Here is a 49685-nt window from a genome sequence, read left to right on the forward strand (position 1 = left end):
CCCCAACCCCTCCCCTCAAGGGGGAGGGGGACGCATTGTGCCTGTGGTACCTTCCTGCCAACCCCACCGCCTGTCATCCCGGCGCAGGCCGGGACCCAGCCCTGACCGCCTCAACGAGCACGGGAAGAGCGGCTGCATTCCTGCCCCAATTCACACATCTTGCGGCTGGTGCAGTATCTCAGGATGGGTCCCGGCTTTCGCCGGGATGACAGCCGGTGGGGGCGGGATGGTGCCAACCCCACGGTTGTCGTTCCTCCCGGCGAGCGTCGGACACTGGCTTGCACCGGTCAAGCGGATCGAGGCCAGATTGGCGGCCGCTTCGGATTGGGCTAGCGTGCCGGCAGGAGGGAGCATGCTCGAGTTGGGGTTCGAGGCCGAGGTGATCTACTGGCGCGGTCCCGCGCCGTTCTTCTATGCGCCGGTTCCAGCCGAACATGCCGGAGACATCAGGCGGGTCTCGAAACTCGTGAGCTATGGTTGGGGCATGATCCCCGTCACCGCGACGATCGGCGGGGTCGCGTTCTATACCGCGCTCTTTCCCAAGGACGACACGTATCTCCTGCCGCTGAAGGCGGATGTGCGCAGGAAGAGCAATGTCACGGTCGGCGACGTGATTTCCATCGAGATGAAGATCCAGTCCGCGCGGGCATAGCCCGTTATCCCGTCGGCAGGACGGAAAAGCCGACGGGGGAATCGCCGGGCCAGGCCTGGTTGGTGACGCCGGCGACGCGGGCGGAGGGCGGACCTTCGTGGCAGGCGTCGATCATTGCCTCGACTGTCTGACGGTCTCCATGGAAGACCGCTTCGACGCGGCCGTCACGAAGGTTGCCCAGCCCTCGAGCCCAAGGGCGCGTGCTTGCCGCTCGACCCAGAGGCGGTAGCCGACGCCCTGGACGCGCCCGGAGATGAAGACGTGGACGGTGAGCATTCGCGCCTCCCGTTCTGGCGCCAATAGTGGCGCGAGAACGGATGGCTGTCGATCACATCGTGGCGCCGACTTGCCAGGGGACGAACTCGTTGTCGCCGTAGCCCAGTTCCTCGGACTTGGTGCGTTCGCCCGAGGCGGTGCGCAGCAGCAGGTCGAAGATCTCCTGGCCCTTGGCCTCGATCGAGACGCCCTCGACGATGTCGCCGCAGTTGATGTCCATGTCGCCTTCCATGCGCGCGTACATGTCCGAGTTGGTGGCGAGCTTGATGGAGGGCACGGGCTTGCAGCCATAGGCCGAGCCGCGGCCGGTGGTGAAGGCGAGGATGTTGGCGCCGCCCGCCACCTGGCCGGTGGCCGAGACCGGATCGAAGCCGGGCGTGTCCATGAAGACGAAGCCCTTTTCGGTCACCGGCTCGGCATATTCATAGACGGCGGTCAGCGGCGTGGTGCCGCCCTTGGCGGCGGCGCCCAGGGATTTCTCGAGGATGGTGGTCAACCCGCCGAGCTTGTTGCCGGGGGAGGGATTGTTGTTCATCTCGCCCTTGTTGCGGCGGGTGTAGTCTTCCCACCAGTGGATGCGATCGATGAGTTTCTCGCCGACCTCGCGCGTCACCGCGCGGCGGGTCAGCAGATGCTCGGCGCCGTAGATCTCCGGGGTTTCCGAGAGGATGGCGGTGCCGCCATTGCGCACCAGGATATCGGCGGCGTAGCCGAGCGCCGGATTTGCGGTGATGCCGGAATAGCCGTCCGATCCGCCGCACTGCAGGGCGAGGGTGAGGTGCGAGGCATCGACCGTCTCGCGCCGGGCCGCGGCGGCGATGGGCAGCATTTCCTTGACCCGCTCGACGCCCCACTCGATCATCTTGCGGGTGCCGCCCTGCTCCTGGATGGTCATCGTCTGGAAGGTTTCCCCTTCCTCGATGCCGTACATCTCCTTCATGCGGCCGATCTGGAACACCTCGCATCCGAGCCCGACGAGGAGCGCTGCGCCGAGATTTGGATTGGAGGTGTATCCCCACTGGGTGCGCTTCAGGATATCGAAGCCTTCGCCGCGGCTTTCCATGCCGCAGCCCGTGCCGTGGACGAAGGGTACCACGCCATCGACCTCCGGATAGTCGGCGAGGATCCCCGAGCGGTTGATGGCGTCGGCGACGAATTTTGCCACCGTCGCCGAGCAGTTCACCGAGGTCAGGATGCCGATATAGTTGCGGGTGCCGACCTTGCCGTTGGCGCGCCGGTACCCCTCGAAGGTCGCGCGCTCGGCGACGGGCACCATCTGCGGCGGAACGGCGCCTTGCGCAAAGGCGTAGTCGTGCTTCAAGGTGCCGTCGGCGCCGCCCATGCCGCAATTGTGCTCGTGCACCCAGTCGCCGGCGGGAATGGCGTCCTTGGCGAAGCCGATGACCTGGCCGAACTTGACGATGGCCTCGCCGGCGCGGATGGGGCGAAGCGCGAACTTGTGCCCCTTGGGCACCCGGCGCTGGATGGAAACGCCCTCGCGGGTCTTACTCCCCACCTCGAGGTTGGAGAGGGCAACGGCGATGTTGTCGGCCGAATTGAGCACCAGGGTGCGTCCTTCGGGGCGGGTCATGGTCTGCGTCATCAGGTGGCTTTCAGTTCCTATTGGTCGCGCTTTCGAGCCGGAAAAGTGCGGTGGCCACTTTTCCTGAAAGCGCTCCGGGGGACGGGTCTCAACTGCGCTTTACCAAGCCGGGATTTGCCGCCAGATTGCCACTCCCAATGCTGGGCGGCGGCTTCGGCATCCTCGGCGTTGTCAAGCACCACGGCTCTAACTAACATGTTAGCATGAGATCGCAGCCAAGTCCCTATGATTTTCTCGAGCGTTCAGTCGCGCCCGCGCGCGGCAGCGTCACCCAGGAGGTGACGGCGGCGCTGCGCCACGCGATCGTGACGCTGGCGCTACCGCCCGGCGCGACCCTCGACAAGGGGGCGATCTGCGAGCGGCTCTCGGTCTCGCGCTTTCCGGTTTCCGAGGCCCTGGCGCGGCTTTCGGCCGAGGGGCTGGTCGACATCGCCCCGCAGCGCGGCTCGACGGTGTCGCTGGTGCGGATCGCCGACGTCAAGGAATACATGCTGATCCGCAAGGCCCTGGAGAGCGAGGCGCTGCGGGTGCTGATCGGCACGCACAGGCCCGAGCTCATCGATGCGCTGCACGAGAACATGGCGCGCCAGCGCGAGGTCGCGGGCAGGGACGACGCCGACACCTTCCACCAGATCGACGTCGATTTCCACGACATCATCTTCCGCTCGATGAAGTTCACCAAGATCAAGGGCATCATCGATTCGGCGCGAGCCAATCTCGACCGGGCGCGCCGGCTGATCATCACGCCGCGGCGCCTGGCGCTGACCATCGCCGAGCACCAGGCGATCCTCGACGGGATCCTCGCGGCGGACGCGGGGCAGGCGACCAAGGCCATCCGCGCCCATATCGATGCGGTGATGGTCGAGCTCTTCGCTTTCGCCAAGCAGCATCCCGAGCTCTTTGCCGACGGCGAGAGCATCGAGACCGACAATTTCCCCTTCGGATAGGACCAATCATGCTCAAAGGTATTCCGCCGATCCTCGGCCCGGACCTCCTGTCGATCCTCAGAGCCATGGGCCATGGCGACGAGATCGCCATCGTCGATGCCAACTATCCGGCCGAGAGTGCCGGCCCCGAGATCGTGCGGCTCGACGGGCTCTCGGCGACGGATGTGCTCGACGCGATCCTGACGTTGATGCCGCTCGACAGCTTCGTCGACGTCGCCGCCTTCGGCATGCAGGTCGTGGGCGAGCCCGACAGGCGCGAGCCGATCATGACGGCGTTCGGGGAGATCATCGAGCGGCACGAGCCGGGGTTCGCCTTCGATACGATCGAGCGCTTCGCCTTCTACGAGCGGGTGAAATCGGCCTATGCGATCGTGCAGACCGGTGAGCGGCGGCTTTACGGGAATATTCTTTTGAAGAAGGGCATCGTGCGGCCGCAGTGACGTGTGCATCACTGGATGTTATCCCGGCGGAAGCCGGGACCCAGTAAATGCTGGCCAGGCGGCTCTTGCACAATGCCCTCACGCTCTCCGGGTCATTCCCGCGAAAGCGGGAACCTCTGTTCTCTCCCGCCGGCAACAAACGGAGGTCCCCGCTTTCGCGGGGATGACCCGGTGGGAGGGAGAGATAGTGGAAGGGCCTGGCGACCAGTGTGTACTGGTTCCCGGCTTTTGCCGGGATGACCGTCGGCGATTGGGTGGAACTGACGCACAAACCGCTTTCGCCGAACGAATTCAGGCAAAAGCGGCTCGACACCCCGGTGGGGCGCCGGTAAGAAACTCACTAACATGTTAGAACTCAACGGCTGCAAGAGGAGAGACCACCGATGAAACTGCTGCGCGTGGGCGCCAAGGGCGCCGAAAAGCCCGCGATCCTCGACGCCGAGGGCGTCGCCCGCGATCTTTCCGGCGTGGTCACCGACATCGGGGGCGAGACGCTGACCCCCGAAGGGCTGGCGCGCATCCGGGCGGTCGATATCGGGGTGCTGCCCAAGCTCGACGGCAATCAGCGGATCGGACCGTGCGTGGCCAATGTCGGCAAGTTCATCTGCGTCGGTCTCAACTATGCCGACCACGCCGCCGAGACCGGTGCGGCGATCCCGAGCGAGCCCATCCTCTTCATGAAGGCGACGAGCGCCATCATCGGGCCGAACGACGACGTCGTCATCCCCAAGAACTCGATCAAGCCGGACTGGGAGGTCGAGCTCGGCGTCGTCATCGGTAGGCAAGCGCGCTATGTCGAGGAGAAGGACGCGCTGGAGCACGTCGCGGGCTACTGCGTCGTCAACGACCTTTCCGAGCGGCACTTCCAGACCGAGCGCGGCGGGCAATGGGTCAAGGGCAAGTCGGCCGACACCTTCGGGCCGATCGGGCCGTGGCTGGTGACGCGCGACGAGGTCGCCGATCCGCAGAATCTCGGCATGTGGCTCGAAGTGGACGGGCATCGCTACCAGGACGGCTCGACCAGGACCATGATCTTCGGGGTGGCGCACCTCGTCTCCTACATCAGCCATTTCATGAGCTTGCAGCCGGGCGACATCATCACCACCGGCACCCCGCCGGGCGTCGGCATGGGCATCAAGCCGGAGCCGGTGTGGCTGAAGGCCGGCAACGTGATGCGGCTCGGCGTCGAGGGACTGGGCGAACAGCGGCAGAATGTGAAGGCCTGGCAGGGGTAGAGCCCGCAGTTCTGGCGTCCAGCTGCGGCTATCGCGGAACCGCTCACCCCTAACCCTCGCCCCAGAGGGGCGGAGGGGATGGCTTCGTGCTCGTATGAAATAGTGCCACGACCGCGGAAGTTCACCTCGCCCCTCCGGGGAGAGGTCGGCGCGAAGCGCCGGGTGAGGGGTTGCCAGGGTGCCACGCCCTCGTGGTTCGAGGCCGCTTCGCGGCACCTCACCATGAGGGCTGCTGAAGGGCTCGTCCGCCTAAACGTAATCCCACCAGTCGCGGCCGGGGGTCTCTTTTTCGACGAGGCCGAGGTCGCGACGCAGGGCGTCTGCGGGCTCGCGCGAGCCGAGGAACAGGCGGCCTATTGCATCAAAGATTCTCATGATGTGAATCCGCAGCGATTGCATGATGGTCATGATCGCGCTTAGCTTGCGCGATGTGAAACGAAGCCTTGCCACGTCATGCATGAGAGGAATTCATGATTCTCGCCTCGACCGCGCTGCCCTCGCTGCAGGGGCTGCGCGCGTTCCTCGCCGTCGCCGAAGCCGGCAGCTTCACCAGGGCGGCGGCGGCGCTGGGGCTGACGCAGACGGCGGTCAGCCACCAGATCGCGCAGCTCGAAGAATGGCTCGGCGGGCAACTGTTTGCCCGGGACAAGCGGGCGGTGAGCCTGACGGCCCTCGGGCAGTCGCTGCTGCCGCAGGTCGAGGAGAGCCTCGAGGCGCTCGCACGCACGCTCGCGGCGGCGCGGCAGGGCGGTGGCCCCAAGCGGCGGCTGATGCTCTCGACGACCCCCGAATTCGGCACCCAATGGCTGGCGCCGCGCCTCGAAGGTTTTTTATCGGCGAACCCCGGAATCAGCGTCAGCGTGACGCTGGAATACCGGCGGGCCGATCTCCTCGCCGGCGAGGCCGACATCGCCATCTGGCTCGGCAGCGGCGGAACCGGGCTCGAGGCGCAGCGGCTGATGCTCGAGGAGGAGTTCGCGGTTTCCTCGCCGGAATTGCAGAAGCGGCTGCCGAACAGGAAGGCGCTGCTCGCCGCCCCCTTGCTCCATTATGAGGGCGAGCGGCACACGGTGCTCGACTGGCGGCGCTGGCACAGCCAGCTCTTCGGCACCGAGGAGGGAAGCATCGGCGAGGAAATGTCGCGGCAGGTCGATTTCGACGCGGGCCCTGTCTACCCGACCTTTGCCGACATGCTCGAGGCGTGCCGTCACGGCGAGGGCTTCGCGCTGGTGCGCTCCTCGCTCGTTGCCGACGACCTCAAGGCCGGGCGGTTGGTGCGGTGCTTCGTCGAGGTGCTGCCGTCCGACCTGCATTATCACCTGGTGACCGCGCCGCAGCGGCGGCCGAGGCCGGAAATCACGGCGTTCCGGCAGTGGATCTTTGCGCAGGTGGGGGAGTAGGCAGCGCGCAGAGGCCGCCATGTTAGCCGTTGTCCCCCGGCCCCGGATCAAGTTCGGGGTAAACTGCAGCCGGGATCCAGTACACGGCGTAGGCGCGGTCTTGCTCTGCGTTAACCGCCTTTATCCGGGTCATCCCCGCGAAAGCGGGGACCTCTGTTACACGTCATCAGAGAAAAACGGAGGTTCCCGCTTTCGCGGGAATGACCCTGTGGGTGGGAGAGCCTGGTATTCCAGCCACATGCCCAGGTTTACTGGGCCCCGGCTTTCGCCGGGGTGACATCGGAGGAGGTGGAGATGTCCGTGTCCGGCTAAGGCCTCCGCGCCACCATATCGATCTCGACCAGCGCGCCCACGGCGAGGCCGGTGACGCCGATCGTGGTGCGGCCGGGCAGCTTGCCGGGCTCGAAATAGGCCTTGTAGATCTCGTTCATTGCCGCGTAGTCACGCTCGAAATGCGTGAGATAGATGCGCACGAACGTCACGTTCTCGAGGGTGAGGCCGATGCCGGCGAGGACGAGCTTCAAATTCTCCATCACCCGGCGCGTCTGCGCCTCGATGCCGTCGGGGAGCGGCGCATCGGGCGCCTCCGGATCGGTCGGCATCTGGCCCGTCACGAACACCCAGCCATCCGCCTCGACCGCGTGGGAGAACGGAGCGACCGGGCGCGGGCCGGTGGCGATCATGTGGTGGATGGGCAGGGACATGTGAACTCCTCGGGCGCTTGCCAATGATTGCAGGCGGCACGATATAGGAGGACCCCACACCAGCCCAAGGCCTCAAATCCATGAGCGAATTTCCCGTCACGGTCGAACGAGACGACGGCCAGGACCGCGGCCGCTATTCGGCGCGGCTCGCCCCCGGATACGAGGCCGAGATGACCTACAGGTGGGTGGCGCCCAAAATCATGTCGATCGATCACACGGGCGTTCCGCCGCAGTTCGAGGGGCGCGGCATCGCACTGCAACTGGTGAAGGCCGCGATCGCCGACGCGCGCGAAGAAGGGTTCACCATCATCCCGCGCTGCCCCTATGTCGAGGTGCAGTTCCGTCGACATCCGGACTGGGCGGACCTGCGGGCGGGGTGAGCGGCCAGCTCAGGCGCCTGCCATCGATCGCAGGTCGTCGATGAGATCGCTCGGCGACTCAGGCGTGGGGATGACACCGATGTGTCGGAGCCACCACCACATGGTCATCCGGTGCAGCAGCGTATAGTACTGGAGCGCCTCCTGCGGGGCCGGGTGATCGATCGGCCCGTATCCTTCGAGGATCAGGGCAGGACTATCGGGCGCTTCGTGCCTCGAACAGAACAGGCACTTGGCCAGATCGAACACCGGGTCGGCGGCGCGGGCGTTGCCGAAATCGATGAGGCCGCTGAGCGTCAGGCTCCCGTCCGGCGTTCTCGCGGCCAACACGTTGCCGGGCTGCAGATCATCGTGGGCGAAGACCGGGCCGGTGCTGTGCGGGACGATGTCATCGAACCGCTCCTCGACGATCCGGCGCAGGCGGCTTGCGAGCACAGGCTCTCCACCCTGGCGGGGGAACCTCTCGAAGATATCCTCGATGAGACTGCGCACGAACTCGGTGTTGGTTGCGACCGGCGCGATGATGCCATCGGCATTCATGTGGCCGTATGCGGGCATCGCGACCGTATGCAGCTTGCGCTGCAGCACGCCCATCTGGCGGTAGACGTTGGAGATCCCCGGATGGTCCTTCAGCGTCCTGACGGCGGCGCCGGGCAGGTAGTTGGTGATCGCGAACCGGAACGGCAGGCGCGTCCTGGTTTCGTCGACCAGGAGATAGCGCGTGACCGGAATATCGAGGTCACGCAGCAGCCCGGCCGCAAACGCTTCCTTGGCGGGCGTTCCCGGCACGCCGTCTCTGTGTGTCTTCAACGTCACCTGCCGGCCGTCGACAAGATCGAGGCGATAGACGGGCGAGCTGCCACCGGACATTTCCTCGGCGCGAACAAGCGCCGACAGGCCCAATTCCTCAAGGACGGGCTGCAGTCGGTCGAACTCGGCCAGGATGCTCATGCGGGTGCCGTTCAATACCCCCAGCGCAGGTTCTGGCCCTTTTCGCTGAGGAGGCCGTCGAGGTCGTCCCAGCTGACCGTCGCCGTAGGAGCGCCGTAGGCGTAGGCGGAGACCTCGTAGGGCTGGAACTGGAGGCCGAGGCCGTAGTCGCGGAAGATCCAGCGGTTGGGATCGGCAACGACCGCGCGCACGTCGTCCTCGAAGCTCTCGAAGAGGGCGTCGCCGTGCTCGGCCTTCAAAGCGGCGATGGCGAGGTCGCCGAGCTGTTGCTGCCAGTTCTCGCCGGCAAAGAGGTCGGCCGCCTCCATCTCGCGCTCGTCCTCGACGAGATAGTGCACGTGGGAGATGCCGTAGTTGCCGTGAGCGGCGCCGTGCCCGTACCAGAAGTCGTTGAGGGTAACGGTGATGCGGGCGGGCAGGACGTCTTCGAGGGTGACGTTGAGGTCCGTGTCGCTCGATGCGTTGGAGCTCTCGCCGTCGCCGCCGTCGCCCCGCAGGCCGGCCATCAGCGCGTTGAAGCTGCGCGCCATCGAGGTGTCGGCGTCGATCTGCGGATAGGCGAAGGCGTGGGAGGCGACATGCCAGGCCGATGAAATGTCGTAGTCGGGATCGATCTCGCCGGAATTGCCGGTGACGAGATAGAAGCGGTGCCCGCCGAGCATGCGCGACCCTTCGAGGGTCTTGATCCGGTCGTTGAACTCGGAGAGGAGGCACTGGCCGCGCCCCTCGATGGTCTCGTCATCCGAATTGTCGATGCAGGCATAGCGGGCGAAATCGAGCCAGGCGCGCTGGCCCTCACGCATCCTGACGACCGCGTCCTTGCTGAGCCCACCGATGGCGGTGGCCCAGGCGGTCGCCAGCACTTCGTCGGCCGCCGAGAGATCGGGATAGCCGCAGATGGCCTTCTCGACGTCGGTGGCGGCTTTCGAACAGTCGAAACTGGCGGCGGACGCGCCGAACGAGACGACGACGGCGCCAAGAAAAGCGACGATTGCCAGACAGATACGCATGGCCATGCCCTCCGTTTCTTCGAAACGTTCATTAGCACGGCCATGCGACAGGCGGAATGCGGCTGGCGTCGGCTGAGGCAGAATGCCTGCTCCCTTCCCCCTTGAGGGGGAGGGAGGGCCGTCGTTTCCGCTGACCTGGAGCGCTCTACTCCGTCAGCTGCGTGCGGAGCTCGCCTTTTCCTCTTCGCCCTCGACGGCCTCCGCTTCGGTCAGGTTCGGCTCGTTGCGCGTCTTCCACAGGGAGTAGAGCACGCCGCCGGCGAGGATCGAGATGGTCACGACCAGCGAGAGCAGGGTGTCGATGTGGATGTGCAGCGGCACGAGGAAGATCTTGATGCCGATGAGCACCAGGATGATCGCCAGGGAGACCTGCAGGTAACGGAAGCGGTTCATCGCCGCCGCCAGCGCGAAGTAGAGGGCGCGCAGGCCGAGGATGGCGAAGATGTTGGAGGTATAGACGATGAAGGTGTCCTGCGTGACGGCGAAGACGGCCGGCACCGAGTCGACGGCGAAGATCAGGTCGACGATCTCCACCATGATCAGGGCCACGGCCAGCGGGGTCAGCCAGGTGACGATCTTGCCGGTCTTGGGGTCGGGCTCCTTGACCATGAAGCTGCGGCCCCGCAGCGTATTGGTGATGCGGAAGCGCTTGCGCAGGAATTTCAGGATCCTGTTGTTGTCCATATCCGGCTCATCGTCCTGATGGCTGAACATGCGGATGCCGGTGAACACCAGGAAAGCGCCGAAGAGGAACAGGATCCAGTTGAAATTGTTGACGAGGGCCGCGCCGACGCCGATCAGGATGGCGCGGAACAGGATCACGCCCAGGATGCCCCAGAACAGCACGCGGTGCTGATAGAGGCGGGGAATGCCCAGGAAACCGAAGATCGTGGCGATGACGAACATGTTGTCCATCGCCAGTGACTGCTCGATCAGATAGCCGGTGTAGAACTCCAGGCCCGCCTGCGCGCCGCGCTGGAACCACACCCAGGCGCCGAAGGCCAGGGCGATACAGACATACATGCCGTAGAGCAGCAGGCTCTCCTTGGCCTCGATCTCGTGCTCATCGCGATGGAGGATGCCGAGGTCGAAAACAAGCAGACCGATGACGAGCGCGATGAACGCGACCCAGAAATAGATGGGAGTACCAAGGAAATCGCCCGTGAGGGCGGCAAGCAGGGTTTCCATAGCCGGACCTTCTCCATGTGCAAGTGGAGCGGCTCCGACATCACGGGGCGAACTAGATCACCACCGCCAGAGGGGCCCGGCGCCGCTCCCGCGATATAAACGCGGCAGCAAAGGTTTCAAGGGGGTAGCTCGAAAATTTCTCGGAGCCTTCAGTCCGGCAGCCGGTAGACGAGGCGGCACCCGGCGGTGTCGAAATTGGCGACGCCGTCGGGCGCCACGCGCGCGCCGCCGGTGACGCGAACGGGCGTCGCGGCCTCGGCGAGGGCGAGGAGCGCATCGTGGCCGGCCTGGCTGCCGATCTCCATGTCGAAGACGACGACGTGGGGAGCGGTTGCGCCCGCATCGACGGCGAGGCCCATGTGCTCGGGATTCTCACCGGCCCAGACGAGCGGGCCGCTCGCCTCGAGGGGTTCGGCGGAAGCGGGCGCGCCGGTTTCGGGCTCCGGACCGAGCACGGCCGCGAGCTCGGGGACGCCATCCATCGCCGCGCCCTCGGCGGCGTTGGCCCCGGGCTGCAGGGGATCGAGGCTGGCGATGCGCTGGCGCAAGGCCGCTTCGGTGCAGACGGCGTCGTCGGCGCAGCTTGCCTCGACCTCGGCGCGCCAGGCGGCGATGTCGGCTGCAAAGCACTGCCGGGCGCCCTCGTCGAGACTGGCGGAGACGCCCTGCTCGTAGAGGAAGAGGGTTTCCTCCAGCCAGTACCAGAGCTCGTGGCAGGCGATGTCGTCCTCGCCGCAATGCTCGTATTGGGCGCTCGCCGGTGTGGCGAGGGCGCAAGCCAGCATCAGGCCGATCACGAATGCACGCATTGCCGAGCCCTCCATCCCTGCCGGGATCATGGCGCGGTCGGCCACTGCGATCAACTAGGCTGTGGCGACGCGGTAGGGCGCGAGGAACTCCTCTGCTTTCAGCAGTTCCTCCTGGCGCAGTTCATGGCCGCCTTCGTGCCAGAAGAGATCGACCGCGGCGCCCTCGCGGGCGAAGTAGTCGGAAAGGTTCTGCGTTGCGGACGCCGGGGCGATGGGGTCGCGCCGGCCGGCGGTGATGAGGACGCGGGTGCCGGCAAGCTCCGGGCGGGCCGGCGGCGAGAAGGGGATCAGTGGGTGCATCAGCACGGCCGCCGAAAAGAGCCCCGGCGTCTCGAAGAGCACGGAGGCAAGAATGTTGGCGCCGTTGGAATAGCCGAGGCCGATGACGGCGGAGGGCTCAACGCGCTCGCGCCAATCGCGCACGAACGCGGTCATGCTGGCGGTGCGCTGCGCCAGATCCTCCATGTCGTAGACGCCTTCGCCGGTGCGGCGGAAGTAGCGCAGCGCCCCGCCCTCGGAGACGTCGCCACGCGGGGCGACGACATGGGCGCCGGGCAGGAGCTGGTGGGCGAGATCGAAGAACTGGTTTTCGTTGCCGCCGGTGCCGTGGAAGACGAAGAAGAGGGGCGCGCGCGGATCGGCGCCCTTGCCCTCGCGGAAGATGTAGTCGGTCATCGTCAATCCTTCCTTCTCTCCGCGTCATCGCCAAGGCCCCCTCACCCGCCGCTGCGCGGCGTCCTCTCCCCCCAGGGAGAGGTGAAAGGGCATCGTACCCGCCACCGCGGCACCTCTCCCTTTGGGGGAGGGGTCGGCCCGAAAGGCCGGGTGAGGGGGCCTTTCACGCCCGCAGCGGTGATCCTTGCTAGACCGGTCTCAATGTCATTGCGGTATTATTTCGATTGCGCGCGCTCGCAGGCAATAACTGAAACCGTCACGCACCGTTGCCGATTGTGGAACGATCAGGGTCGCTGCACGCCGGTCGTCGCAACGAACACCGAATAGACCGCTTGGGTCGAGGTGAAGAACAGCCGGTTGCGCTTCTCGCCGCCGAAGGTGAGGTTGGAAACCGCCTGCGGGGCGCGGATGCGCCCGAGGAGGGCGCCGGAGAGATCGTAGCATTCGATCGAGGGACCGGCGCTGGTCCAGACATTGCCGTGGATGTCGAGGCGCAGACCGTCGGGCCCGCCGGCGCCGGTGCGCACGAACTCGCGACCGTTGGCGAGGCGGTCACCAACCACGTCGAAGCGGCGGATGACCGTCGGCCAGTCCGGATCGTGGCTGCGGCCGCTGTCGGCGACGTAGAGAATCGACTCGTCAGGCGAGAAGGCGAGGCCGTTGGGTTTCTTCAGTTCGTCGGTGACGATGGCGAGCGACCCGTCGGCGGGATCGAAGCGGAAGACGTAGCAGGCGGGAAGCTCCGGATCGGCCTTGTAGCCCTCATAGTCCGACATGATGCCGTAGGTCGGGTCGGTGAACCAGATGGTGCCGTCCGACTTGACGACGAGGTCGTTGGGCGAGTTGAGGCGCTTGCCCTCGTAATGGGAAACGAGGGTGGTGATGGTGCCGTCGGGCTCGGTTCGCAGAATCGCACGGGCGCCGTGCGAGCAGGAGACGAGCCGGCCTTCGCGGTCGCGGGTGTTGCCGTTGATGTAGTTGGAGGGCGTTCGGAAGACCGAGACGCCGAGGTCCGGCACCCAGCGCAGGAGCCGGTTGTTGGGAATGTCCGACCAGACGAGATAGCCGCCGTCGGCGAACCAGACCGGTCCCTCGCTCCAGCGGCACTTGTCAAAGATCAATTCGATGTCGGCGATGGGGACGGTGAGATCATAGAACTTCTTGTCTATGTATTCGTACGCGTCGCCGACGATCGCCATGCTATTCCTCCCGATTGCGCGGGGAGATTGCAGGCAAGCGCGCGGCAAGGCAAGGCGCATTGACGACTAACATGTTAGTTAGTACAGCAATGCGATCGATCACGGGGCAAGCGTATGGCCGATCTTTCCAAAGTCCTCACCATTGCCGAGATGATGGCGCTGGCCAGGCAAAGGGTGCCCAAGCAATTCTTCGACTATGCCGATTCCGGGGCGTGGACCGAGAGCACCTACCGTGCCAACCAGGACGACTTCGCCAAGATCACGCTCAACCAACGCGTCGCGGTCAACATGGAGGGCCGCTCGCTCAAGACCTCGATGATCGGCCAGGAGGTCGCCATGCCCGTCGCGTTGGCGCCGACCGGGCTCACCGGCATGCAGCATCCGGACGGGGAGATCAAGGCGGCGCGGGCGGCGGAGGTGTTCGGCGTGCCGTTCACGCTCTCGACCATGTCGATCTGCTCGATCGAGGACGTGGCCGAGAACACGACCAAGCCCTTCTGGTTCCAGCTCTACGTGATGCGCGACCGCAAGTTCATCGAGCGGCTGATCGACCGGGCCAAGGCTGCAAAGTGCTCGGCGCTGGTTCTCACCATGGACCTGCAGATCCTCGGTCAGCGGCACAAGGACCTGCGCAACGGCATGTCGGCGCCGCCCAAGTTCACGCCGAAATTCGTCTTCGAAATGGCGCGCAAGCCCGGCTGGGCCCTCGGCATGCTCGGCACGCAGCGGCGCACCTTCCGCAACATCGTCGGGCATGTCGAGAACGCCGGGGACCTTTCCAAGCTCTCGGTGTGGACCAACAGCCAGTTCGACCCGTCGCTCAGCTGGAAGGACCTCTCCTGGGTCAAGGACCGGTTCGGCGGACCGGTGATCGTCAAGGGCGTGCTCGACGCCGGGGACGCGCGCCAGGCGGTGGCGCATGGGGCCGATGCCGTCATCGTCTCCAACCATGGCGGTCGCCAGCTCGACGGCGCGCCCTCGACCATCCGGGTGCTGCCCGAGATCGTCGATGCGGTGGGCAAGACGGCCGAGGTCTATATCGACGGCGGCATCCGCTCGGGCCAGGACGTGGTCAAGGCACTGGCGATGGGCGCCAAATCGACCTTCATCGGCCGGGCGTTCCTGTGGGGGCTGGGCGCCGGCGGAGAGGCAGGGGTCAAGCGGGTCCTGGACATCCTGGCGCGCGAGCTCGACATCACCATGGCGCTCTGCGGCGAGCGGGATATCCGCAACATCGGGCCGCACAACATCTATTCCAACGACATTCCGCCCAGGAACCGGGTGGGCGGGAACCACTGAGGGCAATCATACCCTCTCTGCTGGGAAGGCCCCCTCACCCGGCGCTACGCGCCGACCTCTCCCCCAAGGGAGAGGTGAAAGGAGGCATCGTCTCTGGGAGCCCGCCCACCTCTCCCTTCGGGGGAGAGGTCGACGGCAAAGCCGTCGGGTGAGGGGGCCTGTTCTAACCGTTTTCGAGGTAATCGCCGGCAATACCCGCGCCGATTCCGCCTCCGCCCGTCAGCTGCCGGTAGACCGCCTGCGAGACCGCCTTCATGCGCTCGCCGGGCAGGGTGCCCACCACCGTGCAGGTGATCGCTTCATTCGCCCAATAGAACGCGGCGGCGCCGTCGCGGCTGGTGAACTCGTAAGCAGGCTTGCGGTCGGGCAGGGCGGCGGTGATGTAGACGGTGACGCGCTCGCCGGCGGCATCCTCGTACATCAGCTGGGCGGCGCGTCCGCCGGCCTGCGGCTCGCCGGGCAGGAGCCGGCCGCCCTTGAGTGCAAAACCTTCGGGCGAGAGGTCCGGCGCGCCGATTGGCGTTTCGAGGCGGTTGGAAAGCCAGGTGACGAGATGTTCCTCTTCGTCGGAGGCGACCTCGACGGCATGGCGGTTCTCGGCGGAAAAGACCCGGTGGGCGTTGACGGCGCTGGCGATGAGCATCTCGCTGGCCGCAGGCGCGCGCTCGAAGAGCGGTCGGGCGAGCCAGCCGGCGCCGAGTCCCAGGCCGAGGAGGACGACAGCCGCCGCGGCGAGCCGCCAGCGGCCGCGGTTACGCATCTTCAGCTCGGCGGCGAGGCGCGCCGGCTTTAAACGCAACGGCACCGGCTCGGCGGCGGCGGGCGAAAAGAGGGTGCGGATGGCATCGTCCTGCCGGCGCCAGAGGGCGACCTCGGCGGCGGCCTCGGGATTGGCGGCAAGATAAGCCTCGACCGTCTCGGCCTCGGCCGCGCTCAACTGGCCGTCGGCGTAGGCCAGCAGCGTTTCGCGGGAAATGGGGCCGACGGTCGTCATTTGACGGTCCTCAAATACGGTTCGCCCGAGGTGCCGCCGATAATGCGCAGCGCCGCGCGGGCGCGCGACAGGCGCGACATCAGCGTCCCCTGCGGAATGCCGAGGATGCCGGCCGCCTCGGCGTAGCTGACGCCCTCGAGGACGACCAGCAGCAGCGCCTCCTTCTGGTCCGGAGGCAGTGCCTCGATGGCGCGGGCGATCTCGGCCAGGGCCATGTGGCCGGGCTGGGCGGCGGGCGTCATCGGCTCGGACGGCATGTCCTCGATGGCAACGGTCTCGCCGCGCCGGCGGCTGGCGCGCAGGCCGTTGCGGTAAAGGTTCAGGAGAATGGTGAAGAGCCAGGCGCGGACCGGTCCTTGCGGCCGGAACAGCCCGCGCCGGGCCAGGGCTCGCTCCAGGCAATCCTGCACGAGATCGTCGGCGACGTCGGCATTGCGCGTCAGCGCGCGGGCGTAGCGCCGCAGCGCCGGCACGCAAGCCTCGATCTCGGCGATGAGGTCACCCAAGGCGGGCCCCTTTGTTGCCGGCCTACCCGGCCCTATTCGACTGCAAGATGCCAGACGCCGCCGACGCCGTCACCGGTGACGTCGCCGGGATTGACGTCGTCCTTCCACAGATAGAGCGGCATGCCCTTATAGGCCCACATCTTGGTGCCGTCGGTACGGTCGACGAGGGTGAACTCGCCCTCGGGGGTCGCCGAGGCATCGGCGATCAGCGGCGGCCAGTTGATGGCGCACTGATCATAGCAGTTGGTCACGCCGGGCTCGTCATTGTCGAAGATGTAGAGCGTCATGTCGTTGGCGTCGGTCAGCACCATCTTGCCGCCGATGTCGGTGGACTTGACGGCTCCGCCCAGATATTCGGCGGCCATGGCGGGCACGGCCATGAGCGCGAGCACGGCGGCGCCGGCGAGAAGCTTGGACAGCATTTTGCGGTAAACTCCCTCGGATTGGCGACCGGATGAGCCCGGCCGCATAAGTGTCAACACCGGGGGAGGGGAGTTATTCCGTGCCCGGCCGATTTTTTCTCGGAGCTCACATTCTGAGCTATGCTTAGCGCAAAGGAGGGACGGGATGGGCGCAACACACGACGACCGGCAGATACTCATCGAAACGGCGATCGCGGCGCCGGTCGAAACGGTGTGGCGAGCGCTGCGTGAGCGCGAGCAGTTGCGCAACTGGTTCGGCTGGGACGCCGAGACGCTCGCCGACGAGATCGACTTCATCTTCTTTGAGCATGCGCAGGCGGACGAGGCCGCTCATCTCCTGCAGTTCGGCGAATGGGAGGGCGTTTCCGACGCGATCGCGCTTTCCGACGATGGCGCGGAGACGACGGTCATCGTCGCACGGCGTGGGCCGGACGTCGATTGGTCCGGCGCTTACCAGGACGTGCCGGAAGGCTGGGTGACTTTCATCCAGCAGTTGCGCCTGCTGCTCGACCGGCATCCGGGGGCCGAGCGGCGCACGCTCTACCTGTCGGGTGCGGCAAAAGCCGGGGGCGCGCAGCCGCGCGAGGCGCTCGGTCTCGTTCAACTCGCGGCCAAGCCCGACGGAGCGGAATATTCCATTGGCCTGCCGACCGGCGAGACGATCTCGGGGCTGGTCTGGCACAGGACGCATTTCCAGCTCGGCCTCAACGTCACCGAATGGGGCGACGGGCTGCTGGTGGTCAGCGACATGGGCGTTGCCGATACGCGCCCGAACGGGGGCGGCTCGGCGCTGCTGACGACGTTCGGGCTCGACGATGCGGCGTTCGACGAACTTGCGGCGCGCTGGCGCGCCTGGTGGGATACCAACTACACGCCCTTCGGCTGATTGATGCACGCCGGGCAGGGTTCCGTACGGTCGCTCGCCTCGCCTGGTGACAAAGCCGACAGACATGCTATGTGCGGGGCCGTCCGATACAGGGAGGGCGTCAATGTTCGTCGTCGGCGGGGAAAGCCTTATCGATCTCGTCAGCGAGCCGCGCGGAGCGGACGGGACCATCCGCATGCGCGCACACCAGGGCGGCTCGCCCTACAACTGCGCGATCGCCCTTTCCAAGCTCGGCAACTCGACCGGTTTTCTCTGCCCCATCTCGCGCGACGGGTTCGGCGGGTACCTGCTGGAGCCGCTGGCGGCGGCGGGGGTGAAGCCGCTGCTGCCGGAGCGGGTCATAGAACCGACGACGCTTGCCGTCGTCACCCTCGATGCGGCGGGCAAAGCGCAATACGAGTTCTACCGCGGCGCCGAGCGGGCGCTGACGGCCGAGAAGGGGATCGCAGCAGTGCCGGGCGATATCGAGGTGCTGCAGTTCGGCGGGTTCGGGCCGATCGAGCCGACGGACGCGGCCGTATGGCTGGAGGTGGTGAAGGCAGCCGCCGGGCGCGGCGCGACCATCTCCATCGACCCGAATGTGCGCCCCTCGCTCATCAACGATCCGGACGGCTACCGCGCGCAGCTCTCGCGCTTCCTCGACCTTGCCCATATCGTCAAGGTTTCCGAGGAGGACCTCGCCTGGCTCGACCCGCGCACCAGCATCGAGGACCAGGCCGCGCAACTCCTCGACCGGGCCAATTGCGAACTCGTCGTCGTGACGCTCGGCGAAAACGGCTCGCGCGCCTTCACGCGCTCGGGCCTCGCCGAGGCCAGCATCTACAGCCCGCCGGTCTTCGGCGACACGGTGGGAGCCGGGGACAGCCTGATGGCGGGGATTTTGACCTACCTTGCCGACCACAAGGTGCTGGCGCCGGGCAGGATCGAGCGGCTGGACGACGTATCGCTCGCCGGCATGCTGGGGTTCGGTGCGGTGGTCGCCGGTCTCAACTGCGCCCACAAGGGATGCGTGCCGCCGACGCGGGCGGAGGTCGACGCCGTGCTGGCGGAGCTCGTGGGGTAGGCTGCGTCAGTCGGAGAGCATCTCGGGGGTAATGTCGCGCGCGGCGTGAAGGATACGAAGGACATCCACCACATTGTCCTGATACCTGTAGAAAACCAAATAGTGTTCGACCGGGAAGTATCGGACTTCGGGACCGAGTTCCGGTCGCGCTCTTCCTGCGTCCGGGTATTCCGAAAGCATCGTCACGGCTTCATCGAGCCGCTCGAGGATGGCATCGGCAGCCGTAACGTTGCGCTCGGCGATATACCACCAGATGTCACTCTGATCGCGCTTGGTAGCGGCGCTGCGCCGTACCCTACGCCGCATTGTTCTTCGACTCGGCCAATCGACGACGTCCTTCCCGCTTGATGTCCTCTGTATCCCAAGGCTCAAACGGCCCCTCCAACCCCTCCTGGATCGCCTCCTTCAGCGCCTTCAGCTTGATTTCGCGCAACTGCTCGCGCTCCTCCATCAGGCGCAGGCCGTCGCGCAGGACTTCGCTGACGCTGGCGTAGCGGCCGGAGTCGACGAGTTTGCGCGCGAAAGCTTCGTAGTGCTCGCCGATGGTGTAGCTCGAGGGCATGGTGGCCTCCTTCAGTAATATCGTTTTATGATAGTATCGAAGGGCTATGCCATCAAGCCTCGGCGCGTATGGCGTGGGCTTCGGCGAGCGTCATCGTGGTGTGGTGCTCCCAGGTCTCGCTCGTCTCGGGATAATCGGTGCGGAAGTGCCCGCCGCGGCTTTCGGTGCGTTTCAGGGCCGCCGCGGCGACGAGGGTCGCCGAGGTGGTCATGTTGAGGTAGGCGCGGGTGACCTGCTGGGCGTTGGCCTCGAGGTCGGCGATATCGCGCAGGGCCTGGCGCAGGCCCTCGGCGTCGCGTTCGACGCCGACGAGGTCGGTCATCACCCGCCGGAGGTCCTTGACGGCTTTCAAGTTGCGCAGCACCTGCTCGGCTTCTTCGCCCTTGGCCTCGTTCCACTCGATGCCGTCGAACGGGGCAAGGGTACGCACGGGCTCCAGCCCGCCGATGTCCTCGGCGATGCGGGCGCCGTAGACAGTGGCTTCGAGCAGCGAGTTGGAGGCGAGGCGGTTGGCGCCATGCAGGCCCGTGCAGCTCGCTTCCCCGCAGACCCACAGGCCCGGAAGCGACGAGCGGCCGGTGCCGTCGACCTGGACGCCGCCCATGTGGAAATGAGCGGCCGGAGTGACGGGGATCGGATCGGTGACCGGATCGATGCCGGCCTCGCGGCAATAGCGGGTGACGGTCGGGAAGGCGGTGACGATGCGCTCGCCCAGCACCCGGCGCGTGTCGAGGAACACTTTGCGGCCGGCCTGGATCTGCCGGAAATTGGCGCGGGCGACGACGTCGCGCGGGGCGAGCTCGGCATCCGGATGGATCGAAGGCATGAAGCGCTCGCCGAGGTCGTTGACGAGAATGGCGCCCTCGCCGCGCAACGCTTCGGTGGCAAGGGGCGCCGGATCGGCGCCGGTCAGGATCGCGGTCGGGTGGAACTGAACGAATTCCGGGTCGCCGATCAGCGCGCCGGCGCGGGCGGCCATGCCCATGGCGTGGCCGCGCACGCCCGGCGGGTTGGTGGTGACGGCATAGAGGCCGCCGAGGCCGCCGGCGGCCAGCACCGTGGCGCGGGCGCGGATGAAGACGGGCTCGACATAGCGGTCGCCGAGCTTGCGGCAGAAGACGCCGACGACGCGCCCGTCGGCGCGGGCAAGGTCGACGGCGGTTATGCCCTCGACCACGCGGATCGAGGGCGTGCGGCGAACCTCGCGTATGATGGCCTGCATGATGGCCCAGCCGGCCCGGTCCCCCTCGACCTTGACGATGCGGTTGGCCGAGTGCGCGGCCTCGCGTCCGAGCTCGTAGTTGCCGAAGTCGTCGCGATCGAACGGCGTGCCCCAGCGGGCGAGGTCCTCGATGCGCGCGGCCGCCTCCGCCGTCACGCTCTCGGCGGTGCCGTGGTCGACGATGCCGGCGCCCGCCATTTCGGTGTCGAGCGCGTGGGCGTGGGCGCTGTCGCCGGTGCCGACGGCCGCCGCCACGCCCCCCTGCGCCCAGGCCGAGGAGGCGCCGGACCCCAGGGGCTTGGGCGAGAGCACCGTCACCGGGCGCGGCGCGAGCTTCAGGGCGCAGAAAAGGCCGGCAAGTCCCGCACCGACGATGAGCGCACCGTCGGCGTTGAGCGTGTTGTCGAACGTCGTCACCTGATCCTCCCCAAGCGCTCTTGGTAGAGCGCTTATCCCTGCGGGCAATGCGGATCAAGACATACGTATTTTCTCTTATTGCTGGGAATTTCCCATACGGTTACACCCTTAGGTGGAATCAGGGATCGGGGCATGCTGCGTCTGGCATTCGACATCGCCGGCTCGAACCGCGAGGGCGAGCTCGTCGATTGCCTTGTGCCCGTGCGCCGGTTCGATGCGCCGCAGCTGGTGCGCCATATCGGGCGCGCCGTGCTGATCTTCCGCCCGGACGAGGGCGGGCAGCTGAATTTCGTCGCCTCGGCGGTTCTCGGCGGGATCGTGCCGAGCAGTCCGGAGTCGCGGGGGGTCGTCGCCGAGCTCGTCGAGATCGCGCCGTTCGCGCGTCCCGTGTCGCATCGGGGCTTGCCCCGGGCCGAAGGCGTGCCGTGGATCAGCCTGCCATCGGCGATGTTCGATGCGATTCTCGACAGCGCGCACGAGGGGAGCAGGCCGGCGGGTCTCGAGGAGGCCGCGACGGCATTTGCCTATGACGCTCCGGCGCTGCCGCCGCTCGAAACGTTCGCCGCGCTCGGCCAGGCCGTCAAGCGCAACTACGGACACATCTGCGCGCTGACGGGGCTCTCGGAGGCCGGCCGAGCCCGTCATCGGGCCGAGGACCTGCAGATCACCCCCATCCGCCCGCTGTCCGAGGACGGGCCGGTGCATGTCACCAACTGCCTCGTGCTGACGCCGCCGGCGGCGGAAGCCTTCGAGGCGGGGCATCTGGCGGTTGCCGGGGATTTCCGCGTGATCGTCGATGTCCATCGCATTGATCCGGATCTGCTCGAGGCGATCAATCCCCTCGGCCGGCTGGCCGTGCCGCAAGACGAATCGCTGCGCCCGGACCGGCGTCACCTGGCCTGGCATCGCCGCCGGTTCTTCTCGTTGCTGAACTGAGGGGAAGGGATGGAGGCTGCCCGCCCCGAAGGGCGGGCGCGGTGCCTCAATGGGCGTTGTCGACCAAACCGGGGGCAGGCACGTCGAATCCCTGTTCGGTATAGATCGCGAGCTTGTTGCGCAGGGTGCGCACCGAGATCTGCAGGACGCCCGCCGCATGCGTGCGGTTGCCCTCGGTCTGCCGGAGGGTCGCGAGGATCAGATCCCGCTCGACCTCGGCGGCAGGCATGCCGACGAGCTGCGCGGTCGCTGCTGGCCGGGGATTGAAGTCATACATTCACGACCTCTTTCTGAGCCCCCAACCACCCAGAACAGCCCTAAAGGTTGCCCCGAAGGGTTAACATCGGGTTAACGGTGCGAAGGTTTCAAGCCAGCGTGCGGTCGCGAAGCGGCGCAAAAAGGCGGTCGCGGTTGTTGGCCATGCCGACGAAAGCCCGCGCCGCCGGCGGCGCCGCTACGGAATAGAGGTCGAGCTCGAAAGGGACGCCGGCCAGGGCGAGGGCGACGATCCGGTGATTGCCGTCCGCCAGGAACTGGCGTCCGGCCGGCAGGCCGAAGGTCGGCAGTTCGAGCTTCACCAGCGATTCCTCGCGGTATTCGGCAACGAACGATTCGATGATGCGCCTGTCGCGCTGCGGCATGCGCCCATAGCGCTTGAGCACATCGCTGACCGTCATGTTGCGCGAGAACAGCCAATGCAGGAAGTGCGCGTTCACCCGCCCGAGGCTCAGCCGATAGCAGGTGAAGAGTTCGAGGACGTCGGCGGTCGCGGTCGTCCTCAGGACGCGAACCGGCCAGCCGTCGGCGCGGAACCGCTCCCAATTCACCCGGACGGCGATTTCTGGGAAACGGGTCCGGAAGCCGTCATGGTCGAGGTCGGCGGGCCGGACGAACTCCAACGCCATTGCAAGTCTCCATCTGCGCAGAAGCCGCATGTGGAGGTTTTATGACAATGTCGCAAGAGGAGCAAAAAAACGGAAAAATGACGCCCGCCTTCAAATTGTCGTGATTCCGCCCGGCTCGCGCCACGGAATCAGGCGATGACATCGGTGCTGCCGGTCGGTCCGTTCTATCCGAGCCCCCAACTCCCGGCCCTGCCGGCAGCCCTCCCGAGATTTCCTGACACCTGGCCCGCCCCTGGCGGGCCCTTTTGTTTGCCTTCGGGGCAGACACTTGGAGCAATTCCCGTTCCGATTGAATCGAACGGGAGCTCTCACTCTTTGTTTTGCCGCGTTTCCGAACCGGAAAAGTGGTGTCCACTTTTCCTTGAACCGCTCTTTAGCGGCTGATGCCGAGCACGGCGTGGTAGAAGACGATGCCGGCGCCACCGCTGCCCGAGAAGCTGTGCCGCTCGGCCATGCCGACGGAAAACGCGATGGGGGCGACCAGGACGACGCTGAAGATGAGAGCCGCAAGGAACGGCATCGCGGGGCGGAGCACTGCACTCATGGCTTTATGGACTGACGCTTCGGGTTGACGATGGCGCAGCAATTAGCCGTGCAGGCCGGAACCGGCACTGAATGTGCCATTCAGTTTGCGTTCATGTGGAAAGCCACCGCGACAGAACTCGGTCCCAACCGGTGACCGGCGATGCGATCCCGGTGAAGGAACGAGATTCGCCGACGTCCCGAAACGTTCAGGGCTTCAGCGCAAGCCTGGCGCGATCGACCTCATCCGAATTGTCCTGGGCGATCAGGCTGTCGAGCGCGCGGGCCCGGCCGCTGGCGATGTGCTCCTCGAAGGCGAGGGCGGCGCCCTGGGCGTCGCCGGCGTCGATCTTGCGGATGATGTTGAGGTGCTGCTCGTTGGATTCGCGCAGGCGCGACGGCCCCGCGACGCCCCCGCGCAGGATGAGGCGAAGCTCCCGGTCGATGTTTTCGGACCATTCGATCAGCCGGTCGTTGCCGGTCGAGCGGATGAGCGTCGAATGGAAGAGCTCGTTGAGCTCGGAATAGCCGTGCGCGTCCTTCTCAAGGCGCTTTTCTTCCATTTTCTCGTGCAGCTCATAGAGCATGCGCACCTTCTCGGCGGACAAGCGCCGCGCCAGCAGCTTGCCGGCAAGGTAGGCAAAGGCCGCGCGGACGTCGTAGAGGTGCAGGGCCTCGCGGATATCGAGCTTGCGCACGAACACGCCGCGATTGTGCACCATCTCGACGAGATAGGCCTGTTCGAGCGAGCGCAGGGCCTCGCGCACCGGACCGCGCGAGACCTGAAACTCGGCCGCGACCTGGTTCTCGTTGATGCGCTGGCCCGGCAGCAGCTCGCTGTTGAGAATGCGGTCCAGCAGAATCTGTCGGATCTGTTGAGTGGTCGACTGGTCCGAGTTCTGAATTTCGTTGGCTGGAGGCATGCTCACCGGTTTCCAGGGCTTGATGCCGCGCTGCGCGGGGCAGCCGGCAGATTGTACATTCTCGGACAGCATATGTCAGAGATTCGTTTGGCATTCTCGGCTTTCATTCGAACTTGTATAGCAATCGGGGGTTCTCGACAAAAATCTGCTGGATTTCGGTGGGGTCGAGCAGATCGATGAGGGAGCGCAGGGTGGCGCGTTCGTCGGGCTTATCCTGCGGAGCAAGGTTCGGGTGGGGGAAGTTGAGGCCCCATACGAGCCGGCGCGGGCCGGCGTCGACGAGCGCGCGCACGAGGGCGGACAATGGCGTGAAATCCGGGCGGCCGTCTGCGGTCACGTTGTAGGGGGCGGCGAGCTTGACCCAGCCGCCGTCATCGAGAAAGCCGAGCAGGGCCCGGGTCGCCGCCTCGTCGAGGCCGGCGCCGCGCGGCAGGCGTGCGATGTGATCCACGACGACAGGGCAAGGCAGAGCGAGGAGCCCCGCGTAGCGCGCGGCCAGTTCCGCCCCCTCGGCCTGCACGATGACGTGCCCGTCCATGGCGGCGGCAAGCTCGGCGCCCGCGCGCACGGGCGCCATATCGAACGGCTCGCCCGGCCGGAAGAGGAACCGGAAGCCGCAGACGCCGCTCGCGCGCAGCGTTTCGAGATCGTTGGCCGTCGGCGCCTCGTCGAAGAAGACGATTCCGCGGGCGCGGTCGGAGCCGAGTCCGGCCATGCCGTGCAGGAGGCTCCGCCGGTCCGGATACGCCTTGCCCTGCACCAGCACATGCCGATCGACGCCGAGGCTGGCGCAGACGGCGAGATAGTCGGCCGTGTCGGCATTCGGTTCGTGGTGCTGGCCGGCTCGTATCGGAAAGGCATCCGCGGACGGGTAGAGATGCGAGTGGCAGTCGCAGCTTCCCGGTGGCAGCAGTCGCGCGTCGCTCATGCCAGGCGCTCGTCGGCAGACTCGGCGAGCCGGTATAGCGAGCGCTTCCCGCCCTGATAGACGAGCAGCCGTTCAGCCGCCGCATCGAGCGGGGCCGGGGCGGGCATGTGATCGCCGGCGTTGTCCTGGGGCGCGAAGCCGAGATGCGCGGCGTGCCGATTGTCCCACCACACCCCGTCATTGGCGGATACGCCCCATACCGGCGTGAAGCCGACGCGCGGGGCCGTCAGGCATGCGTCGATCAGGCGGCAATAGTCGGGTTCGCTCAGCCAGGTGTAGCGCTCGCGCGGATCGATCGGTGCGGGGCGGGCCGAACCGATGCGCAGCGCCACGCTCTCGAGCCCGAACTTGTCCCAGTAGTATTGCCCGAGGTCCTCGCCGAAGCCCTTGCTCAGGCCGTAAAGGCTGTCGGGCCGGTGGGGGGCCAGCGTATCGGTGACGACTCGCGACGGGTACATGCCCGCGATATGGTGGGAGCTGGCGAAGACGATCCGCTTGACACCTGCCGCGCGCGCCGCTTCGTAGACGTTGTAGGTGCCCTCAAGATTGGAGGCGAGGACGCCGGCCCAGTCGTCGACGGAGAGGTCGGCGGCCAGGTGGACGACGACGTCGGCGTCCGTCACCAGGCGCGCGACGGCATCGGCGTCGGTCAGACTGGACCGGATGAGGGTTTCGCGTTCACCTGCCGGCCCCATGTCGGCAATGTCCAGGAGCTTCAGTTGCCGAGACGGCCTCGACAGGTGCCGGCGGGTCAGCCGCCCGAGGTATCCCGCAGCACCTGTGATGGCGACGATATTGCTGGCGATCACGGCGCATCTCCGGACGGTGGATCGAAATTTGACGAGGATCGGACTCCGATGAATCGATAACCTCTGCCAGTGACGCATGCAATGTGTTTCTCATTGTTATAGAAGGAATATGTATTGTCAGCAATCTATGTCGTGATGTAGACAAAATGGAAATCTGATGAACCATCCACGGAGCAGCCTCATGAAGCCGACCCTCGCACTCTTCGCCGGAGATCCGGGAGGGATCGGCCCCGAGATCGTGGCCAAGGCATTGGCGGACGAGGAGGTGCGGGAGGCGGCCAACTTCATCCTCATCGGCAGCAAGCCCGCCATCGAGCGCGGAATGGAGGTCGCCGGGCATCGCACGGCGTTCGAGCATACGGATGCCCGACGCCCGTCGGGCGACGAACTGCCCATCCAGCTTGCGCGCTGGGAAGGGGATGCGGACGTGGATTTCGAGCGCGGCAAGGTCGACGCGCGGAACGGCGCGCACATGCTGGCGGGCCTCGCCTACGGGTTGCAGCTCTGCGTGAAGGGCGTCGCCGACGCCATGTGCGTGGCCCCGCTCAACAAGTCGGCGCTGAAGGCCGGCGGCATGAAACATCCCGACGAGATCAACTATTTCCGCGAGGTGCTCGATTTTTCCGGCATGACGAGCGAGTTCAACGTCAACGACAAGCTGTGGACGGCGCGCGTGACCTCCCACGTGCCGCTGAAGGATGTCAGCGGCCTCATCACCGGCGACAAGATCGTCAACGGCGTCGGCATCCTTCATGACGGGCTCTCGCGGGCCGGCTACGAGCGGCCGCGCATCGCCGTATGCGGGCTCAACCCGCACAACGGGGAATCCGGGGCGTTCGGGCGCGAGGAGATCGACGTCATCCGTCCGGCCGTGGAGCGCGCGCAACAGATGGGATTCGATGCGCATGGCCCGTTCCCGGCCGACACCATCTTCGTGCAGGCGACCAGGCCCCAGGGCGGGTACGACGGCGTCCTGACGATGTACCACGACCAGGGGCAGATCGCCATGAAGCTGATGAGCTTCGGGCACGGCGTCACCGTGCACTACGGACTGCCGATGGTGGTGACCACGACGTCGCACGGCACCGCCTACGATATCGTCGAGAAAGGGGTTGCGACGCCCAGCGCGTTGAAGAACGCAATTCTGATGGCGGCCCGGATGGGTTCGCGCAACGGAGGCTAGAGCCGTTCACCGTTTCTTTGAAACGCTGAACGATCTCTAACTCTTTGTTTTGTCACGTTTCCGAACCGGAAAAGTGGTGTCCACTTTTCCTGGAAACGCTCTAGGCAGAGGCGCCAGGGTTGCGACATCGCTCTTGGGTATTTCAGGTCGCCACCTGGGGTGCCCCTTTGAGCTCCAGCGTCTCGGCATAGTGGCAGGCAACCTGGCGGTCGTCTTCGAGCGTCCGCAACGCGGGCACTTCCCGCACGCAGCGATTGCCGTCCGAATAGGCGCAGCGCGTGTGGAACGGGCAGCCGCTCGGCACGTTCGAGGGATCGGCGATCTCGCCCGCGAGGCGAATGCGCTCGACCTTCTTCCTCAGCCTCGGATCGGGGATCGGCACCGCCGAGAGCAGCGCTTCCGTATAGGGATGGGCGGGGCGGGCGAAAAGCGCTCGTGTCGGGGCGAGCTCGACCAGCTTGCCCACATACATCACCGCCACGCGGTCGCTGATGTATTCCACGACGCTGAGGTCGTGGGCGATGAAGACGTAGGTCAGCTTGTACTCGACCTGGAGCTTTTTCAGCAGGTTGATCGTTTGCGCCTGGACCGAGACGTCGAGAGCCGACACGGCTTCGTCCGCCACCAGCAGGCGCGGGTTGAGGGAGAGGGCGCGCGCGATGCCGATGCGCTGGCGCTCCCCGCCCGAAAAGGCATGCGGATAGCGCGCCATGTATTCGCGCCGCAGGCCGACCTGCTCGAGCAGGTCCCCCACGCGCCGGTGAAGCGCCTTGTTACGTGGGTGGCCGGCGAGGACCAGCGGCTCGCCGACGATCTCCTCGACGGTCATGCGCGGGTTGAGGGAAGCGTAGGGGTCCTGGAAGATCATGCGGATGTCGCGCCGGTAGGGCCGCAGCGCCCTGCCGTCCAGCGCGGTGAGGTCGACCACCTCGCCCTCGTTGCGGGTCCGATAACGGATGCTGCCCGCGGTCGGGTCGTAGATGCGCATGATGCAGCGGCCGAGCGTCGTCTTTCCGCACCCGGATTCGCCGACGACGCTCAGCGTTTCGCCCTCACGCACGCAAAACGATACGCCGTCGACGGCCTTGACCTGCCCGACGACGCGCCGCAGGACGCCCGCGCTCGTCACGGGAAAGTGCATGCTGAGGTCGCGCACTTCGAGGAGCGTGGCTGCTGATGGTTCCGCCATTTTTACCGACCTTGCGTGATGTCTTGCCCGACGCGGGCGCATTTGACGTGGTGTTCGGGCAGCACCGCGATGGTCGCGGGCTCGGCTGTGTCGCAGGTGCCGGCCAGGTAGCGGTCGCAACGCGGATGGAAGACGCAGCCGCGCGGGCGCGCGAGCGGGTGCGGTACCATTCCGCGGATGGCCGCGAGAGGCAGGTCCTTGTCCGCCGAGAGGCGGGGAACCGACTGGAGCAGCGCGCGGGTATAGGGGTGCTCGGGCGCGTGGAAGGTGGTGTCGACGTCGGCGGTCTCGACGACGGAGCCGGCGTACATCACCACCACGTCGTCGGCGATCTCGGCAACGACCCCCAGGTCATGGGTGATGAACATCACCGACATCTCCATCTCCTCCTGCAGCTCGCGGATGAGATCGAGGATGTTGGCCTGGGTGGTGACGTCGAGCGCGGTCGTCGGCTCGTCGGCGACGAGCAGGCGCGGCTCGCAGATCAGCGCCATGGCGATGACGACGCGCTGGCGCAGGCCGCCCGAGAGCTGGAAGGGATAGTTGTCGAAGCGCTGGACGGGGTTGGGGATGCCGACCCTCGCCATCATCTCGAGCACCCGCTCGCGCGCCTCGGCCCGCTGCAGCCTGAAGTGCAGGAGGAGCGGTTCCATGATCTGCTCGCCGATGCGGTGGACCGGCGAAAGCGAGGTCATCGGCTCCTGGAAAACCATGCCGATCTCGCGCCCGCGGATGGCGCGCATGACGCGTCCGCCGGCAGGCTGCGTAGCGATGTCGGTGATTTTGCCGTCGCGGTCCCGGTAGCGGATGCTGCCCGAGGCGATGCGGCCGGGCTTTTGCAGGATCTGCATCATCGACCGGGCGGTGACGGATTTTCCCGAGCCGGATTCGCCCACGATGCAGGTGGTCTTGCCGCGCTTCAGCAAGAAACTGACCCCGCGCAGCGCCTCGATCGTTCCGGCCATGACGGGAAAGTCGACGCGAAGGTCGCGTACCTCGACGATTGTCTCATCCATGTCAGTTGCTTCCGTATGGGTCGGCGGCATCGCGCAGACCGTCGCCGAGGAAGTTCAGCGCCAGGACCGCCACGATCACCGCCGCGCCCGGCCAGAGCAGCCAGGCCGCGTTGGCCAGCGTGCGGATGTTCTGGGCCTCCTGCAGCAGGACGCCCCAGCTGATGACCGGCGAGCGCAGGCCGATGCCGAGGAAGGAGAGCGCGGTTTCGGCCAGGATCATGGCGGGTACCGCAAGGGTCACCGAGGCCACGATATGGCTGGTGAACGCCGGCACCATGTGGCGGAAGATCACGCGCATCTCGCCGCTGCCGTCGAGCCGGGCGGCCATCACGTAGTCCTCGTTCTTGATGGACATGAACATGCCGCGGATTTGGCGGGCGAGCTGGGTCCAGCCGAGAAGCGAGAGGATCACGGTGATGAGGAAATAGACCGCTATCGGGTCCCATGTGAGCGGAATGGCCGCCGCCAGCCCCATCCAGAGCGGGATGGTGGGCAGGGAGATGAGGAACTCGGTCACCCGCTGTATGACGGAATCGACGGCGCCGCCGTAGAAACCGGCGATGGCGCCGAAGGTGATGCCGATCACCAGGCTCATGACCACGCCGATGAGGCCGATGGAGAGCGAAACCCGCGAGCCGTGGACGATGCGGCTGTAGACGTCGCGCCCCAGCCGGTCGGAGCCCAGGAGGAAGAACGGATCGGACGGATCGACGGCGCCCAGGATATAGCGGTTCCAGGCAATGAGGCCGGCGAGGCGGTATTCCGGCCCCTCGACGAAAAAGCCGATCGGAATGACGGTTTGCTCATCGATCTCGAAGGTGCGGCGCAGGGTGACCGGATCGGTGGCGGCTGCGTAGCCGTTGACGTGCGGCCGCCAGCGCCACCCGCTTTCGTCGCTCTGGAAGAGCTTGACCGCCTGCGGGGGCGCGTAGGTGTAGCGCGAATTGTAGGCGTGGGGATCAGTGGTCGAGAAAAACTCGGCAAAGATCGCGACGAGATAGAAGACGATCAGCAGCACGCCCGACACCACGGCGAGCTTGTGCTGCTTGAACTTCCACCAGGTGAGCGACCACTGGCTCCAGTAGAGCGTCCTGTCGTCCTCGCGCGCGGGCTCGCTCGCGGCCAGGCCGTTCGCGCTCGCGGCAGTCGTCGGATCAGCTGACACCGGCGCCTCCCGCGTCGCGTCCCAGCCTCGGGTCACCGGCGGGTAACGGCGTTCCCATGCTCTCCTCCCTGCATTCAATCCGGCAGCGGTGCGATCCGGGCCGGTGCCGGCATGCGGAAAACCGGCGCCTTTCCGGCTTCCCGTCCCGTCTCGTTTGATGGCACACTAACAAGGTTCATACTATGAGAGAAGCTTAAAGAATGACAATCCGTCATTGAATGTCAACAAAAAGGCATCTTGACCAGACAATTCATTGGATATATCCGTGCAATCTGTAAAAAGGGAGCCCGGCCGCACAGGGCTGCGGCAGCTGGATTTAGGGAGAGATTGAACGTGACCTCGATATTGTATGACCGCATCTACGCCGTGAATGCGGTTGCCCCCGTCGCCAACTCCATGGGCGACCTGACCGAAGGCATGCATTGGCGCGAGGTCGAGGAGACGTTCGGTTTTCTCGAGGAGCTGCGCCCGCAGACCATCAAGGCGCGCACGCGAAAGTCCGAGTGGGGACGCGATTTCGTCTACCAGGCGATGGATCGCCCCCCGGGCCAGACCGAGGACGGGCAGGAGCGCCACCGGCTGGTCTGCGAAGCCATCATCGCCAAGAACGGCCGCATCACTGCGGGGGACCTCGGCCGCACGTGGGTCGACCTCATCAAGCCGGAGAATTTCGGCAAGCTGCTGGGCCCGCAGGACCAGGTGATTTACTGGAGCCTTTATGCCGGCGTGCCGGCGCATGAGGTCGGCCGCTACGCCGTCTGGCCCAAGATGCACGGCACCAGCAAGATGATCCAGCCGATCGGGCTGGTGAACGCCTGCAACCCGCGCCAGGCCGCCGCCGACGCCCATGACGTCGGGCGGATCAAGGACGTCGACGGGTTGAGCGCCAATTTCGCCATCGAAGTGGTCGCGGCCCTTGCCGCCGGCTGCGCGCACGCGCTCATCCCGGGCTCAACCGTCGGCAGCGTTATCGACACGGCGCTGGCGCAACTGTCGGCGACGCCGCGCGCCGAGGTGGAGCAGGGGCTCGAATGGGCCAGGCAGCACAAGGACTGGAAGAAGCTGCGCGAGCTCTATGCCCAGTACTACGAGCATAAATCCGCGTCCGACGCGGTGGAGGTTCTCTCCTCTTCGCTCGCCGTCTTCTATCTCTGCGACGGCGACGCTCACCAGGGCATGCTCTGGGCGGTGAACATGGGGCGCGACACCGACGACCGCGCCTATGACGTGGCGTGCCTGTCGACGGCCCTCAACGGCCTCGGCACGTTCCCGCGCGCGTGGCTCGACATCGTCGAGAACCAGCTCAAGACCGACACGGTGACGGTATCCAACCGCTCGCTCAAGGGCACCGCCGACGGCCTCTACAAGGCGGTGCTCAACGAGATGGACAAGAGCAAGGCCGTGCTCGGCGACCTTGAAAAGCTGCTTTAGCGCCCGCGCCGGTTCGGCACGGGCATTCCGTTCCGCTTGCGTCGGGAGGCGCGGCGGAACGGAAAATCGAGGATGGAGGAGGACTTCGATGAGGAGAATAGTTGCGAGGGTCGCGGGGAGCACCCTGGCTCTGGCGGGTGTGCTCGCATTCCCGTTGGCTGCCTCGGCCTACCAGGAGGCCCCGATGCTGGCCGAGCAGGTGGCCGCGGGCGCGTTGCCACCCGTGGACGAGCGCTTGCCGGCCGAGCCGCTGGTGCTTGAGCCACGCGAGGCGGTCGGCACCTATGGCGGCGAGCTGACTTTCGGCATCAAGGGCATGGCGGACTGGGTGCTGCTGCAGCGCACCATGGGCTACGAGCCGCTGGTGACCTGGAACCCGGAGTGGGACGAGATCGTACCCAACATCGCCAAGGCGTTCCATGTCAACGAAGACGCGACCGAGTTCGTCTTCGAATTGCGCGAGGGGATGAAGTGGTCCGACGGGCACCCGTTCACCGCCGATGACATCGTCTTCTGGTTCGAGGACATCCTGCTTGATCCGGATGTGTCGCCGGGCATTCCAACCGGCATGAGGGCCGGCGGCGAACCGCCGGTGCTGACCAAGGTCGACGATCTGACCGTCAAGTTCGAGTTCGAGGAATCGAACGGCCTTTTCCTGCAATACGTCGCGTATGCGCGGGGCGGCTTCGAGATGACGAGCTTTCCGAAGCACTATTTCGAGCAGTTCCACCTCAAATACAACGAGAACGCGGACGAGCTGGCCAAGGAGCTGGGCTTCTCCAACTGGCTGGATATGTTCCAGGACCGCTCCGGCGACTACATGGCGCCCTGGCGGTTCCGCGGAGACGTGCCGGTCCTGCTGCCCTGGATGCTGCAGACCGGTCTGGAAACCCTGGCGAGCAGCCAGCAGGTCGTTGCCGTTCGCAACCCCTACTACTTCAAGGTCGATCCCGAGGGAAACCAGCTGCCCTATATCGACCGGGCGGTCTATGCGTCCGTGCAGGACGACGAGGTGCTGCTGCTCAAGGCCCTCAACGGCGAGATCGACTTCCAGGACCGCAACATCGGCATCGATGCCAACAGGGCGGTGCTCTACGACGGCCAGGAGGCCGGCGGATACAGGTTCTACGAGGTGGCCCTGTCCGACATGAACACCGGTATCATCTCGATCAACCAGACCATTCCGGACGATCGCAAGCGCGAGATCTTCACCAACAAGGATTTCCGCATCGCCCTGTCGCATGCGATCAACCGCCAGGAGATCATCGACATCGTCCACCAGGGGGTCGGCGAGCCCTGGCAGGCGGCTCCGCGCCCCGATACCCCGCTCTACAGCGAGCGGCTGGCCAAGCAGTACACCGAGTACGACCCCGACCTCGCCAACCGGATGCTCGACGCCATCCTGCCGGACCGCGGCGCCAACGGCATGCGCACCTATTCGGACGGCACCCCCTTCACCTTCGTGCTGGAGGCTTCCGACGCGCATGGCCTGCGGTTCCCGGACGCGGCGGAACTCGTGGTCCGGTACTGGCAGGAGGTGGGGATCGACGCGCAGGTGCGCGTCATGGATCGGGCCCTTCTCGACCAGCGCCGCATCGCCAACGTCCAGGACGCGATGATCTGGCGCGGGTTTGGCGGCTCGCTCGACGCCATCGTCGACACACGCTGGTACGTGCCCGTCACCGGGAACTCCAATTTCGGCATCCCCTGGACGCAGTGGGCCGAGGGCGAGGCCGGAGGCATCGAGCCGCCGCAATCGGTCAAGGACCATATGGCGATGTACCGGGAAGTCGCCCTGACCCCGACCCTCGAAGGCCAGATCGAAAAGTACGGCGAACTGCTGGAGGTATCGGCCGACCAGTTCTACGTCTTCGGCATCAGCCTGCGCGGACCGGGCTTCGGGATCGTCAAGACCGATCTCGGCAACGCTCCGCAAGTGGTGCCGGCCGGCGGCGATATCCTCGATCCTGCCCATTCCAGGCTCGAGCAATTGTTCTGGAAGAACTGATCTCGCCGACGAACCTGCAGCAGCCGCCCCGTCAAGGTGGCTGCTGCAGGCCAAGACGCCGCCAGCGCGGTGTCCACTTTTCCTGAAAACGCCCTGGGCGAGGTGGAAAATGGTTGCCTATCTCATTCGCCGGATCCTGCTGATGATCCCGACGATCTTTGCCATCTCGCTCGTGGCGTTCCTCATCATCCAACTGCCTCCCGGCGATTTCCTCGATGGCATGGTTTCCGCCATGGAGGCGGACGGAAACCCGATGCGGGCCGAGATGATCGCCGCGCTTCGCGAGCGCTACGGCCTCGACCAGCCCGTCTTCGTGCAGTACTGGCAGTGGATCACCGGCATCGTGCTGCGCGGCGATTTCGGCATGTCGTTCGAATGGCGGCAACCGGTGCAAGACCTGATCTGGGAGCGTACGGGCCTCACCTTCCTACTGTCGCTGCTGACGCTGGTGTTCGTGTGGATCGTCTCGTTCCCCATCGGCGTCTATTCGGCCGTTCGCCGCTATTCGGTCGGCGACTACGTCGCGACCTTCCTCGGCTTCATCGGGCTGGCCATCCCGAACTTCCTGCTGGCCCTGGTGTTGCTTTTCGGCGCCTACAAGATCTTCGGGGTCAACCTGGCGGGGCTGTTCTCGCGCGAGTACGAGAACGCGCCGTGGTCCATGGGCAAGGTCCTCGACCTGATGGCGCATCTGTGGCTGCCGCTGATCGTTCTCGGCTCGTCGGGCATCGCGTCCCTCTTTCGCATCATGCGGGCAAACCTGCTTGACGAGCTCTACAAGCCCTATGTGGTCACGGCGCGGGCCAAGGGGCTGCCCGAGTGGAAGCTGATCCTCAAATATCCGGTGCGCGTCGCGCTCAACCCGTTCGTGAGCACGGTCGGCTGGGTGCTGCCCGACCTGGTGTCGGGCGCGGTGATCACCGCCGTCGTCCTCAACCTGCCGCTGACCGGCCCCATGCTGCTGCGGGCGCTGCAATCGCAGGACATGTACCTGGCCGGCTCCTTCATCCTGGTGCTCGGCGTATTGACGGTCATCGGAACACTGATCTCGGATATCCTGCTGGCCATGCTCGATCCGCGCATCCGCTACCGGTGACGCGGACATAAGCCGATGCTGCGACCTGGGGTCATCGCCGTCGAGTTCACCGGGGGCCACCGACATCGCCGGTTTCCTCATGGCCGGGGGCTGCGCACCATCCGGTTGAACGGGCCGCCGCGGCAGGACATCGAGGTCGATGCCGACGCGGGTCGTCGTCAGCCTGAAATCGAGGTCGAGTCCCGTTCATGGGGACACATGACCCGGCAGGCGAACGCGCCGGCGGCTCATTCCGGCCCTGTCCGGACGCGACTGTTCGCTGACCGGGTGACGCGGCGCAACGCCGTCTGTTTCCTGCGTTTTGTTTGTCTATAGATTTTGTGGAGATAATTGTCACCTGCGCGCGGCAGGGAGGAAAACTGTGCTCGCTGCCGGGCTCAACGGCCTTCGCTGGCTTCTCTAGGCTGAGGCGAACGGGTGCGGACACCCGTCTTCATGCCGGAAGTACGTCATGGCAGTCATCACCCCCGCTGTCGCCGCATGCGCGGGCCGGTTCCGATGAAGGCCGCAATCCAGACAGACGAAAAGCGAGGGCCTTGCATGAGCAGCACGTCCGAATTCCTTTGGTACATCCCCAACCAGGTCAAAGCCGGACATCGCGGGGAACCGGCCGCCGAGAACCACAACAGCCTCGCGACGCTGACGGGCCAGGCAAAGGCGCTGGAGGAGCATGGCTGGAAAGGGGCGCTCATCGGCACCGGTTGGGGGCGGCCCGATACCTTCACCGTCGCGGCGGCGCTGGCCGCGCAGACCACGACTTTCGAGCCGCTGATCGCGATCCGTCCGGGCTATTGGCGGCCGGCGAACTTCGCCTCGGCCGCGGCAACGCTCGACCACCTGACCGGCGGGCGCGTGCGCATCAACATCGTGTCGGGCAAGGACAATCTCGCCGCCTATGGCGACAGCGAGGGCGACCAGGCCCACCGCTATGCGCGCACGAGGGAGTTCATGCGGCTGGTGCGCCGGCTATGGACCGAGGAGAACGTCTCGTTTGCCGGCGAGCACTTCGTGGTCACCGAATCGAGCGTGGTGCCGCGCCTTGCGGCTCGCCCTGGCCGCCGCCATCCGCGGCTCTATTTCGGCGGCGCCTCGGAGGCGGCCGAGCGGGTTGCCGCGACCGAAGCCGATGTCCAGCTTTTCTGGGGGGAGCCGCTCGATGGCGTCGCGGAGCGGATCGAGCGGCTGAAGGCGCTGAGCAGGACCCTCGACCGCGACCTGCCGCCGCTCGAGTTCGGGCTGCGGATCACCACCTTCGTCCGCGACACCACGCAAGAGGCCTGGGCTGACGCCGAGGCGAAGGTCGCCGAGATGGCCAGGAGCAGCGGCACCGGCTGGCATGATCACCACCGGGCGAACGCGGTCGGCCAGCAGCGGCTGCTCGACCTGCACGCGCGCGGCGAAGTGCTCGACGACAACCTCTATACCACGCCCGGCAAGTTCGGCGGAGGCGGCGCCGGCACGACCTGGCTGGTCGGCTCGGCGGCGGACGTCGCCCGCTCGCTGCGCAAATACGCCGATCTCGGCATCACGCACTTCGTGCTCTCCGACACGCCGTATCTCTCCGAGATCAAGCGCCAGGGAAGCCAGCTGCTGCCGTTGCTGAGGGATCGATTGGCGGCTTAGACCCAGACCGGAGTTTGCTCGTTTTTGTGCGGCTCGCGTGCGTCGCGCCGCAACGAAGACAGGTCAAGGCATTGAAAACAATGGTGGGTGCGACAGGGATTGAACCTGTGACCCCTGCCGTGTGAAGGCAGTGCTCTCCCGCTGAGCTACGCACCCGACGCCGAAAGGGCGCGGTTTGGTGATCCCGTGGCTGGCCGGTCGGCCGGGTCACCTGTGGCGCGGCCGAGGCGGCCGGGCCTATGGAAGAGAGAATGGTGGGCGTGACAAGGATCGAACTTGTGACCCCTACGATGTCAACGTAGTGCTCTCCCGCTGAGCTACACGCCCATCTCTCGGGCGGAGCGGCTCGCGCCGTTCCGGTGGCGGGGATAGACCATAAAATCCATCGCCTGGTCAAGAGGCGACAAGCGCAAATGAACAGAAGCGAGCGATCAGGCCGCCAGCAGCCGCTCGACCTCGCTGACGAGATCGCGCAGGTGGAAGGGTTTGGAAAGGACCGAGGCGTCGCGCGGGGCGTCGCTGTCGGGGTTGAGGGCGACGGCGGCAAAGCCGGTGATGAACATGACCTTGAGGTCCGGATCGAGCTCGGTGGCGCGCCGGGCAAGCTCGATGCCGTCCATCTCGGGCATGACGATGTCGCTGAGGAGCAGCGAGAACGGCTCCTCACGCAGCCGCTCATAGGCGGAAAGGCCATTGTCGAAGGAGACGACCTCGTAGCCGGCGTTCTTCAACGCGCGCGTCAGGAACTGGCGCATGTCGTTGTCGTCTTCCGCGAGCAGGATCCGCTTCATTCCTACACCTTCTTGGGTCGGCACCTTCATGCCCCGATTCGGGCTTCGTCTTTGAATCGCATTTTATCGGGCGATGTTTAAGCGAGTTTTGCTGCGAGGCAAACGGGCAAGGCAAGAACGTCCTCGCAAATTCGCGAGATTCTGGACAAGGCCCGGAAAGGCGGGCAATCTCATGTCAAAGAGGCCCGATCTGCGTTTGTGCGCCAAGGGCGGAAGCTGGAGGAAAAGTGCGGTCGGACTATGCCGACAGACCCGCTTTCGAGACCATCCGACCACGCCGGCTGGTTGCTCCCGTCGTCTTCAATTCCGCCCACTCCGGCCGCGTCTATCCCGAGCGGTTCCTTGCCATGACGCGGCTCGACCACCTGTCGATTCGCCAGTCCGAGGATGCGTGGGTGGATGAACTGTTCATGCGCGCCCCGCACCTCGGGGCGCCGTTGCTGCGGGCCCATTTCCCGCGCGCCTATCTCGACGCCAACCGCGAGCCGTGGGAGCTCGACCCGGAAATGTTCGCCGAGCCGCTCTCGGACCGGTTCAACACCACCTCGCCGCGGGTCGCCGCCGGGCTCGGCACGATCGCGCGGGTGGTGGCCGAGAACAAGCCGATCTACCGCGACCGGCTGACGCTTGAGGATGCGCGCATGCGTGTCGAAGGCATCTACCACCCCTATCACCAGGCGCTGCAGAAGTTGCTCGGCGACGCGATGAACATGTTCGGCGTGGCGCTGCTCATCGATTGCCATTCCATGCCGCGCATCTCGCGCAGCGGCGACCGTCCATCGCCGGACGTGGTGCTGGGCGACCGCTACGGTACGACCTGCGCGCCGGCCATCGTCGACCTCGTCGAGACGGTGTTCGTCGCCGCAGGCCTTCGGGTCGCGCGCAACCGCCCCTATGCCGGCGGGTTCGCCACCCGCACCTATGGGCGTCCGCAGCATGGCGTGCATGCCCTGCAGATCGAGATCAGCCGGCACCTCTACATGAGCGAGGTGACGCTGACCAAGACGGCCGGGTTCGAGCCGATGCGGGCGCTACTCGAGAAGCTGATCCTGGCGCTGATCGGGTTCGATCTTCTGGCGCTCGCCGGCGTGCCGACGGCCAAGGCGGCCGAATAGCTTTCCTTACCGCAAGCAGAAGTGCGCCTTAGAAAGGCGATGGTCGTTGCGTAGTCGTTTGCGGGAAAAACGGGCCGCCAAAGAGGCGGCCCAAGTCAAGGGAGGAAACGATCACGGCTCACTGGTGGCCGGAACAGGACCGGCGTGAAGTAAAGCCGCTCACCCATCATGCATCTTCTTAGTGAACTGATTTGTTAACGCGGGCAAGTTTTCTGGCGCTGCTTTGCACATAAATCTTGTGCTGTTGCAAAAATGAATCAGGGTCATTGACGGCGCGGCTCCGGCGGAGGCAAATACTGCGCCCTTGCTTTGAAAGAAAACCCAAGCGAATCCGATGATTAACTCCCTGTCGACCCAGGCGGCGCGGCGCATCGACCTCGACGCCGTCGAGACGGTTCTGCACGAGGCGGCGGAAGCTGCGGCGGCCGTGACGCTCAAGCTTTTCCGCACGCCCCTCGCCGTCGAGAACAAGTGGCAGGTAGGATTCGATCCCGTCACCGAAGCGGACAAGGAGGCGGAAGTCGCCGTCCGGCAGATCATCGAGGCGCGTTTCCCCGACCACGGCATCATCGGGGAGGAGTGGGCGCAGAAGGACGCGGCAAGCCCCTTCACCTGGATCATCGATCCGATCGACGGCACGCGCGCCTTCATCTCGGGCGTGCCGGTCTGGGGCACGCTCATCGGACTGATGCATGAGGGGCGGGCTCTCGCGGGGCTGATGGCGCAGCCTTTCACCGGCGAGACGTTCTGGAGCCTGCCGGGCAAGGCGCGATACCGGCGGGGCGGCGACGTGGCGCCGCTCGGGACCAGCAAGGTCACCGAGCTCGCCCATGCCAAGCTGACGACGACGAGCCCCGATCTCTTTCGCGGCGCCGACCGGGAGGTGCCGTGGCAGGCGATCGCCCCGCGCGTGCTGCAGGTGCGCTACGGGCTCGATTGCTACGGCTACTGCCTGATGGCCATGGGGCAGATCGACCTGGTGGTCGAGGCGGGGCTCAAGGATGTCGACATCGCCCCCCTGATCCCGATCATCGAGAATGCCGGCGGCATCATCACCACCTGGGACGGCGGGCCGGCGGAAGCGGGCGGCAATTGCGTCGCGGCCGCGACGCCCGAACTGCATGCGGCGGCGCTCGCGGTGCTGCAGGGCCGATAGGCCCCTCTAGGGGAACCATCGCGGCCGTTCCGGCATAGGGTGGGCAGAAGCCCAGTCTCGAGAGCGGTCCGGTGGCTTTCGTGCTCGAAGTGCTTGCGGTCCTCGCAACGGCGGTGGTTTTCTCGCCGGCCCTGGCGCATGCGCTGGAATTTCCCGGCAAGCTCCGGCTCGAACGCGGCGACTATCTCACCGTGCAGCGGATCTACTATCCGGGGTTCACGGCGGTCGGGTTCCTGGAGCCGGTGTCGTCCCTGCTGGTGCTGGCGTTGCTCTTCGTCCTTCCCGCCGGCGGCGCCGCATTCTGGTGGGCGCTCATCGCGTTCGTCGCGCTCGTTGCCATGCAGGCGATCTATTGGCTCGTCACGCATCCGGTCAACCGCGTCTGGCTTAAGGAGCAGCAGCTCTCCGGGGCGGGCGAGAAATTCTTCTCGTCCGGGCGGCAGGAAAAGCTCGAGGCTGGCGGCGAGGCGTGGACGGGGCTACGCGACCGCTGGGAGTATTCGCATATCGCGCGCGCTGTGCTCACGGGCGTGGCGCTTGTCAGCCTCACGATCGTGGCGGCGATTCCCTAACCGCTCTGCTCGGTGATGAAGGCGTCGAAGGCGGCGAAGACCTGGGCGCGGATGGCGTCGTTTTCCATGAAGAGCTCGTGCCGCGCGCCGGCGATGACGATGTGGCGGCCGGTACGCATCCGCAGGCCCAGCTGCTCGGTGACCGGGCTCGCAACGACCTTGTCGCTTGCGGCGACCAGCATCAGCACCGGCACGCGCACGCGCGCGGGAAAAACGTCGCGGGCCGCCTCGGCCATGGCCGAGAACGCCGCCGACGCCCAGCCGAGGGTCGGCGGGCCGATCGCCAGCTCGGGGCGCGCTGCATAGACGTCGACGGTGCGCATATAGCGCGTGAGGTCCGACGTCAGGGGGTTGCCCTCGAACGCCTCGTGCGTGGGGATGCGGTCGGCGGGGCGGGAGACCGGCATCTGCGAGAGGCCGAGGAAACAGAGCGTCTTGGTCAGCCACGCCATGCCGGCGAACGGCAGCGGCTGGTTGGGCAGGCCGATCATCGGGGCCGAGAGGAAGACCCGGTCGAACATCATCCGGTCTTCGATGGCCGAGAAGAGGGAAGCGAGGCCGCCCATGGAATGGCCGACGAGATAGAAGGGCGGCGGGCACTCGGGCAGCAGAATCTGCCGGTGGAAGCTCTTGAGGTCCAGCCAGTAGTCCGAGAAGCGTTCCACGTGTCCGTGGCGCGGATTGCCGATGAGACGCTCCGAGCCGCCCTGGCCGCGCCAATCGAAGGTGGCGACGGCGAAGCCGCGGCGGCGGAAGTCCTCGATGGTCTCGAAATACTTCTCGATGAACTCGGTGCGCCCGTGGACGAGGCAGATGGTGCCGCGGTGGCCTTCGGCCGCGCGCGGCCAGGTGGCGTAGCGCAGCCGTACATTGTCCTCGGTCCGGAAGTACCCCGCCCGCGCACCCGCCGGCACGGGATTGGACGGCAGGTCGACGAGGACAGCCTCTGTCGGCTGGGCGGCGACGGCTTTGGCGGTGACGGTCATGAACATGGCTCGCACGGAAGGGCCAAGTGATGGCCGGTTTCATGCTGGCGCGCAATGGTCTGGAAGCACAAAGGCCAGCACCCGGCGGGGTGCTGGCCCTCGTGACTGGCGGTTCCGTGCGGGGGGCGGGTGACGGAACCGCGGGGTGCGGGGCTCGGAACTGTTCCTTGCCGACCGCATGCCCCGTTTTAAGCGCGTCAAGCTGAACCGATGCGGAGCGCGTCGTTCATCTGCGGTTCATCTTCAAGGCAATGCCCCGCCGATTGTGGCGGACCTTGAACAGCCTATTGGCCCACCTACATAAAGTGCGTCCGCCGGATGTCCGGGGACCGGACCTTTCGCTTGAGGCTCGCCTTGATGGGAGCCGTTGCGGCAGGGGCCCGAAAACCCACGTTGCTCAACATGGAGAATGTGACATGCAGACCTTCGATTTTTCCCCCTTCTACCGGTCGACCGTCGGCTTTGACCGGCTGTTCTCGCGGCTCGACAATCTCGTCGGCCAGGAAGCCAAGACCTACCCGCCCTACAACATCGAGCGCACGGGCGAAGACGCCTACCGCATCTCGATCGCCGTAGCCGGGTTCTCGAACGGCGACATCGCCATCGACGGCAAGGAGAATGGCCTCCTCGTCAAGGGCGCCAAGCCCGCCGAGACCGCCGAGTCTCCCCGTGAATTCCTCCATCGCGGTATTGCCGAGCGCGCCTTCGAGCTGCGCTTCCAGCTTGCCGACTATGTCGAGGTGACCGGGGCGGCCCTCGAGAACGGGCTCCTGCACATCGATCTCAAGCGCGAGCTGCCCGAGGGCAAGAAGCCGCGCCAGATTCCGATCAATGGCGCTGCCAAGTCGATCGAGGACCAGTCGGTCAACTAACCGGCGGTTCGCTTGAACCGGAAGGGGCGCGGTCCGAAAGGGCCGCGCCTTTCTTGTTTGAGGATGTTGGCCGGGGTAGGGCACGAACTTGCCCCCACCACCGGCTGTCATCCCGGCGAAAGCCGGGACCCAGTACACACTGGTGTCAGGGCTCGTGTGCAGGGGGGTGTTCATCATCCTGACGGCAAGCATCGGCAGCGCCGTTTACTGGGTCCCGGCTTTCGCCGGGATGACAGCCGGTGAGTGGGGCTGACATGGTCCGCGAGCCGCCCGGCAGTTCCTAAGGAACCGGCCCACGCTCCAGCGTGTTGTGCACACGACCGTTGCAGGGAGCGTCCCCATGAAAACCCCGTCGATCCACCTCGCCTCGAACACCAAGTCCACCGTCATCGAGATCCTCAACAAGCGGCTGGCCGATACCATTGACCTGGCGCTCGCCACCAAGCAGGCGCACTGGAACCTCAAGGGGCCGCAGTTCATCGCCGTGCACGAGCTGCTCGATACGTTCCGGGCCGGGCTCGACGAGCACGGCGACATCATGGCCGAGCGGGTGGCCCAGCTCGACGGCATCGCGCTCGGCACGTCGCAGGCGGTGGCCAAGGCGTCGGGGCTCGAACCCTATCCGACGGACATCCAGAAAGTGCCCGAGCACCTGGCGGCGCTGGCCGACCGCTATGCGCACCTCGCCAACACGGTGCGCGAGGATATCGACACCACCGACGAGGCGGGCGATGCGGACACCGCCGACATCCTCACCGCCTTCTCGCGCGAGCTCGACAAGGACCTGTGGTTCATCAAATCGCATCTCGAATAGGCATTCGCAGGCGAATGTGGCGTGGAGCGGCGCGAGTCGACGATTTCGCGCCATTTTGGTCGGCCAAAGGGTATGGGCGGCGCGGTCGTTCCTATGATCTCCTATGGATTGTTGGTCTTTTCCTACTCCTCGTGGCGGAAAAGTGACGGCGACCGCTTGTGCGCAGATTGGAATTGTGCAAATGTGCAGGTGATAGGACAACATTGTTGTCGTTTATCTGCCGCGGCGCCCCGGTCTCCCCGGGTCAGCGCCGCACGCCGTACCGGCTGGTCCCGCTCTTGCATAGCGGAAACGGAACGGCGGGGCTAAGATAGCCCGAACGAGCGGCCATTTGGATGCAGAGCCGCTCCCCACTGAATGGATGCGTTTGCTCTTTCGAGCCGTACTGTGTACGACCCGGAACGACAGCGCGCCCACGAAAGGAAAGACTGCTGCATCCGGGCGCCGGCCTGCCGGCAACACAGCCAAGGATGCGAACGAAGACACCAAGCGAGGTGCCCGACAGCCGGGCGCCGGGCACTGCGAGAGAGGACACGATATGGCAAACGAACGGACCGGAACGGCTCTTCCCGTCGGCGCGAGCGCTGCCAATCGTAAAACCCTGATTTCGCACGGCCGCCGCGTGGTGCCCGCCGGGCGGCCCGAGGCGCAAGGTCTTTATGACCCTTCGCGCGAGCACGATGCCTGCGGCATCGGCATGATCGCCAACATCAAGAACAAGCCGAGCCACGAGGTGGTGGAGAAGGGTCTCGAGATCCTCGAGAACCTCGAGCACCGCGGGGCCGTGGGCGCCGATCCGCTGATGGGCGACGGGGCGGGCATCCTCGTCCAGATCCCGCACGCGTTCCTGGCAAAGAGCGTCGATTTTCCGCTGCCGGAAAAGCACCGGTATGCGGTGGCGATGATCTTCTATCCCAACGACCCGGCGCTGCGCGACCGCTGCGCCGAGGCGGTCAAGGCCTGCATCGCCGGCGAGGGGCTGACGCTCCTCGGCGAGCGCGTGGTGCCGACCGACAACGGCAAGCTTTCCGAAGGCGTCATCGCCACCCAGCCGATCATCGAGCAGATGTTCATCGCCCGGCCGGAGGAGCTCAGCCTCGACGAATTCGAGCGCAAGCTCCTGATCGTGCGCAAGGTCATCTCCAACACCGTCTACCGCTCGATCCCCGAGAGCGACAGCGACAACGGCTTCTACGTCGTGTCGATGTCGGCAAGGACGCTCGTCTACAAGGGCATGTTCCTCGCCTACCAGCTCGGCGCGTTCTACCCGGACCTTTCGGACGAGGCGTTCGAGAGCGCCATCGCGCTCGTCCACCAGCGCTTCTCGACCAACACGTTCCCGAGTTGGAAGCTGGCGCATCCCTATCGGATGACGACGCACAACGGCGAGATCAACACCATCCGCGGCAACGTCAACTGGATGGCGGCCCGGCAGGCGTCGGTGGCTTCCGATCTCTTCGGGGACGAGATCACCAAGATCTGGCCGATCTCCTACGAGGGCCAGTCGGACACCGCCTGCTTCGACAACGCGCTCGAGTTCCTGGTGCGCGGCGGCTACTCGCTGCCGCACGCGGCCATGATGCTGATCCCCGAGGCCTGGGCGGGCAACCCGCTGATGGACGAGGAGCGGCGCGCCTTCTACGAGTACCATGCCGCTCTCATGGAGCCGTGGGATGGGCCGGCGGCGATGTCGCTTTCGGACGGGCGCTACGTCGTCGCGACCCTCGACCGCAATGGGTTGCGGCCGGCGCGCTATCTCGTCACCCGCGAGGGGCATGTGGTGCTGGCCTCCGAATCGGGCGTCCTCGACATTCCCGAGGAGGACGTCGTCGAGCGCTGGCGGCTGCAGCCGGGGCGCATGCTGGTCATCGACCTCGAGGAAGGCCGGATCGTTTCGGACGAGGAGATCAAGCACGCCCTCGCCAGCAAGCACCCCTACAAGGCGTGGCTCGAGCGCACGCAGATCGTGCTCGAGGACCTGCCGGCGACCGAGCCCAAGGCTCCCAAGACCTCGGAAAGCCTCTTGGACCGCATGCAGGCCTTCGGCTATACGCAGGAAGACATCAAGCTCCTGATGGCGCCGATGGCGACGACGGGCCAGGAAGCCGTGGGCTCGATGGGCACCGATACGCCCATCTCCGCGCTCTCGGACAAGTCCAAGCTCCTCTACACCTATTTCAAGCAGAACTTCGCGCAGGTCACCAACCCGCCGATCGATCCGATCCGCGAGGAATCGGTGATGAGCCTTGTCTCGTTCATCGGGCCGCGGCCGAACATCTTCGACCTCGAAGGGCTCTCGAACCAGAAGCGGCTCGAGGTGCGCCAGCCGATCCTGACCAACGAGGACCTGGAAAAGATCCGCGCCATCGGCGACATGCCGGACAACCAGTTCAAGACCAAGACCATCGACATCACCTATGCGGCCGACAAGGGCGCGGCGGGGATGGAAGAGGCGCTGGACGCGATCTGCGCGCTCGCCGAGACGGCGGTCAAGGGCGACTACAACATCATCATCCTCTCCGACCGGCTGGTGGCGGCGGACCACATCGCCATCCCGGCGCTGCTGGCGACGGCGGCGGTGCACCATCACCTCATCCGCAAGGGGCTGCGCACGTCCTCGGGCCTCGTCGTCGAGACCGGGGAAGCCCGCGAGATGCACCACTTCGCCATGCTCGCCGGCTATGGCGCCGAGGCGATCAACCCGTACCTGGCGTTCGAGACGCTGGCCGCGCTCCATGCCGAGGGCGAGTACCCGCCCGAGGTCGATGCCGAGGAGGTCGTCTACCGCTACATCAAGTCGGTGGGTAAGGGATTGTTGAAGGTCATGTCCAAGATGGGCATTTCGACCTATCAATCCTATTGCGGCGCGCAGATCTTCGATGCGGTGGGCCTCAAGTCCGATTTCGTCAAGCGCTTCTTCTTCGGCACGGCGACCTCGATCGAGGGCGTGGGCCTTGCCGAGATCGCCGAGGAGACGGTGCGCCGGCATCGCGACGCGTTCGGCAACGACGCGGTCCTCAAGAAGTCGCTCGATGTCGGCGGCGAATACATGTACCGCATCCGCGGCGAGAAGCATGCCTGGTCGCCCGATACGGTCGCCGACCTGCAGCACGCCGTGCGCACCCGGGACGAGAGCCCGGAAGGGGCGCAGGAGCGCTACGACAGCTTCGCCAAGCGCGTCAACGAGGCGATGAACGGCTTCAAGGCCATCCGCTCGCTTTTCGAGGTCAAGCCCCTGGGCCCGGCCGTTCCGCTCGAGGAGGTGGAGCCGGCGACCGAGATCGTCAAGCGCTTCGTCACCGGCGCGATGTCCTTCGGCTCGATCAGCCGCGAAGCACACACGACCCTCGCCATCGCCATGAACCGGATCGGCGGCAAGTCGAACACCGGCGAGGGCGGCGAGGAGCCGGACCGCTTCATGCCGCTGCCGGACGGCTCGCAGAACCCGTTGCGCTCGGCCATCAAGCAGGTGGCATCGGGCCGGTTCGGCGTCACGGCCGAATATCTCGTCAACTCGGACGCCATCCAGATCAAGGTCGCGCAGGGCGCCAAGCCCGGCGAGGGCGGGCAATTGCCCGGCCACAAGGTCGACTGGAAGATCGCCAAGGTGCGTCACTCGACGCCGGGCGTCGGCCTCATCTCGCCGCCGCCGCACCACGACATCTATTCGATCGAGGACCTGGCCCAGCTCATCTACGACCTCAAGAACGTCAACGAGCGGTCCGAGATTTCGGTCAAGCTCGTCTCAGAGGTGGGCGTCGGCACGGTCGCGGCGGGCGTCGCCAAGGCCCGGGCCGATCACATCACCATCTCGGGCTATGACGGGGGCACGGGCGCTTCGCCGCTGACCTCATTGAAGCATGCCGGCGGACCCTGGGAGATCGGCCTTGCCGAGACGCACCAGACGCTGGTGCTCAATCGCCTGCGCTCGCGCGTCGTGCTGCAGGTCGACGGCGGCCTTCGCACCGGCCGGGACGTCCTCATCGGGACGCTCCTCGGGGCCGACGAGTTCGGCTTCTCGACCGCGCCGCTGATCGCGGCCGGCTGCATCATGATGAGGAAGTGCCACCTCAACACGTGTCCCGTGGGCGTTGCGACGCAGGACCCGGTGCTGCGCAAGCGCTTCAAGGGCACGCCCGAGCACGTCATCAACTACTTCTTCTTCGTGGCCGAGGAGCTGCGCGGACTGATGGCAGAGATGGGTGCGAGGACGCTCAGCGAGCTCGTCGGGCGTTCGGACCTGCTCGACCAGAAGAAGCTCGCCGACCACTGGAAGGCTTCGGGGCTGGACTGCTCGAAGATCTTCTACAAGCCCGAGCCGATCGGGGGCGACACGATCTTCCACTCCGAGGCGCAGAACCATCACCTGGAGGCCGTGCTCGACCGCACCTTCATAGAGAAGGCGATGCCGGCGCTCGAGAACCGCACGCCCGTGCAGATCGATCTGCCGATCCGCTCGCGCGACCGTTCGGCCGGCGCCATGCTCTCGGGCGAGGTGGCGCGCCGCTTCGGCCACGAGGGGCTGGCCGAGGACACCATCGCCATCAAGCTTACCGGCACCGCCGGGCAGAGCTTCGGGGCGTTCCTTGCCCGCGGCGTTTCCATCGACCTCGTCGGCGATGCCAACGACTATGTGGGCAAGGGTCTCTCGGGCGGGCGCATTGTGGTGCGGCCTTCGCAGAAGGCGCGGATCGTGCCCGAGAAGTCGATCATCGTCGGCAATACGGTGCTCTATGGCGCCATCGAAGGCGAGGCCTATTTCCGGGGCGTCGCGGGCGAACGGTTTGCCGTCAGGAACTCCGGGGCCATCGCCGTCGTCGAAGGCACCGGCGACCATGGCTGCGAATACATGACCGGCGGCCTCGTCGTCGTCATCGGCGAGACCGGTCGCAACTTCGCGGCCGGCATGTCCGGAGGCGTTGCCTATGTGCTCGACGAGGACGGCACGTTCCGCTCGCGCTGCAACCTCGCCATGGTCGACCTCGAGCCGGTGCCCGAGGAAGAAAATCTCATGCGCAAGATCCACCACCACGGCGGGGATCTCGAGTGGCACGGGCGCGTCGACATCTCCGGCGACATGACCAAGCACGACGACGAGCGCCTGCAGCAGCTCATCGCCAATCACCTGCACTACACCGGTTCCACCCGCGCCAAGGCCATCCTGGAGAACTGGGAGGCCTACCGGCCGAAATTCGTCAAGGTGATGCCGGTCGAATACCGGCGGGCGATCCGCGAGATGGAACAGAAGAAGAAGCGCGCCGAAATGGGCGTGGCTGCGGAATAGGAAAGGAAAGCCAATGGGTAAGGTCACAGGCTTTCTCGAGATCGAGCGGGAGGAGCCCCGGTACGAGCCGGCCTCCGATCGCGTGCGTCATTTCGGCGAGTTCACCATTCCCCTTTCCGAGGGCCGGGTGGTGGACCAGGCGGCCCGCTGCATGGATTGCGGCATTCCGTTCTGCCACGGCGATACGGGCTGCCCCGTCAACAACCAGATTCCCGACTGGAACGACCTCGTCTACCAGGGGGACTGGGAGGAGGCGGCGCGCAACCTGCATTCGACCAACAACTTCCCTGAGTTCACCGGGCGCATCTGCCCCGCTCCTTGCGAGGAGGCGTGCACCTTGAACCTCGAGGACACGCCGGTCGCCATCAAGACGGTGGAGCAGGCCATCGCCGACCGGGCGATCCGTTCGGGCTGGGTCAAGCCGCAGCCGGCCGAGATGAAGACCGGCAAGTCCGTTGGCATCGTCGGCTCGGGCCCGGCCGGCATGGCCGCCGCCCAGCAGCTGGCGCGCGCTGGCCACGAGGTGCACGTCTACGAGCGCGAGCCCAAGGCGGGCGGCCTCATGCGCTACGGCATCCCCGACTTCAAGATGGAGAAGGACCACATCGACTTCCGCGTTACGCAGATGGAAGCCGAGGGCGTGATCTTCCACTATGGCGAGAACATCGGGATCAGCCGGCCGCTTTCGGACCTGCAGGCCCGGCACCACGCGGTGCTGCTCTGCGGCGGGGCGGAAAAGCCGCGCGACGTCGGGGCCGAAGGCACGCACCTCGACGGCGTGCATTACGCCATGCCGTTCCTGGTGCAGCAGAACCGGCGCGTCGGGGGCGAGGACGTTTCCGGCGAGTTCCCGCTGGTCGCGGCCGGCAAGCACGTCGTCGTCATCGGCGGCGGCGACACGGCATCGGACTGCATCGGCACCTCGTTCCGTCAGGGAGCGATCGCCGTCACGCAGCTCGACGTGCGCCCGCAGCCGCCCGAGCTCGAGAACAAGCTCTCGACCTGGCCCAACTGGGCGGTCAAGATGCGCACCTCCTCCTCGCAGGCCGAGGGCGCGATCCGCGAGTTCTCGGCCGGCACGATGAAGATCGTCGGCAACACCAAGGGCCACGTCACCGGCGTCGAATGCGCCCGCGTCGACCGCAAGCGCCAGCCGATCCCCGGCACCGAGTTCACCATCAAGGCGGACCTGGTGCTGCTGGCCATCGGCTTTGCCAGCCCTGTGCACGAAGGCATGCTGAACGAGCTCGGCGCGCAGCTCGACAAGCGGGGAAACCTCTTTGCCGATACCTTCAGCTACCGCACGTCGGTCGACAAGGTCTATGCCGCCGGCGACATGCGGCGCGGCCAGTCGCTGGTCGTCTGGGCCATCCGCGAAGGCCGCCAGGCGGCGCGCGCCATCGACATGGACCTGATGGGCAAGACGGATTTGCCGCTATAGCCGTGGATCAGTGGTTCTCGGAATCGACGGCTCCATCGCCTCCCTCCCCTTGAGGGGAGGGAATGAGGGTGTCTCTTATACCC

The 49685-nt window shown here is 66.0% G+C and carries 48 protein-coding genes, 2 tRNA genes and 2 pseudogenes; 23 read left to right on the forward strand and 29 right to left on the reverse strand.

Features of this window, described 5'->3' with window-relative positions; all coding sequences use genetic code 11:
* The first annotated feature begins 352 nt into the window (after nucleotides 1–352).
* Entirely contained in the window at nucleotides 353–652 is a 300-nt protein-coding gene (locus VE25_RS10560) for a DUF1905 domain-containing protein (protein WP_046108589.1), read from the forward strand.
* Nucleotides 653–656: 4 nt separating this feature from the next.
* On the opposite strand, the pseudogene VE25_RS22365 reads toward VE25_RS10560, so the two are convergent.
* Both VE25_RS22365 and VE25_RS10570 read right to left on the reverse strand, forming a co-directional pair.
* Nucleotides 657–928 (reverse strand): annotated as a pseudogene (locus VE25_RS22365) (acylphosphatase).
* A gap of 52 nt (nucleotides 929–980) precedes the next feature.
* Nucleotides 981–2531, reverse strand: a complete 1551-nt coding sequence (locus VE25_RS10570) for a UxaA family hydrolase (protein ID WP_439328905.1) — start codon at nucleotides 2529–2531, stop codon at nucleotides 981–983.
* A 203-nt stretch (nucleotides 2532–2734) separates the two neighbouring features.
* On the opposite strand from VE25_RS10570, the gene VE25_RS10575 reads away from it, so the two are divergent.
* From VE25_RS10575 to VE25_RS10585, 3 genes are all read left to right on the forward strand, one after another.
* Nucleotides 2735–3478, forward strand: coding sequence for a GntR family transcriptional regulator (locus tag VE25_RS10575; RefSeq protein WP_046108590.1), 744 nt, complete (start codon nucleotides 2735–2737; stop codon nucleotides 3476–3478).
* Between the two features lie 8 nt (nucleotides 3479–3486).
* On the forward strand, nucleotides 3487–3918 hold the full coding sequence (locus VE25_RS10580) for an RbsD/FucU family protein (protein ID WP_046108591.1): 432 nt from the start codon (nucleotides 3487–3489) through the stop codon (nucleotides 3916–3918).
* 383 nt (nucleotides 3919–4301) lie between these two features.
* On the forward strand, nucleotides 4302–5153 hold the full coding sequence (locus VE25_RS10585) for a fumarylacetoacetate hydrolase family protein (RefSeq protein WP_046108592.1): 852 nt from the start codon (nucleotides 4302–4304) through the stop codon (nucleotides 5151–5153).
* Nucleotides 5154–5402: 249 nt separating this feature from the next.
* On the opposite strand, the gene VE25_RS10590 is transcribed toward VE25_RS10585, so the two are convergent.
* Nucleotides 5403–5612 (reverse strand): hypothetical protein, encoded by a 210-nt coding sequence (locus VE25_RS10590; RefSeq protein ID WP_046108593.1) that lies wholly within the window; start codon nucleotides 5610–5612, stop codon nucleotides 5403–5405.
* A gap of 11 nt (nucleotides 5613–5623) precedes the next feature.
* On the opposite strand from VE25_RS10590, the gene VE25_RS10595 reads away from it, so the two are divergent.
* Nucleotides 5624–6553, forward strand: a complete 930-nt coding sequence (locus VE25_RS10595; RefSeq protein WP_046108594.1) for a LysR substrate-binding domain-containing protein — start codon at nucleotides 5624–5626, stop codon at nucleotides 6551–6553.
* Between the two features lie 308 nt (nucleotides 6554–6861).
* Here VE25_RS10595 and VE25_RS10600 read toward each other — a convergent pair whose 3' ends face one another.
* Entirely contained in the window at nucleotides 6862–7236 is a 375-nt protein-coding gene (locus VE25_RS10600; RefSeq protein ID WP_083988867.1) for a RidA family protein, read from the reverse strand.
* A 101-nt stretch (nucleotides 7237–7337) separates the two neighbouring features.
* Here VE25_RS10600 and VE25_RS10605 point away from each other — a divergent pair, with 101 nt between their 5' ends.
* Nucleotides 7338–7637, forward strand: a complete 300-nt coding sequence (locus tag VE25_RS10605; protein WP_046108596.1) for a GNAT family N-acetyltransferase — start codon at nucleotides 7338–7340, stop codon at nucleotides 7635–7637.
* A gap of 9 nt (nucleotides 7638–7646) precedes the next feature.
* On the opposite strand, the gene VE25_RS10610 is transcribed toward VE25_RS10605, so the two are convergent.
* The 6 genes from VE25_RS10610 to VE25_RS10635 form a co-directional block, all read right to left on the reverse strand.
* Nucleotides 7647–8585: a phosphotransferase family protein gene (locus VE25_RS10610; protein ID WP_046108597.1), complete on the reverse strand. Its 939-nt coding sequence runs from the start codon at nucleotides 8583–8585 to the stop codon at nucleotides 7647–7649.
* An 11-nt stretch (nucleotides 8586–8596) separates the two neighbouring features.
* Nucleotides 8597–9595, reverse strand: a complete 999-nt coding sequence (locus VE25_RS10615; RefSeq protein ID WP_201776075.1) for a DUF3298 domain-containing protein — start codon at nucleotides 9593–9595, stop codon at nucleotides 8597–8599.
* Nucleotides 9596–9748: 153 nt separating this feature from the next.
* A complete protein-coding gene (locus VE25_RS10620; protein WP_046108599.1) occupies nucleotides 9749–10783 on the reverse strand; it encodes a TerC family protein in 1035 nt (344 codons plus the stop codon).
* Between the two features lie 149 nt (nucleotides 10784–10932).
* A complete protein-coding gene (locus VE25_RS10625) occupies nucleotides 10933–11592 on the reverse strand; it encodes a hypothetical protein (RefSeq protein ID WP_152664585.1) in 660 nt (219 codons plus the stop codon).
* A gap of 54 nt (nucleotides 11593–11646) precedes the next feature.
* The gene (locus tag VE25_RS10630; RefSeq protein ID WP_439328906.1) at nucleotides 11647–12273 is read right to left on the reverse strand and encodes an alpha/beta hydrolase; all 627 of its coding nucleotides are present in this window, start codon (nucleotides 12271–12273) and stop codon (nucleotides 11647–11649) included.
* Between the two features lie 278 nt (nucleotides 12274–12551).
* Nucleotides 12552–13466: an SMP-30/gluconolactonase/LRE family protein gene (locus VE25_RS10635; protein ID WP_046108602.1), complete on the reverse strand. Its 915-nt coding sequence runs from the start codon at nucleotides 13464–13466 to the stop codon at nucleotides 12552–12554.
* 114 nt (nucleotides 13467–13580) lie between these two features.
* Between VE25_RS10635 and VE25_RS10640 the strand changes: the two genes are divergently transcribed.
* The gene (locus tag VE25_RS10640) at nucleotides 13581–14765 is read left to right on the forward strand and encodes an alpha-hydroxy acid oxidase (protein ID WP_046108603.1); all 1185 of its coding nucleotides are present in this window, start codon (nucleotides 13581–13583) and stop codon (nucleotides 14763–14765) included.
* Nucleotides 14766–14928: 163 nt separating this feature from the next.
* On the opposite strand, the gene VE25_RS10645 is transcribed toward VE25_RS10640, so the two are convergent.
* From VE25_RS10645 to VE25_RS10655, 3 genes are read right to left on the reverse strand one after another with little or no spacing between them, the layout of a single operon-like run.
* Nucleotides 14929–15759 carry an anti-sigma factor family protein gene (locus VE25_RS10645; protein WP_046108604.1) on the reverse strand — a complete coding sequence of 277 codons (831 nt, stop codon included), beginning with the start codon at nucleotides 15757–15759 and terminating at the stop codon, nucleotides 14929–14931.
* Nucleotides 15756–16265, reverse strand: coding sequence for a sigma-70 family RNA polymerase sigma factor (locus VE25_RS10650; protein ID WP_046108605.1), 510 nt, complete (start codon nucleotides 16263–16265; stop codon nucleotides 15756–15758). Before VE25_RS10650 ends, VE25_RS10645 begins: the two co-directional genes overlap by 4 nt.
* Nucleotides 16266–16297: 32 nt before the next feature.
* Nucleotides 16298–16687 carry a COG4315 family predicted lipoprotein gene (locus VE25_RS10655; protein ID WP_046108606.1) on the reverse strand — a complete coding sequence of 130 codons (390 nt, stop codon included), beginning with the start codon at nucleotides 16685–16687 and terminating at the stop codon, nucleotides 16298–16300.
* 145 nt (nucleotides 16688–16832) lie between these two features.
* Between VE25_RS10655 and VE25_RS10660 the strand changes: the two genes are divergently transcribed.
* Together VE25_RS10660 and VE25_RS10665 are read left to right on the forward strand one after the other, a co-directional pair.
* Nucleotides 16833–17573, forward strand: a complete 741-nt coding sequence (locus tag VE25_RS10660) for an SRPBCC family protein (RefSeq protein ID WP_046108607.1) — start codon at nucleotides 16833–16835, stop codon at nucleotides 17571–17573.
* A gap of 103 nt (nucleotides 17574–17676) precedes the next feature.
* Nucleotides 17677–18636, forward strand: a complete 960-nt coding sequence (locus tag VE25_RS10665) for a carbohydrate kinase family protein (RefSeq protein WP_046108608.1) — start codon at nucleotides 17677–17679, stop codon at nucleotides 18634–18636.
* Nucleotides 18637–18642: 6 nt separating this feature from the next.
* On the opposite strand, the gene VE25_RS10670 is transcribed toward VE25_RS10665, so the two are convergent.
* From VE25_RS10670 to VE25_RS10680, 3 genes are read right to left on the reverse strand one after another with little or no spacing between them, the layout of a single operon-like run.
* Nucleotides 18643–18942, reverse strand: a complete 300-nt coding sequence (locus tag VE25_RS10670; protein WP_046108609.1) for a type II toxin-antitoxin system RelE/ParE family toxin — start codon at nucleotides 18940–18942, stop codon at nucleotides 18643–18645.
* The gene (locus VE25_RS10675) at nucleotides 18932–19198 is read right to left on the reverse strand and encodes a type II toxin-antitoxin system ParD family antitoxin (RefSeq protein ID WP_046108610.1); all 267 of its coding nucleotides are present in this window, start codon (nucleotides 19196–19198) and stop codon (nucleotides 18932–18934) included. Before VE25_RS10675 ends, VE25_RS10670 begins: the two co-directional genes overlap by 11 nt.
* A 52-nt stretch (nucleotides 19199–19250) precedes the next feature.
* The gene (locus VE25_RS10680) at nucleotides 19251–20837 is read right to left on the reverse strand and encodes an L-aspartate oxidase (RefSeq protein ID WP_046108611.1); all 1587 of its coding nucleotides are present in this window, start codon (nucleotides 20835–20837) and stop codon (nucleotides 19251–19253) included.
* 132 nt (nucleotides 20838–20969) lie between these two features.
* On the opposite strand from VE25_RS10680, the gene VE25_RS10685 reads away from it, so the two are divergent.
* Nucleotides 20970–21773, forward strand: coding sequence for a hypothetical protein (locus VE25_RS10685; protein WP_046108612.1), 804 nt, complete (start codon nucleotides 20970–20972; stop codon nucleotides 21771–21773).
* Nucleotides 21774–21819: 46 nt separating this feature from the next.
* Here VE25_RS10685 and VE25_RS10690 read toward each other — a convergent pair whose 3' ends face one another.
* From VE25_RS10690 to VE25_RS10710, 6 genes are all read right to left on the reverse strand, one after another.
* Complete coding sequence (locus tag VE25_RS10690; protein WP_046108613.1) at nucleotides 21820–22050, reverse strand: helix-turn-helix domain-containing protein; 231 nt, start codon at nucleotides 22048–22050, stop codon at nucleotides 21820–21822.
* Nucleotides 22051–22138: 88 nt separating this feature from the next.
* Complete coding sequence (locus VE25_RS10695) at nucleotides 22139–22678, reverse strand: hypothetical protein (protein ID WP_046108614.1); 540 nt, start codon at nucleotides 22676–22678, stop codon at nucleotides 22139–22141.
* A 373-nt stretch (nucleotides 22679–23051) separates the two neighbouring features.
* Complete coding sequence (locus VE25_RS22985; RefSeq protein ID WP_160299979.1) at nucleotides 23052–23222, reverse strand: hypothetical protein; 171 nt, start codon at nucleotides 23220–23222, stop codon at nucleotides 23052–23054.
* A gap of 187 nt (nucleotides 23223–23409) precedes the next feature.
* A complete protein-coding gene (locus VE25_RS10700) occupies nucleotides 23410–24123 on the reverse strand; it encodes a GntR family transcriptional regulator (RefSeq protein WP_046108630.1) in 714 nt (237 codons plus the stop codon).
* Between the two features lie 103 nt (nucleotides 24124–24226).
* Nucleotides 24227–25051: an amidohydrolase family protein gene (locus VE25_RS10705; RefSeq protein ID WP_046108615.1), complete on the reverse strand. Its 825-nt coding sequence runs from the start codon at nucleotides 25049–25051 to the stop codon at nucleotides 24227–24229.
* Entirely contained in the window at nucleotides 25048–25860 is an 813-nt protein-coding gene (locus tag VE25_RS10710; RefSeq protein WP_052731888.1) for an NAD-dependent epimerase/dehydratase family protein, read from the reverse strand. The genes VE25_RS10705 and VE25_RS10710 overlap by 4 nt, the downstream gene beginning before the upstream one ends.
* 181 nt (nucleotides 25861–26041) lie before the next feature.
* Here VE25_RS10710 and VE25_RS10715 point away from each other — a divergent pair, with 181 nt between their 5' ends.
* Nucleotides 26042–27043, forward strand: coding sequence for a 4-hydroxythreonine-4-phosphate dehydrogenase PdxA (locus VE25_RS10715; RefSeq protein ID WP_046108616.1), 1002 nt, complete (start codon nucleotides 26042–26044; stop codon nucleotides 27041–27043).
* 142 nt (nucleotides 27044–27185) lie between these two features.
* Here VE25_RS10715 and VE25_RS10720 read toward each other — a convergent pair whose 3' ends face one another.
* The 3 genes from VE25_RS10720 to VE25_RS10730 are packed head-to-tail and all read right to left on the reverse strand — an operon-like array spanning nucleotide 27186 to nucleotide 30374.
* A complete protein-coding gene (locus tag VE25_RS10720) occupies nucleotides 27186–28232 on the reverse strand; it encodes an ABC transporter ATP-binding protein (protein WP_046108617.1) in 1047 nt (348 codons plus the stop codon).
* Between the two features lie 2 nt (nucleotides 28233–28234).
* The gene (locus VE25_RS10725) at nucleotides 28235–29248 is read right to left on the reverse strand and encodes an ABC transporter ATP-binding protein (RefSeq protein ID WP_083988865.1); all 1014 of its coding nucleotides are present in this window, start codon (nucleotides 29246–29248) and stop codon (nucleotides 28235–28237) included.
* A gap of 1 nt (nucleotide 29249) precedes the next feature.
* A complete protein-coding gene (locus tag VE25_RS10730) occupies nucleotides 29250–30374 on the reverse strand; it encodes an ABC transporter permease (RefSeq protein WP_046108632.1) in 1125 nt (374 codons plus the stop codon).
* A 372-nt stretch (nucleotides 30375–30746) separates the two neighbouring features.
* Between VE25_RS10730 and VE25_RS10735 the strand changes: the two genes are divergently transcribed.
* From VE25_RS10735 to VE25_RS10750, 5 genes and pseudogenes are all read left to right on the forward strand, one after another.
* Nucleotides 30747–31844, forward strand: coding sequence for an ADP-ribosylglycohydrolase family protein (locus tag VE25_RS10735; protein ID WP_152664588.1), 1098 nt, complete (start codon nucleotides 30747–30749; stop codon nucleotides 31842–31844).
* A gap of 88 nt (nucleotides 31845–31932) precedes the next feature.
* Nucleotides 31933–33852, forward strand: coding sequence for an ABC transporter substrate-binding protein (locus VE25_RS10740; protein WP_052731890.1), 1920 nt, complete (start codon nucleotides 31933–31935; stop codon nucleotides 33850–33852).
* Nucleotides 33853–33961: 109 nt separating this feature from the next.
* On the forward strand, nucleotides 33962–34948 hold the full coding sequence (locus VE25_RS10745; RefSeq protein WP_046108620.1) for an ABC transporter permease: 987 nt from the start codon (nucleotides 33962–33964) through the stop codon (nucleotides 34946–34948).
* 18 nt (nucleotides 34949–34966) lie between these two features.
* Nucleotides 34967–35132 (forward strand): annotated as a pseudogene (locus VE25_RS23755) (four-carbon acid sugar kinase family protein); the annotation flags it as partial.
* Between the two features lie 356 nt (nucleotides 35133–35488).
* On the forward strand, nucleotides 35489–36571 hold the full coding sequence (locus VE25_RS10750; RefSeq protein ID WP_046108621.1) for an LLM class flavin-dependent oxidoreductase: 1083 nt from the start codon (nucleotides 35489–35491) through the stop codon (nucleotides 36569–36571).
* Nucleotides 36572–36652: 81 nt separating this feature from the next.
* Here the strand turns inward: VE25_RS10750 and VE25_RS10755 are convergent.
* From VE25_RS10755 to cpdR, 3 genes are all read right to left on the reverse strand, one after another.
* Nucleotides 36653–36727, reverse strand: a tRNA-Val gene (locus tag VE25_RS10755).
* Between the two features lie 96 nt (nucleotides 36728–36823).
* Nucleotides 36824–36898: transfer RNA gene (locus VE25_RS10760), tRNA-Val, on the reverse strand.
* A gap of 104 nt (nucleotides 36899–37002) precedes the next feature.
* Nucleotides 37003–37362, reverse strand: a complete 360-nt coding sequence (gene cpdR / locus VE25_RS10765; protein WP_046108622.1) for a cell cycle two-component system response regulator CpdR — start codon at nucleotides 37360–37362, stop codon at nucleotides 37003–37005.
* Nucleotides 37363–37589: 227 nt separating this feature from the next.
* On the opposite strand from cpdR, the gene VE25_RS10770 reads away from it, so the two are divergent.
* The 3 genes from VE25_RS10770 (at nucleotide 37590) to VE25_RS10780 (ending at nucleotide 40205) form a co-directional block, all read left to right on the forward strand.
* Entirely contained in the window at nucleotides 37590–38477 is an 888-nt protein-coding gene (locus tag VE25_RS10770; protein WP_046108623.1) for an N-formylglutamate amidohydrolase, read from the forward strand.
* Between the two features lie 334 nt (nucleotides 38478–38811).
* Nucleotides 38812–39633, forward strand: a complete 822-nt coding sequence (gene hisN, locus VE25_RS10775; protein WP_083988866.1) for a histidinol-phosphatase — start codon at nucleotides 38812–38814, stop codon at nucleotides 39631–39633.
* A gap of 71 nt (nucleotides 39634–39704) precedes the next feature.
* Nucleotides 39705–40205, forward strand: coding sequence for an anthrone oxygenase family protein (locus tag VE25_RS10780; RefSeq protein WP_046108624.1), 501 nt, complete (start codon nucleotides 39705–39707; stop codon nucleotides 40203–40205).
* Here VE25_RS10780 and VE25_RS10785 read toward each other — a convergent pair.
* The gene (locus VE25_RS10785) at nucleotides 40202–41191 is read right to left on the reverse strand and encodes an alpha/beta fold hydrolase (RefSeq protein ID WP_046108635.1); all 990 of its coding nucleotides are present in this window, start codon (nucleotides 41189–41191) and stop codon (nucleotides 40202–40204) included. The genes VE25_RS10780 and VE25_RS10785 overlap by 4 nt on opposite strands.
* A 416-nt stretch (nucleotides 41192–41607) precedes the next feature.
* Between VE25_RS10785 and VE25_RS10790 the strand changes: the two genes are divergently transcribed.
* The 4 genes from VE25_RS10790 (at nucleotide 41608) to VE25_RS10805 (ending at nucleotide 49602) form a co-directional block, all read left to right on the forward strand.
* Nucleotides 41608–42063 (forward strand): Hsp20 family protein, encoded by a 456-nt coding sequence (locus tag VE25_RS10790; protein ID WP_046108625.1) that lies wholly within the window; start codon nucleotides 41608–41610, stop codon nucleotides 42061–42063.
* 340 nt (nucleotides 42064–42403) lie between these two features.
* The gene (gene dps / locus VE25_RS10795) at nucleotides 42404–42877 is read left to right on the forward strand and encodes a DNA starvation/stationary phase protection protein Dps (RefSeq protein WP_046108626.1); all 474 of its coding nucleotides are present in this window, start codon (nucleotides 42404–42406) and stop codon (nucleotides 42875–42877) included.
* A gap of 538 nt (nucleotides 42878–43415) precedes the next feature.
* A complete protein-coding gene (gene gltB / locus VE25_RS10800) occupies nucleotides 43416–48161 on the forward strand; it encodes a glutamate synthase large subunit (protein ID WP_046108627.1) in 4746 nt (1581 codons plus the stop codon).
* A gap of 13 nt (nucleotides 48162–48174) precedes the next feature.
* A complete protein-coding gene (locus VE25_RS10805; RefSeq protein WP_046108628.1) occupies nucleotides 48175–49602 on the forward strand; it encodes a glutamate synthase subunit beta in 1428 nt (475 codons plus the stop codon).
* Nucleotides 49603–49685: the final 83 nt, after the last annotated feature.

The organism is Devosia geojensis, assembly GCF_000969415.1.
Classification (GTDB): Bacteria; Pseudomonadota; Alphaproteobacteria; order Rhizobiales; family Devosiaceae; genus Devosia; species Devosia geojensis.

Bases quoted from the DNA above. Each gene is read 5' to 3' on its own strand.
- VE25_RS10560 (WP_046108589.1), top strand. From the start codon at position 353: ATGCTCGAGTTGGGGTTCGAGGCCGAGGTGATCTACTGGCGCGGTCCC.
- VE25_RS10570 (WP_439328905.1), bottom strand. From the start codon at position 2,531: ATGACGCAGACCATGACCCGCCCCGAAGGACGCACCCTGGTGCTCAAT.
- VE25_RS10575 (WP_046108590.1), top strand. From the start codon at position 2,735: ATGAGATCGCAGCCAAGTCCCTATGATTTTCTCGAGCGTTCAGTCGCG.
- VE25_RS10580 (WP_046108591.1), top strand. From the start codon at position 3,487: ATGCTCAAAGGTATTCCGCCGATCCTCGGCCCGGACCTCCTGTCGATC.
- VE25_RS10585 (WP_046108592.1), top strand. From the start codon at position 4,302: ATGAAACTGCTGCGCGTGGGCGCCAAGGGCGCCGAAAAGCCCGCGATC.
- VE25_RS10590 (WP_046108593.1), bottom strand. From the start codon at position 5,612: ATGCATGACGTGGCAAGGCTTCGTTTCACATCGCGCAAGCTAAGCGCG.
- VE25_RS10595 (WP_046108594.1), top strand. From the start codon at position 5,624: ATGATTCTCGCCTCGACCGCGCTGCCCTCGCTGCAGGGGCTGCGCGCG.
- VE25_RS10600 (WP_083988867.1), bottom strand. From the start codon at position 7,236: ATGATCGCCACCGGCCCGCGCCCGGTCGCTCCGTTCTCCCACGCGGTC.
- VE25_RS10605 (WP_046108596.1), top strand. From the start codon at position 7,338: ATGAGCGAATTTCCCGTCACGGTCGAACGAGACGACGGCCAGGACCGC.
- VE25_RS10610 (WP_046108597.1), bottom strand. From the start codon at position 8,585: ATGAGCATCCTGGCCGAGTTCGACCGACTGCAGCCCGTCCTTGAGGAA.
- VE25_RS10615 (WP_201776075.1), bottom strand. From the start codon at position 9,595: ATGCGTATCTGTCTGGCAATCGTCGCTTTTCTTGGCGCCGTCGTCGTC.
- VE25_RS10620 (WP_046108599.1), bottom strand. From the start codon at position 10,783: ATGGAAACCCTGCTTGCCGCCCTCACGGGCGATTTCCTTGGTACTCCC.
- VE25_RS10625 (WP_152664585.1), bottom strand. From the start codon at position 11,592: ATGCGTGCATTCGTGATCGGCCTGATGCTGGCTTGCGCCCTCGCCACA.
- VE25_RS10635 (WP_046108602.1), bottom strand. From the start codon at position 13,466: ATGGCGATCGTCGGCGACGCGTACGAATACATAGACAAGAAGTTCTAT.
- VE25_RS10640 (WP_046108603.1), top strand. From the start codon at position 13,581: ATGGCCGATCTTTCCAAAGTCCTCACCATTGCCGAGATGATGGCGCTG.
- VE25_RS10645 (WP_046108604.1), bottom strand. From the start codon at position 15,759: ATGACGACCGTCGGCCCCATTTCCCGCGAAACGCTGCTGGCCTACGCC.
- VE25_RS10655 (WP_046108606.1), bottom strand. From the start codon at position 16,687: ATGCTGTCCAAGCTTCTCGCCGGCGCCGCCGTGCTCGCGCTCATGGCC.
- VE25_RS10660 (WP_046108607.1), top strand. From the start codon at position 16,833: ATGGGCGCAACACACGACGACCGGCAGATACTCATCGAAACGGCGATC.
- VE25_RS10665 (WP_046108608.1), top strand. From the start codon at position 17,677: ATGTTCGTCGTCGGCGGGGAAAGCCTTATCGATCTCGTCAGCGAGCCG.
- VE25_RS10670 (WP_046108609.1), bottom strand. From the start codon at position 18,942: ATGCGGCGTAGGGTACGGCGCAGCGCCGCTACCAAGCGCGATCAGAGT.
- VE25_RS10675 (WP_046108610.1), bottom strand. From the start codon at position 19,198: ATGCCCTCGAGCTACACCATCGGCGAGCACTACGAAGCTTTCGCGCGC.
- VE25_RS10685 (WP_046108612.1), top strand. From the start codon at position 20,970: ATGCTGCGTCTGGCATTCGACATCGCCGGCTCGAACCGCGAGGGCGAG.
- VE25_RS10690 (WP_046108613.1), bottom strand. From the start codon at position 22,050: ATGTATGACTTCAATCCCCGGCCAGCAGCGACCGCGCAGCTCGTCGGC.
- VE25_RS10695 (WP_046108614.1), bottom strand. From the start codon at position 22,678: ATGGCGTTGGAGTTCGTCCGGCCCGCCGACCTCGACCATGACGGCTTC.
- VE25_RS22985 (WP_160299979.1), bottom strand. From the start codon at position 23,222: ATGAGTGCAGTGCTCCGCCCCGCGATGCCGTTCCTTGCGGCTCTCATC.
- VE25_RS10700 (WP_046108630.1), bottom strand. From the start codon at position 24,123: ATGCCTCCAGCCAACGAAATTCAGAACTCGGACCAGTCGACCACTCAA.
- VE25_RS10705 (WP_046108615.1), bottom strand. From the start codon at position 25,051: ATGAGCGACGCGCGACTGCTGCCACCGGGAAGCTGCGACTGCCACTCG.
- VE25_RS10715 (WP_046108616.1), top strand. From the start codon at position 26,042: ATGAAGCCGACCCTCGCACTCTTCGCCGGAGATCCGGGAGGGATCGGC.
- VE25_RS10720 (WP_046108617.1), bottom strand. From the start codon at position 28,232: ATGGCGGAACCATCAGCAGCCACGCTCCTCGAAGTGCGCGACCTCAGC.
- VE25_RS10725 (WP_083988865.1), bottom strand. From the start codon at position 29,248: ATGGATGAGACAATCGTCGAGGTACGCGACCTTCGCGTCGACTTTCCC.
- VE25_RS10740 (WP_052731890.1), top strand. From the start codon at position 31,933: ATGAGGAGAATAGTTGCGAGGGTCGCGGGGAGCACCCTGGCTCTGGCG.
- VE25_RS10745 (WP_046108620.1), top strand. From the start codon at position 33,962: ATGGTTGCCTATCTCATTCGCCGGATCCTGCTGATGATCCCGACGATC.
- VE25_RS10750 (WP_046108621.1), top strand. From the start codon at position 35,489: ATGAGCAGCACGTCCGAATTCCTTTGGTACATCCCCAACCAGGTCAAA.
- cpdR (WP_046108622.1), bottom strand. From the start codon at position 37,362: ATGAAGCGGATCCTGCTCGCGGAAGACGACAACGACATGCGCCAGTTC.
- hisN (WP_083988866.1), top strand. From the start codon at position 38,812: ATGATTAACTCCCTGTCGACCCAGGCGGCGCGGCGCATCGACCTCGAC.
- VE25_RS10785 (WP_046108635.1), bottom strand. From the start codon at position 41,191: ATGACCGTCACCGCCAAAGCCGTCGCCGCCCAGCCGACAGAGGCTGTC.
- VE25_RS10790 (WP_046108625.1), top strand. From the start codon at position 41,608: ATGCAGACCTTCGATTTTTCCCCCTTCTACCGGTCGACCGTCGGCTTT.
- dps (WP_046108626.1), top strand. From the start codon at position 42,404: ATGAAAACCCCGTCGATCCACCTCGCCTCGAACACCAAGTCCACCGTC.
- gltB (WP_046108627.1), top strand. From the start codon at position 43,416: ATGGCAAACGAACGGACCGGAACGGCTCTTCCCGTCGGCGCGAGCGCT.
- VE25_RS10805 (WP_046108628.1), top strand. From the start codon at position 48,175: ATGGGTAAGGTCACAGGCTTTCTCGAGATCGAGCGGGAGGAGCCCCGG.